A 57,671-nucleotide genomic window follows, 5' to 3' on the forward strand; every position below is an offset into this window, starting at 1 on the left:
GACGAGGCCCTGAACCGGATCACCGGCGCACAGACCCCCTCCGGCATCCCCGTCGTCATCACCGCACCCGTCGCCGAACGCCCCAAGCGCAGCGCCTCCGCCCGAGGCCGGCGCCGCCCCTCTTCGGCGCCCCGGCGCGCCCCCGTACGCCAGTCCGCCTTCGACGCGGCGGCCTGAACCCCCTTGTGATCGGGAAGCTGACCCTCTCCGCAGGAGTCATCTTCTGACCCTGGTTCAGATGCAGCCCCGCCTGGCGAGCGTCAGGCCGATGCGCAGGACGGTGGTTGTGGTCATGAACGCGGCCGGACCCGAGGCCTGTGACGCCGTGGGCGTCGAGGTGGCCTGACAGAGGGAACAGACACGAACGGACACCTGAACAGCAGTGTGGGCCCGACCGGAGTGACGGTCGGGCCCACACTGCTGTTCAGGTGTCCGCCGCAGTGGTCGCAATGGCTGAAGTCGCCCACGGCCCACGGCCCACGCGCCGACCGCCACAGTCGACGCGCGCGACCGGCCGGCAACATGGGAAGCCCAGCGGTGTCCGGTCGCCCGGTGCCCGCCGGTGAGCGGCGCAGTCGGCGGCGCCACGGGAGCCCTACGGGCCTGCGCGGCTGTGGGCACTCCGGACGCCGGACCTGAGCTTCGGGGCTGCTCCGACCATCCATGGCTACCTGTGGCGGGTTACCTCATCCCCGAGAAAGCGGAAATCTGTGCTCGCTGGAGTAGACATTGAGGGGTGGTGTCGTTATGGTTTCTCTCGTAGCCGAGATCGAGCAAGGCCCGGCAGAGATGAACTGCCGGGCAGTAGTACACGCAGTTCGCAGGACGGTCCGGTGGTGGAGTTCCGAAGCCAGGATTTCGCAGGATGGTGACGGGACTGACGACCGGACCGGGTGGCCCGCAGTGATCAGGGGCCGCCGTGAGCAGGGCCGCAGCGGCGCAGTGGTAGTCCAGTCGTTGTGGTTGCAGGTATCAGCAGTGCGGTAATCCGTGGTTCCTCGGTAAAGGCGTCGGCTGCGGGCGCGCGTACCGGGAAGTCCGGCGGTGGGGTTCTGAGCCAGAGCAGACGCAAGACGGGCGACGGGGCTGGCTGCCGGAGTGTGGCGCTGCGTGAGGCCACCAGTAGTTCGCAGTATCAGCAGTGCAAGCAGTACGCAGTACCCGTTTGGTAAGTGATTGGTCCAGAGGGAAGAACGGAGGACTTCAGCGCCATCAGGATCGCCCGGGCGGCAGGCTTGAGCCCGGGTACCGCAGGACCTCGATAGGCAGGTGGTCTCCGGTCACGCATCCGCGATCCCCGCACACCCCGTCCTCCCCCGGGCGGGCCTGCGGAACAAATGGGCCGGCGCAGCACTAGGGCCGGCAGATGGTGTAGCAGTTCCTTCGGGGCCCTGGTGCCGTACGGCACCAGGGCCCCTCAACGCGTTCCACAGAGAGGTGAGATGACAGCAGACGATTCCTTCGGCCGTCTCGACGACGACGACTACCCCGCCTACACGATGGGCCGGGCGGCCGAGTTGCTCGGCACCACGCCCAACTTCCTCCGCGCCATCGGTGACGCCCGACTGATCACGCCGCTGCGATCGAAGGGCGGCCACCGCCGCTACTCCCGATATCAGCTGCGCATCGCGGCCCGCGCCCGGGAACTCGTCGACCAGGGCACCCCCATCGAGGCCGCCTGCCGCATCGTCATCCTCGAAGACCAGCTCGAAGAAGCCCAGCGTCTCAACGCCGAACACCGCCGCGCCGCCGGATCCCCGAACCCCCCAGCCGCGGCGTGAGATGAGTGTGCCCGCCGGTTTCGGCGGGCGCCCCACGCACGCTCCCGTACACGACGTGATCGTTCCTTGGTGACGTGGCGTGCGGACGTGTAGCGTCTGCGTCAGCTGTCGTGGTTCGGAGTTTCCCTTTGCCCACGCTCCCGGCGTGGGCGTTCTGCTGTGCTGTGCCGCAGGGACCAGGGCGATCACCTCCGCCTTCCACATGAAGTGGGAGGCGTTCATCGACTGGAAGGCATGGCCATGGCTACGGGAACTGTGAAGTGGTTCAACGCGGAGAAGGGTTTCGGTTTCATCGCCCAGGACGGGGGTGGCCCGGATGTCTTCGCGCACTACTCCGCGATCAACTCCTCGGGCTTCCGTGAGCTCCAGGAGGGGCAGGCCGTGACGTTCGACGTCACCCAGGGCCAGAAGGGCCCGCAGGCCGAGAACATCAACCCGGCCTGACCTCTCAGGTCCTTCCCGAGGGATCGCGCACGCCGCGTCCGGTGACTGCCGCGGCCCGTGCGTCGGTGCTTTCAGCCGGACGATGAGACCGCTCTCGTGCCGGGCGTCGACAGGACGCGTCGTGGTGCACAGGATCAGGGCCGCGCGGCAATGGCCGCGCGGCCCCGATGGTCGAGGTGGATCCAGGGCGGGAGCGACCTCGGCCGGGGACTGCCTGAACTCGGTCGTTCCCGGGCGTTGCCCCGGGTTCGCCCGTTCTCCCCCTCGTACGAGCTGCCGATGGGCCGGGCTTCACGCTGCGGTCCAGGTCGCCCGCGCGCGGTTCGCCGGCGCGCGGTTCGTCGACGACCAGGGTTGCTCGAAAGGTGCGGGAGCCCCCTACACGCTAGTGCTCAGAGCGCTGTCCGTTCCACGGGGATCCACAGCTCCGCGTCCGCCCGTGTCCCGTCCTGCGACAGCCGGGTCCGCAGGATCTCGGGCCCCGGCCGGCTCTGGTAGGGATTGGACGGGAACCACTGCGTGAACACGTCCCGCCACAGGTGCTGGAGCGTCTGCGGAAACGGCCCAGAGCTCTCGAAGACGGCCCATGTCCCGGCCGAGACGGTGAGCGCGTCCATGTCCTCGGGCACCGCGGCGCGGGTCACCACGCCGTGGTAGTAGTCGAGTTCGGTCCCCTCGGCGCGAGTGGCGTCCAGATCGTCACTCACCGAGATGATCCCCTCCGGCTCCTGATCGGACAGACTCTCGATGCGCTGCAGCGTCTCCCGGCCGATCTCCCGGATGAAGGTGGCAATGGCCGGGTTCACCCCCTCATGCACGAGCGGGACACGCGCCTTCCTGCCGACCACACGGAACTCGTCCTTCTCCACGACCTTGTACCGCATGCTGCTACTCCCTTCGACGACGAGGCGGAAGGACATCCGTGGCTGGGACCGCAGGCTCGCACCGGTCCGCCTGACCTCGCCGGGACCGACGCCGTGCATGGCGCGGAACGCACGCGCGAACGCCTCGCCCGACGTGTAGCCGTAACGCACCGCGACCTCCAGCAGCGTCCGCTCCCCGCCCAGCACCTCGGCACCCGCGACCGTCAGCCGCCTGCGCCGGATGTACTCCGACAGCGGAATCCCCGCCAACGCGGAGAACAGCCGCCGGAAGTGGTACTCCGACGTCACCGCGATCCGCGCCAGGTCCGCCACCTCGATCCGCTGATCGAGGTGGGACTCGATGTGCTCCATGGCCTGGTTCAGCCGCTCCAGCACCCCGGCCTCCTTCCCTTTCCATCACTCACGTTAGGAAGGACCCGCCCTGCCGGACCCGACATCCTGTGCCCGGTCCGGTCGGGTACGCCAGGCCTCCGCCGGCCCACGCCCACCACAGCCGCACCCACCACAAGGAGGGACAGGGGCGCCGTGGTCACATTCCACACCCTGTGCTCCAGGGGGCGGACCACGTGGGGGCGAACCGCCCATGCCCGGCGACGTGGCCCTGGGGGGCGGGACCGGTCTCACCTCATGCTGTCGGAGCGAGGTCTCTAGCATGATCACATGGTTGCCAGTGACGCCCCGGAGCCCGAGGGGGAACGCGAAGCCGTGTCCCGCGATGCCGCTGAAGTCGAATGTGGTCACGTCACCTCGGTGCGTGGAGAACGCCCCGAAGACGGGCTGCCCTGCGGATCACGAGATGACGACGCAGGCGAGAAGCCTCACTCGGTCGCTGCGGTGGTGGAGCGGGTGGCCGACCTGGCCGAACCGATCAAGCCGCGGTTGCGTGGCTGGCTCCATGCCGGGATGGTCCCTGCCGCACTGATCGCAGGCGTCGTACTCATCTGCCTGGCTCGTACTCCGCAGGCGGTCCTGGCCTGCGCGGTGTATTCGGTCACCGCCTGGCTGTTGTTCGCAACGAGCGCCGTCTACCACCGCGGCACCTGGGGGCCGCTCGGCGAGGCCATTCTGCGACGCCTCGACCATGCCAACATCTTTCTGATCATCGCCGGCACCTGCACCCCCCTGGCCGTACTCCTCCTCCCGGCGGATCAGCGGCCCCTGCTGCTGTGGATCGTGTGGGTGGGCGCGTTGGTCGGCATCGCGTTCCGGGTTCTGTGGGTCGGAGCTCCGCGCTGGCTGTACACCCCGTGCTACCTGGCCCTGGGGTGGGCGCCCGTGCGCTACCTGCCCGACTTCCTGCACGCCGGCGGAGCAGCCGTACTCATCCTGATCGTGGCCGGTGGTCTCCTCTACAGTGCGGGCGCGGTGGTCTACGCCCTCCAGCGGCCCGACCCCTCACCCCGCTGGTTCGGCTTCCACGAGGTCTTCCACGCGCTGACCGTGGCCGCTTTCACCGCGCACTACACCGCCATCTCCCTGGCCACCTACTGACCTGCTCGGCCTGCGCCTGCGGGCGCGGCCGGGGGGCGGCAGAAGCGCGCTACCGGAGCAGTCCTCGCGTCATCGCCCGGGAGTGGTCCGCCCCGTCCGCGACGGTGCGGAGGCGTCGGCGAGGTCGGCGCCGGTGTCGGCGTCCCGCTGGGAGTGGCCGGTGCCGTGCCAGTCCAGGCACATGACGGTCGCATCATCCTGCAGGTGGCCGTCGTTGGCATCGACGATCGCCGCGATGAGGGTGCGGGCGGCCTCGCGGGGATGCAGCGCGCGGGTGCGTACGATCAGGTCGGACAGATCGAGGCTGGTGGCGTTGCGCTCCAGCATGCCGTCGGTCAGCATCACCAACCGGTCGCCCGGCCGCAGGTCCAGCGACTGGACCCGGTAGGTGTGAGGGACATGGAAGCCGAACGGCATGTCGACCTTCGGAGTGATCTCCCGCACCTGTCCGTTCCGCATCCGCAGCGGCCAGGGGTGTCCGGCGTTGATGAACTCGCTCTTCCCGTCGATCAGGCTGATGCGCAGGAGTTGGCCGGTGACGTAGCCGTGGCGGCCGTGCTCGCGCATGGCCTGGTCGGCCTGGCGGGCCTGTTCGGCGAGGTCGGCACCGGCCCGCCGTGCCCGGCGCAGGGCGCCCACCAGGAGGGTGGCCAGCAGCGCCGCGTCGACGTCGTGCCCCATGGCGTCGGTGACGGAGAGCTGGACCGTGTCCCGGTCGATAACGTAGTCGAAGGTGTCACCCCCGACGTGGTCGGCCGGCTCCAGCGCCCCGGCGACCGCGAACTGCGCCGCCTCGCACGCCAGCGACGCCGGGAGCAACCGGTGCTGGATCTCCGCGGCCAGGCTCAGCGGGGTGGTACGGCGGCCCCACTGGTACACGTCGGTGAAGGACCGGTTCGCGATGACGATGTACGCCAGGGCGTGCGCGGTCTCGCCGATCTCGCGCATCACCTCCGCGTCCGGCGCCGCGGGCAGGAACAGTTCAAGGAGCCCGATCGCGTCCCCGCGGTTGGTCACCGGGGCGACGATCCGCACCAGCGTGCCCTCGCCCTTGTCCTCCACGCTCGGCCGCTGGGTGCGGATCACGTCGTCGTACAGGGTGCCACGCAGCGTGATGCGCCGGGCGGGTTCATCGGTCTTGACGCTGCCCGCCGACCCCAGCCGTACGACCGAGCCGCCGGTGAAGTCGGTGATGAGGAACGACACCGACGCGGCCCCGAGGTGCTCCTTGAGCATGCGTGCGACGACGTCGAGCGACTCCACGGGCGCCGAGGTCTCCGCCGCGGCCAGCGTCCCCGCCAAGGTCATCGCTGTGCCCCGGCCACCCCCGTCCCCGGGAGTACGAGTGGCCGGCTCACCCTCCCCGTCGGGCTCGCATACGGTCACGGTGACTCCTCGCTGCTCGCTGGTGCTCAGGACTACGGCCCGGCGTACGCGAGGGGCCGGCGCCAAGCCCGGTGCCGGGCAGATGTCATTGCACCACAGAGCCCCTGAACGGATACGCCTGTCGGCCAACCGCGCGTCGAACCGCCCGGCCCCGGCGCCTTGCGGAACGCCCGGCTCTCGCAGCCGCCCGGCCACCGACTTCGCCACAGCCTGTCCGTTCGATTCACGGAGCGGCTGATGGTCACGGCGGCAGCGCGCGACGAGTCGGTGGCGCGGCGCAGGCTCTGTTCGCATCTCGCCTGATCGGTCCGCTGCGATGTCTGAACCCCATGGCTTTGGCCAAGGCTTCGGCCGTCAACATCAAGCACCGCGGGGCGCCGCACCGACCGCACGTGAGCTGCGCCGTGCGGGTGAAGGACGCCGACGGCCCCCCAGCGGTGACCTCCGCTCAAGGAGCGGAGGTCACCGCCGCCGTGGGGGATGTCAGGCCGGCGCGGAGCCCGTCAGGCGTTCCGGGGTGAGGAGTTCGGCGATGCGGGCGGCCGGAAGGAGGCCCTTTTCGAGGGTGAGTTCGGCGACGCCGCGGCCTGTGCGGAGGGCTTCCTGGGCGATGGCGGTGGCGGCGGTGTAGCCGATGTGCGGGTTGAGGGCCGTCGCGAGGCCGATGGAGTTCTCCACGGCCGCGCGCAGGGCCTCGGTGTTGGCCGTGATGCCGACGACGCAGCGGTCGGCGAGGGTGAGGCAGGCCGCCCGCAGGGAGGTGATGCTCTTCGCCAGGGAGTGCAGGATGACCGGCTCGAAGGCGTTGAGCTGGAGCTGGCCGCCCTCCGCCGCCATGGTGATCGTGATGTCGTTGCCGATCACCTCGAAGGCGACCTGGTTCACGACCTCGGGGATCACCGGGTTGACCTTGCCGGGCATGATGCTCGAACCCGCCTGTACGGCCGGGAGGTTGATCTCGTTGAGGCCCGCGCGAGGGCCCGAGGAGAGCAGTCGCAGGTCGTTGCAGGTCTTGGAGAGCTTGACCGCCAGGCGCTTCAGGACGCCGGAGAGCTGGACGAACGCGCCACAGTCCTGGGTCGCCTCCACCAGGTTCGCGGAGGTCACCAGAGGCATGCCGGTGATCTCGGCGAGGTGGCGGCGGGCCGTCTCCGCGTAACCGGCCGGAGCGTTGAGGCCCGTACCGATCGCCGTGGCACCCAGGTTGATCTCGTGGATCAGCTCGACGGCCTCGCCCAGGCGGTTGCGGTCCTCGTCCAGCATCACCGCGTACGTGGAGAACTCCTGGCCCAGCGTCATGGGCACCGCGTCCTGGAGCTGGGTGCGCCCCATCTTCAGGACGTCGCGGAACTCGACGGCCTTCGCCGCGAACGCGTCCTGGAGCACGGCCGTCGCCCGGAGCAGTCCGTGGACGGCCGTGATCGCTGCGATGCGGACGGCCGTCGGATAGACGTCGTTGGTGGACTGGCTGAGGTTGACGTCCTCGTTCGGGTGAAGGTACTGGTACTCGCCCTTGGCGTGGCCGAGGAGTTCCAGGGCGCGGTTGGCCACGACCTCGTTGGCGTTCATGTTCGTCGACGTACCGGCGCCGCCCTGGATGACGTCGACCACGAACTGGTCGTGCAGGCAGCCCGCGCGGATCTCCCGGCACGCCGCCACGATGGCCGACGCCTTCTCCGGGGCCAGCAGACCGAGCTCCTCGTTCGCCAGGGCCGCCGCCTCCTTGACGGCGGCCAGTGCGTCGATCAGCTGCGGGTACACGGAGATCGGGGTGCCCGTGATCGGGAAGTTCTCCATGGCGCGCAGGGAGTGGATGCCCCAGTACGCGTCGGCCGGCACCTCCCGCTCTCCGAGGAGGTCGTGCTCACGGCGGGAGGCGGTCTTCATGAAGGTGGGCCTTCTGGAGGTGCGGGTGGGGAAGGGGAGATGGGGGTGAGGAGACGGGGGTGATGGGGAAGGCGGGGGTTACGGCGCGGCTAGGAACCGCCGGAGAAGCGGGAGCCGGCGGCCGTCAGGGCCGGTTCCGAGCGGGTGGGGCCGTTGAGGAGGCTGTGCAGCAACGCCGGGCGGCGGGCCGGGGCGATGTCGGCCAGCAGGGTCGCCAGGACGGCCATCCGGGCCTGCCCCGCACGCAGCGTGCCGGTCGGCACGGCCCCCGCGGCCACCAGGTCGACGGCGCCGCCGCCGGTGTAGATCTCCGCGACCGGCCCTGAGGTGACCCGAGTGCTCAGGGCGACGAGCGTTCCCTGGGTGACCGCGTCCGCGACGGCCTCGGCTATCTCCGGGGTGGCGTTGCCCGCGCCGGTGCCGACCAGTACGACACCCTGGGCGCCGGCCGCGACGGCTGTGTTCAGCAGGAGCGGGTCACCGTCGCTGTGGTGCATCACCAGGTCGACCCGGGGCAGCTGACCGGCTCCCTCGGGAGCGGCGGCCGCGGGAAGGGGAAGCGGAGTGGACCGGTCCGGCACGCGCCGGACGGCCACGCTGCCGAAGCCGACCTTCCCGAGGCTCTGCTCGCACGGGTCGGCGAACGCGTCGGCCGCCAGCGTCTGCGTCTTCACCGTGCCGCGGGCCGCGTGGACGAGACCGTCGAAGACGACGAGCACACCGAGGTCGCGCACGGAGGCGGCCACCTGCAGAGCGTCGTACACATTGCCGGGGCCGTCGCCGTCGCCCGTACCGAGCGGGCGCTGCGCGCCGGTGAAGACCACCGGGCGCGGATCCGAGTGGTGCAGGTCCAGGAAGAAGGCCGACTCCTCCAGGGTGTCCGTGCCGTGCGTGACCACGACACCGTCCACGCCGGGGTCGGCCAGCGCCGCGTGGACCGCGCGCAGCAGCGTGAGCTGGCGGGCGGTGGTCATGCGCGAGCTGTTGACGTTGAACAGGTCGACCACCTCGACCATGACCCCCTCGGGCAGGGAGGAGGTGGCCAGGACGTCGTCCCCGGACGCGTCGGCGGCGTAGCCGGTCCCCTGCCAGCGGCTGGCGATCGTTCCACCGGTGCTGATGAGGGTGACCCGGCGCGGCCGGTCGTCGCGTGTCCACTGCATGTCTGGCTGTCCCGAAGATCGATGGGGTGGCGAAGTCGTCGCCTCGCAACGATAGGACAGTCGGTGCGCAATGCGATTGCGAATTCGCCCCCGGAATCGCTAACTCCGGCGTGCATAATTGTGTGATGGACAGCATCGACCGCAGTATCTTGCGTGAGCTTCAGGAGGACGGTCGTCTGACCAACCTCGACCTCGCCCAGCGGATCGGCCTCAGCGCCTCCGCCTGCATGCGCAGGGTGCGGCACCTGGAGGAGAGTGGGGTGATCCAGGGCTACCGGGCCGTCATCGACCCCGAGGCGGTCGGGCGGGGCTTCGAGGTGCTGGTCTCCATCGAGGTACGACGCGACCGGGAGACCGTCGAGGCCTTCGAGGCCGCTCTGCAGGACATCCCGGACGTCATCGAGGCGTACCGCCTCTTCGGCAGCCCGGGATGCCTCCTGCGGATCGCGGTCGCCGACCTCGCCGCGTACGAACGCCTGTGGATCGAGCGGCTGACCTCGCTGACGGGGGTCACCGAGGTCAACTCCCAGATCATCATGAAGCGCGTCAAGGAACCGCGCGGGCTCCCGGTCGAGCGCTGACGTGACGGCGCACGCGTGCGGAGGTGACAGCACACGCGTGCGAATGATCTTGTGTGTCGTGGTGACCGAGTCGTGTCGTGTCGCTGTTGGGCCGAACGGGTGAGGAACGGGAGGATGGGTGCATGAGTAGGTACGAGAGGTACGACGTCACCGACGAGCAGTGGGAGGGCCTCGCCCAGGTCGTCCCCCTGCGTGGCCGCGACGAGTGGCCGTCCAGAGTCGACCACCGCACGGTCCCCGGCCAGTACGAGGCCGCCGAGCAGCGCCGCATGATCGTTCTGCGGGTGCAGGTCTTCGCCGACGCACGTGAGGTCGCCGAGTACCTCATCGCCCAGATCCCGGTCCTGCTGGACCTGACCGGCGCCGACACCGAAGTCGCCAAGAGGATCCTTGACTTCAGCAGCGGTGTCGTCTTCGGGCTCGGCAGCGCCATGCACCGAGTCGACCGCAACGTCTTCCTGTTGACGCCGGCCGGCACCGAGGTCGAGGGCTCGGAATCAGAGGAGGCCGAGGAGGCCGCCGTCCCTCGATCGTAGGAAGGTCCGTACGCCGGAACGGTTCGTCATGCACGCGGTTGCATACGGTCCGATCATGCACTCCACCGGCGGTTCCACGCCCGAGGTCCTTTCCTCCTCTGCTTCTCCCTCTCCCTCTTCCTCCTCCTCCGAGCGGCGCCCTGCCCGACCGGCGGTCACCGAACTGCGCCTCTCCGCCTTCGCCTCCCATCGCGCCGCTGTCCACACCCTCGGGCCGGTGACCCTCTTCGCCGGAGCGAGCGGCAGCGGCAAGTCCACTGCTCTGCGGGCGTACGAAGCGCTGGCGCGGCTGGGCGCGGGCGAGGACCTGGCCACCGCCTTCCCCGACGCGGCCGACCGCGTTCCCGAGCGGGCCAGGCCCGACGCCCAGGGGAGGCGGGGGTTCCGGATCGGCTGCACGGTCGACGGGCCGGTCGGGCCGGTACGGCTCGATGTCGCTGTTCAAGCCGAGCCCTGCCTTCGCGTCGTCGGTGAACGGCTCACCTGCCGCGGCCGTACGCTGCTCACCACCGCCCTCCGCGACCCGGGCCGCACCTCCGTCCAGGCCGAATGGCACACCGCCGGAGCCACCCCTGTCACCCGGGCGCCGCTTCCCGACGATCTGCTGGGTACCGCGCTTCTGCCGCTGCGGGTGGCGGGCAAGACGCAGGGGCAGCTGGAGGTGCTGGCGGCGGCCGAGCAGGTCGTGGTCGCGCTGCGTTCGGTTTTCGCCTGCGACCCGCGGCCGGACCGGATGCGGGCGCCGGTACCGACGGGCGAGGGCAGGCTGAGGCGCGGATGCGACAACCTCGCGGAGGTGCTGCACCGCACCCGTACCGACTGCCCGCGTCGCCACGCCCGGTTGGCCTCGGTGGCCGGCGCCGGTTGCGTCGGACCGGTCACGGGGCTCGGCGTGGAGGAACTGCCCGGCGACAGGGTACGGGCGGTACTGGAGCGGGCCGGGGCGGTCGCCGGGTCACCGGCGGCGCCGGGGGAGCAGGGGGAGCGGGGCCCGTGGGTGACACCGCTGGGGCGGCTCGGCGACGGGGAGCTGCGTTACCTGGCCCTGGCGCTCGTGCTGCTCACCGGTCCGGGAGTCCTCGCCATGGACCAGCTCGCCGAAGTACCGGCTGCCATGCGCACGCTGACCGTCCTCGCGGACCGACTGGATCAGGGGCTCGACCGGCGTCAGCTCCACGAACTGCTCGGCCTCGCTGCGGGCATCTGTGCCGGCGGGCACATCCGGCTCGCGGGGGCGGTCGGGGAGGCGGCCGCCGAAGGTGTGCGGGAGGTGCCAGGGGTGACAGTGGTAGACCTGAGCCGTGAGTGAACTGGATGTAGCGGGATTGCAGCGCAGGTTGGCGGAGTTCGCGGCCTCGCGGGAGTGGCAGCCGTACCACACGCCGAAGAATCTTGCGGCGGCGCTCAGCGTCGAGGCGGCCGAACTGCTGGAGATCTTCCAGTGGTTGACGCCGGAGCAGGCGGACCGGGTCATGGAGGACCCGGACGCGGCGCACCGGGTGGCCGACGAGGTCGCGGACGTGCTGGCGTATCTGCTCCAGTTCTGCGAGGTTCTGGGCGTCGATCCGCTCGCCGCCCTCTCGGCGAAGATCGACCGGAACGAACTCCGCTTTCCCGTCGGCAGGCCGCCGGGACGGAGTGCGCCCGCCACCGAGAGGGGTGATCGTCACTCTTCGGAGTAATCGCGTTGTCCCCATCGAGCCTGCTGTCCACAGATTTCCGAATTCCTCTGGCGTTTGGGCTCAGGCAGCTTCACTCTGGGTAGTGGACTAGTGGGCAGTAAGTCGTACGAACGGGGGCGGCGTCCATGGAAGCGGAGCGACTCATCGCGGCAGGCCGGCACGCGCTGGCACAGAGCGGCACGGCGCTGGACATCGTGGCGGAGGCCTGGCAGGCCCAGGCCCTCGCGCAGGCGATAGGAAGTCACCTCGCGCTCTGCGGACCGCAGGAGGTGCGGGGCGAGGCGCGCGGACTGAGCGAGATCGGCGGCGGGCAGGGGGCGATCGACCATCCCGTGCTGCGGACGGGCGGACCGAGGGCCGCGCAGCTGACCGAAGTGGCCGACGCGCGGGTGGCGTTGACCGCGCTCGGCGCGCTTCTGGGAGAAGTCGGGATCGCCCTGGTCGGTGTGGCCTGCGCGACCGATGAGGAGGGGCTGTACTGGCAGTGCATCGAGGCGATCGATGCCGCCGACGAATCGAACGACCGGGTACGGGGGATGCTGCGCCGACTCGCGATCCGGGAGCGGGACCGGCCTCCCGATGCCGCCTGGGGGCGGACGGGCCCGACTGCGGGGCTGGCCTGAACAGGCGCTGCGGGACGCTCATGAACCGGGTGCGTGTGGCTGCCACGTAGGCGGTCTCCCCGGCCCGGGCCTCGCCCGGAGGGGAGGAGCCACCCGTGAGAACGGCACACCGGCAGGGGCCGCCGGGCCGCGGGCCGGGCGGTCCGGCTCCGCCCGGGCCAAGGACGAGTGCCCGGTCACGGTCACCGGCCCGGTGGGACGTGGCCCGCCGGGGTGCGCGACATTCACCCGACCGAGCCGGTGGGTGCCGGGCGCTGACGGAGCGGTTGACGGCCGTGGGGCGGTGCAGGATGGGGGTATGGATCTTCGAATCTTCACCGAGCCCCAGCAAGGGGCCGACTACGACACCCTGCTCACGGTCGCCAAGGCCACCGAGGACCTCGGTTTCGACGCCTTCTTCCGGTCCGACCACTACGTCAGCATGGGCTCCGCCGACGGGCTGCCCGGGCCGACGGACGCGTGGATCACGCTGGCCGGGCTGGCCCGGGAGACCCGGCGGATCCGCCTCGGCACGCTCATGACCGCCGGTACGTTCCGGCTCCCGGGGGTTCTGGCCATCCAGGTCGCCCAGGTCGACCAGATGTCCGGCGGCCGGGTCGAACTGGGTCTGGGCGCCGGCTGGTTCGAGGAGGAGCACCGGGCGTACGGAATCCCCTTCCCCAAGGAGAAGTTCGGCCGGCTGGAGGAGCAGCTGGCGATCGTCACCGGGCTGTGGGAGACCGAGCTCGGCAAGACGTTCTCGTACGAGGGCCGGTACTACCAGCTCGCCGACTCGCCCGCGCTGCCCAAGCCGGCCCAGTCCAGGATCCCGGTGCTCATCGGCGGCCACGGCGCGACGCGTACTCCGCGTCTCGCCGCACGGTACGCCGACGAGTTCAACATCCCCTTCGCCTCGCTGGAGGACAGCGAGCGGCAGTTCGGCCGGGTCAGGGCCGCCGCCGCGGCCGCGGGCCGGCCGGCCGACGCGCTGGTGTACTCCAACGCCCTGGTCGTCTGCGTCGGCGGCAGCGACGCCGAGGTGGCCCGCCGGGCGGCGGCGATCGGCCGCGAGGTGGAGGAGCTGAAGACGAACGGCCTGGCCGGTTCGCCGGCCGAGGTCGTCGACAAGATCGGCCGGTACGGGGCGATCGGGTCGTCCAGGATCTACCTCCAGGTCCTCGACCTGGACGACCTCGACCACCTGGAGCTGATCTCCGCCCAGGTCCAGTCCCAGCTGGGCTGAACGAGAGGCAGGGCGTAAGAAGGAAGAAGAGACGGACGCGGAAGAAGGAAGACCGATGGCACTCATCCCCGGAACCGCGCGGCCGCTGGCCTCGGCGCTCGCCGACGAGGTGCTCGTGCTCGACGGCGGGCTCTCCAACCAGCTGGAGGCGCAGGGCTGTGACCTGAGTGACGAGCTGTGGTCGGCGCGGCTGCTCGCCGACGGCCCCGAGCAGATCGAGGCGGCGCACACGGCGTATGTGCGAGCCGGTGCCCGGGTCCTCATCACCGCCAGTTACCAGGCCACCTTCGAGGGCTTCGCCCGCCGTGGCGTCGACCGGGCCGGGGCGGCGCGGCTGATCGGGCGGAGCGTGGCGCTGGCCCGCGAGGCGGGGCAGGGGGCGGCGGAGCAGGTGTGGGTCGCCGGGTCGGTCGGCCCCTACGGCGCCATGCAGGCCGACGGGAGTGAGTACCGCGGCCGGTACGGGCTCACCGTGCGTGAGCTCGAGCGGTTCCACCGGCCCCGGATCGAGGCGCTCGTGGAAGCGGGTCCCGATGTGCTCGCGCTGGAGACGGTGCCGGACGCCGACGAGGCCGAAGCGCTGCTGCGGGCGGTCGACGGGTGCGGGGTGCCGGTGTGGCTCTCCTACACGATCGCGGGGGAGCGTACGCGCGCGGGGCAGGGGCTGACGGAGGCGTTCGGGCTCGTGGCGGGCAACGACCAGGTCGTCGCGGTCGGGGTCAACTGCTGCGAGCCGGGCGACGCGGCCCGGGCCGTGGAGATCGCGGCGGGGGTGACGGGGAAGCCGGTGGTCGTCTACCCCAACAGCGGGGAGGAGTGGGACGCCGGCGCGCGGGCCTGGCACGGGACCGGGGCCTTCGACCCCGGCCGCATGCGGGACTGGCCGGCTGCCGGGGCGCGGCTGATCGGCGGTTGCTGCCGCGTCGGCCCGGACCGGATCGCCGCGCTGGCCGCCGCCGTGGCGGCGGCGCCCGGCGGGAGGTGACCGATCGGCCGGCCGCGCCGGTCCGACGAAGCGGCCGAGCATCGTCAGGCACGGGAAATTGCCTGGTCGGAGGCGAGAGAGGAGGACCATACTCGGACGTGTGTTCCTGACGATCAGTACGACCGGCACCCTCGAGCGTCCCGCGACCGACCTGGGCTTTCTGCTGCACAAGCATCCCGACAACGCGCAGACGTTCTCGACCTCGCACGGCACGGCGCACGTCCTCTACCCCGAGGCGTCCGCCGAGCGGTGCACGGCCGCGTTGCTCCTCGAGGTGGACCCCGTGGGTCTTGTGCGGCGCGGCAAGGGCAAGGGCCGGGGCGGCGCCCCCGACTCCGCCCTCGCGCAGTACGTGAACGACCGGCCCTATGCCGCGTCCTCGCTGCTCGCCGTCGCGCTGTCCACGGTCTTCAAGAGCGCGCTGCGGGGCGCCTGCCGGGCGATGCCCGAGCGAGCGGCCGCGCCGCTCCCGCTGCGGATCGAGGTGCCGGCGCTCCCGGCACGCGGCGGGGCCGAGCTGGTCCACAAACTGTTCGGGCCGCTCGGCTGGGACACGGTGGAGGCGGAGCCGGTGGCGCTGGACACCGCCTTCCCCGAGTGGGGCGACTCGCGCTACGTGCGCCTCGTCCTCGAAGGGGAGCTGCGGCTCGCGGACGCGCTCAACCACCTCTACGTCCTGCTGCCGGTGCTCGACGACGCCAAGCACTACTGGGTCGCCCCGGACGAGGTCGACAAGCTGCTGCGCGCCGGTGACGGCTGGCTCGCCGAGCACCCCGAGCAGAAGCTGATCACCAGCCGGTACCTCTCCCGCCGCTGGGGCCTGACCCGGGACGCCATGGAGCGTCTGGAGCTGGTGCGGCTCGCCGAGAGCGACGGCCTGGAGGTCGAGGACGTCGACAACGCCGTCGACGAGACCACCGACACCGAGGAGAAGCCGGTGCCGCTCGCCGAGCAGCGCCGCGCGGGGATCCTCGCCGCACTGCGCGCCGCCGACGCCACCCGCGTGCTCGACCTCGGCTGCGGCCAGGGGCAGTTGCTGCAGGAGCTGCTCAAGGACGTGCGCTTCACCGACATCGTCGGTGTCGACGTGTCCGTACGGGCGCTGACCGTCGCGGGCCGTCGGCTGAGGCTGGAACGCCTCGGTGAGCGGCAGGCCGGCCGGATCACGCTGATCCAGGGCTCGCTCGCGTACACCGACAAGCGGCTGACCGGTTACGACGCGGCCGTCCTCAGCGAGGTCGTCGAGCACGTGGACCTGCCCCGGCTGCCGGCACTGGAGTACGCCGTGTTCGGATCCGCGCGCCCCCGGACGGTCCTCGTCACCACCCCGAACGTGGAGTACAACGTGCGCTGGGAGTCCCTGCCCGCCGGACACGTCCGGCACGGCGACCACCGCTTCGAGTGGACCCGCCAGGAGTTCCGTACGTGGGCGGCGCGCGTCGCCGGACAGTACGGCTACGGGGTGGAGTTCACCCCGATCGGCCCCGACGACCCGGAAGTCGGGCCGCCCACGCAGATGGCCGTCTTCACACAGACGAGCCGGACCACTCCGAAGGAGGACACGGCATGACCGACACCATCCGCACGCTGCCCGTCACCGACCTGTCCCTCGTGGTCCTGATCGGCGCGAGCGGCTCCGGCAAGTCCACCTTCGCCCGTCGCCACTTCAAGCCGACCGAGGTCGTCTCCTCCGACCTCTGCCGCGGCCTCGTCGCCGACGACGAGAACGACCAGAGCGCCAGCCGGGACGCCTTCGACCTCCTGCACTACATCGCGGGAAAGCGCCTGGAGGCCGGCCGGCTGACCGTCGTCGACGCCACCAACGTGCAGTCGGAGGCCCGCCGTCAGCTCGTCCAGCTGGCCCGGCGGTACGACGTGCTGCCGATCGCGATCGTCCTCGACCTGCCCGAGGAGGTGTGCCAGGCCCGCAACGCGGCCCGGCCCGACCGGGCGGACATGCCCCGCCACGTCGTCCAGCGCCACCGCCGCGAACTGCGCCGCTCATTGCGCGGCCTGGAGCGCGAAGGCTTCCGCAAGGTGCACGTCCTGCGCACCGTCGAGGAGGTGGAGGCCGCCGAGGTCGTCCTGGAGAAGCGTTTCAACGACCTGCGCCACCTCACCGGCCCCTTCGACATCATCGGTGACGTCCACGGCTGCCGCTCCGAGCTGGAGACGCTGCTCGCCAAGCTCGGTTACGCCGACGGCCACCACCCCGAGGGCCGGACGGCGGTCTTCGTCGGCGACCTGGTCGACCGGGGCCCCGACAGCCCGGGCGTGCTGCGCCGCGTGATGGGAATGGTCGCCGCGGGCGACGCGCTCTGCGTGCCCGGGAACCACGAGAACAAGCTCGGCCGGTGGCTCAAGGGCCGCAAGGTCCAGGAGACCCACGGGCTCGCCGAGACCATCGAGCAGCTCGGGCGGGAGAGCGAGGAGTTCCGCGCCGAGGTCGGCGCGTTCATCGACGGGCTCGTCAGCCACTACATCCTCGACGAGGGGAAACTGGTGGTCTGCCACGCCGGGCTGCCGGAGAAGTACCACGGCCGGACCTCCGGCCGGGTGCGATCGCACGCGCTGTACGGCGACACCACCGGCGAGACCGACGAGTTCGGGCTGCCGGTGCGCTACCCGTGGGCGGAGGAGTACCGCGGCCGGGCGGCCGTCGTCTACGGGCACACGCCCGTGCCGAACACGTCCTGGATCAACAACACCATCTGCCTGGACACGGGCGCCGTCTTCGGCGGGAAGATGACCGCGCTGCGCTGGCCGGAGCGCGAACTGGTCGACGTACCGGCGGAGAAGGTCTGGTACGAGCCGGCCCGGCCGCTCGCCACCGAGGCGCCCGGCGGACACCAGGGCAGGCCGCTGGACCTCGCCGACGTGCACGGCCGCCGGGTCGTGGAGACCCGGCGGATGGGGAACGTCGGCGTACGGGAGGAGAACGCGGCGGCGGCTCTGGAGGTGATGAGCCGGTTCGCGGTGGACCCGCGGTTGCTCGCCTACCTGCCGCCGACGATGGCTCCGACGGCGACGTCGAAGGCCGAGGGCTACCTGGAGCACCCGGCCGAGGCGTTCGCGCAGTACGCGGACGACGGGGTGGAGCGGGTCGTGTGCGAGGAGAAGCACATGGGCTCGCGGGCCGTCGCGCTGGTGTGCCGGGACGCGGCGGCGGCGCGGGAGCGGTTCGGAGTGGACCCCGCGGAGGGGGCGACCGGCGCGCTGCACACCCGTACGGGACGACCGTTCTTCGACGACGCGGCCGTCACCGAGCAGGTCCTGGAGCGGCTGCGGGCGGCCGTCACCGCCGCCGGCCTGTGGGACGAGCTCGACACGGACTGGGTGCTGCTCGACGGGGAGCTGATGCCGTGGTCGCTGAAGTCGGCCGGGCTGCTGCGGGCGCAGTACGCGGCGGTCGGCGCGGCCTCGCGCGCCGTCTTCCCCGGCGCGCTCGACGCGCTGGAGCGGGCGGCGGCGCGAGGGGTGGGCGGCGGTGTCGACGCGCTCCTCGCCAAGCAGCGGGAGCGGGCGGCGGACGCGGAGGCGTTCACCGAGGCGTACCGCAGGTACTGCTGGCCGACGCAGGGTCTCGACGGGGTGCGCTTCGCCCCGTTCCAGGTCCTCGCGGTGCGGGGCCGCTCGCTGGCGGCCGTGCCGCACGACGAGCAGCTCGGGTGGCTGGACCGGCTGGTCGAGCACGATCCGACGGGCCTGCTGCAGCTCACCCGCCGGCTCGTCGTCGACACGGGCGACGAGGCGTCGGTGCGGGCCGGTGTCGACTGGTGGCTGGAGATGACGGCGGCGGGCGGCGAGGGCATGGTCGTCAAGCCGCTGGCGGCGCTGGTCCGGGACGGCAAGGGCCGGCTCGTACAGCCCGGGGTGAAGGTCCGCGGCCGGGAGTACCTGCGGATCATCTACGGCCCCGAGTACACGCGCCCGGAGAACCTGGAGCGCCTGCGCCGGCGTTTTCTCGGCCACAAGCGCTCGCTGGCCCTGCGGGAGTACGCACTCGGCCTGGAGGCCCTGGACCGCCTGGCGGAGGGCGAGCCGCTCTGGCGCGTCCACGAGGCGGTCTTCGCGGTCCTCGCCCTGGAGTCGGAACCGGTGGACCCCCGTCTGTGAGGGACCCTTCGGGGATGGCTTCCCGGTTCGGCTTCCGGGGCCGGTCCTCGGGGCTCCCCAGCCGGGCCGCGCGGCCCGGGAACCGGCCCCTCCGAGGGAGAACGTCGCCGTTTCGCAGGGGGCGCAGGGAAGCGGATCGGGGCGCTCCCTTGCGCCCCCCGTGCTCGTTGACGCGTGTCTTCGTGAGCCCCTAGCGTTCTTCACCCCACGACGTGACGCAGCGTCAACAGCGTGATTGCGCACGCCTCATGAGGTGGGGACAGGCACTCGGGGGTGCGCGCTTCGGCACGTCTCGGCCCGTGGGTTTCAGAACGTGGCGGGCGGGGCGGGGGTGAACGAGAGTTGAGTCTTTTCGGCCAGGATCGCTCCTTCCTCCATGCCCTCCCCGACCGGGACCGCCGTGCCCTCCTCGCCGAGGGAACCCCGCGCTCCTACGAGCCCGGCGAGGTCATGATCCGGGAGCGGGACACCTCCGCGTACGTGCTCGCCCTGATGTCCGGCTGGGCCGTCGTCTCCGTCGAGACCGAACGCGGCACCCGGCTCATCCTCGCCCTGCGCGGCTCCGGCGAGGTCGTCGGCGATCTCGCCGCCGTGGACCGGCGGCCGCGCAGCGCCACTGTCACCGCCCTCGGCCGCGTCGACTCCGTGTCCATCTCCGGCGACCGGTTCCGGCGCTTCCTCGCCGAACACCCGCACGCCACCTCGCTGATCATGCGCCAGCTCTCGGCGCGGCTGCGCAGCGCCGACGTCGAGCGGCGCTCCCTCGCGTCCGAGACCGTGCTGCAGCGGCTCGCCGCCCGCCTGGTCGAGCTGGCCGAGCGGGCGGGCCGCCCCGCGGACGCGGGGACCGTACTCGAACTGCCCCTGCCCCAGCACGACCTGGCGGCGGCCATAGGCGCCACCAGGGAGGCGGTGGCCAAGGCACTCCGACTGCTGCGGGAACAGGACGTCGTCCGCACGGCGAACCGCCGGGTGGTCGTCATCGACATGCCCGTCCTGCTGCTCCTCGCGCAGGGCGGATCGCACCGGGCGAAAGCGGTGGAGAAACCTCCGCCGGGTGTGTAAACGGCTACATCGCCTCCCGCCACGCGCGGCCAGGCTTGACCCGTCACCACGGCAACACGGCACACACAGGGAGTCCGAGTGAGCAGTGCGGGAGCGAACGCGGGAGTGAGCGCGGGAGCGATCCACCGACTCGTCGTCTTCGGAGACGCCGTCGGATCCGGCACCTTGGGCATGGACGCGAAGAGGCTGATGCGCGCCGCCATGTACGAGGCCTTCGGCGAGGCGTACGCGGCCATCGGCGTCGAACCCGGCACCGTCCACCAGGAGGACCGCGGCGACGGCATCCTCGGGGCGCTGCGCCCGGACGTGCCGCCGGCGTTCATGGTCGGACGATGGATCGACACGCTGTACGAAAGCCTGCGCGAGCACAACGCGGGCCGCCGGGAGCGGCTGCGGATGCGGGTCGGCATGAACGCGGGACTGGTCCTCGACGACGGCCGCGGTCTGGTCGGACGCGCGGTCGACCTGGCCTGCCGGCTCTGCGACAGCCCCACGGCCAAGCGGGTCATGGAGGCCGCGCCCGACGCGGACCTCCTCGTCGTCGTCTCGGACTGGCTCTACGGCAACGTGGTCGTCGAAGGCGGCCGTTACGTGGAGCCGTCGCACTACCGGCAGGCCCGGGTGCTGTCCAAGGAGACCGACGAGACCGCCTGGTTCCACATCCCCCGCCGCCCCGCACCGCCGCTGCCGCCGTTCGGCGAGGCGGAGTCAGGAAGGGGAAGGCAAGCGGAAGGCCGTGGTGACACACAGACCGGCGGTGGGCCGGCGCGGGGGGACGGCCCACCGCCACCAGTGCCCGAACAGGCCGTGCCCGAACAGGGCAGGGGCGAGTACTACGACGTCGGCGGCGACCTCCAGGTGTTCAGGGGCAACACCATTCACGGCGGCTTCACCGGCATCCGCAAGGAGCGCCCCGCCTCCGGCGCACGCGCATCCGACGAGGAGGAGAGCGCGTGAGCGACCAGGACGACGCCCCCACTCCGGACGAGCCCAAGGGCGACGGGCCCTCTCACGGGGGCGAGAGCAGCGGTGCGGCGGGGGGCGAGAAGCCCGGACCGGACAAGACCGGTCCCGACAAGGGTGAGGCGACCGCCCAGGCGCAGCCCGAGCCCAACCCCTTCGACCGGGCCGGCCGCAGCCCCGTCGACGGCGTCGGCGGCACCGGCGGAGCAGGCACCGCGCGCGCCGCCCTGCGCACCCTCGCGCCCCGCCCCTCCGGTCCGTCGTACGAGATCGGCGGCGACGGGCAGATCTACCAGGGCAACCAGTTCGTCACCCAGTTCTGGGCCGGAGCCCGGCCGGAGCTCGTCCAGGGTCCGGTGCCCCGTGAGACCCTCCAGCACCTCGACGACGTCTACTGCGAGGTCCCCGGCTACCGGCAGATGAAGGACCTGCTGCGCAGCCACCGGCTCCTGGTGCTGTGCGGCGAGCCGGGCAGCGGTCGCAAGGCCACCGCGCTCGCCCTCCTCTCCGAACTCACCGGCCACCAGGTGAACCGGCTCGACCCGCGCCACCGCGTGGACGAGATCGGCACCGAGGCGCTGGAGCCGGGCGGCGGCCACCTCCTCGAGCTCCCCGCCGAGGACGGCCGGGCCGAGAGCGAGCCCCGCCGGGACCGGGACGAGCCGCGCGACCGGCCGCGGCCCTCCGCCGTACGCCTCTCCGAGCTGCATCTCGACCGGTTCAGCCAGCAGCTGCGTGAGCAGGAGGCGTACGGCGTCGTCCTCGTCGAGAGCGGCGACCTCGCCGACCGGATGCTGCGTGGACGGTACGGGATGTACTGCCCGCCCCCGCCCTCCGGCGAGGTTCTCCACCGCCACCTGCGGCTGCTGCTGCGCGGCGAGCCGGAAGGGGCACTGGAGAGCGCGCGGGCCGTCGCCGAGCGCCCCGAGGTGGTCAAGGCCCTCGGCCTCGACGCCCTGCGCCCCCGCGAAGCCGCCCGGCTCGCCGACCACCTGGCACAACGGCAGAAGGACGAACTCACCGAGGCGCAACTGCTGGACCGATGCGGGGCGTTCGTCCGCGCCCAGGCGCGCACCTGGTTCGCCGGGGCGGACCGCCCCGGCGCCCTGCCCGAGGCGCTGCCCGCGCTCAGCGCGACCGCCTTCCGTATCGCCGTCGCCGTCTTCAACGGCTCCGCCTACAGCATCACCGCCGAGGCCGCCGAACTCCTCACCTGGGAGCTCAGCTCCACCCTCGACCCCGAACGCCCGCCCGGACGACGGCTGTTCGGCACACACGCCGAGAGCCGGCCGGTCCTCGCCCGCTCCGTACTGGAGGACGGCGAGCTCGACCTCGGCCCGGCGAAGGTCCCGGTGCGGGCCGTCCGCTTCCAGGGCGACGCCCTCGCCACCGCCGTCCTCAGCGAGATCTGGCACGGCTACCACAACGTGCGCGGACCGGTCGCGCGCTGGCTCCGCTCGCTCTGCGACGACCCGCGCCCGGCGGTGTGGGTGCGCGCATCCATCGCCGCCGGGGTGCTCTGCTCCTGGGACTGGATCTACGGGTTCGGCGAGCTCATCGCCCCCATGGCCTCCATCGACCGAGCCGTGCCCCGGATGGCCGCCGCCACGGCGCTCGCCGAGGCGGCGCGCGACCCCCGGGTGAAGCCCGCCGTCGGCGCCGTCCTCAAGGAGTGGGCCTCCGACGGCAACGACGAACTCCGCGAGACGGTCCTGCTCACCCACGGTTACGTCCTCGCGGCGGGCACGGTGAGCGGTTCCCTCGACGCGCTGGCGCGCGTGGTCCGTACCCGCGAGGCCGGCGACGTCGACATGATCGGAGCGTCCGCGTTCAGCGTCGCCAGGCTGCTGGCCTCGGGGGATCCGGAGGCGGTGATCCGGAAGCTGACCGACTGGCTCGAGGACGGGCGGCTCAACCTCGCCAACCTCGTCCTCGTGTCCATGCTCAACACCCTCACCATCAGGACCACGCACCTGTGGGGACTGCGCGACGTACCCGAGCTCGAACCACACGCCGCCCGGCCGCTGCTCGTCGCCCTCCTCGCCACCCGGCCCGGCCTCGCGCCCGCGCTCGGCGCCCTGCTGCGCCACACCCTCAGCACCGCGCGCTCCGGTGAGGCGGCGCTCGACGGCCTGGGGAGCCTGCTGCGCCGGGCGGCCAAGGACGAGGAGGCACTCGGTCATGTCTGCCGCTTCCTGCCGCTGATCGCGGTCAGCCGAAGGGACCGTGACCGGCTGCGCGGGCTGCTGAAGGAACTGGTCGGCGACCGCGACCGGCCCATGGACAAGCGTGCGGCGGGCCGGATGTGGGACGCCGTCGCGGAAGGAGCCGAGCGATGAACGACCGACAGGAGCGGAACCGGGTCGGGGTGCGGGACGGGGGACGGGCGCAGGGCGAGTCCCAGCAGGACGGCAGGGCGCGAGCGCGGGGCGGGGCTCCGCAGGGCGGGACGGAGCGGGACGGGATGGCACAGGGCGGGGGGAAGGCGGCGGGCGACGGCCGACGGGGCGAGGGCGGCAGAGGGCCGCTGCTGCGCGAGTACCAGCCTCCCTACAAGCGCCGGAGCGGGCAGATCGCGGCCGTGCTCCTCTACCGCAACGGCGGCCACCGCGTCATGTGGCCGGACCGCCACGAGGACACCAACAAACCCCTGCTGGGCTTTCCGTACACCGTGTTCGAGGTCAGGCTCGGCCGTAACGTCACCGAGTTCGACCTCGCCCTGCCCGCCTCCGGCGACGGCGTCTTCTTCGCGGCCGCCGCCCGGGTCCACTGGGAGGTGGCCGACCCGCACCTCGTCGTCACCCAGCAGGTCTGGGACGTCGCCGAGTTGCTGCGCGACGACCTGCTCGACGGGTTGCGGGCGGTGTCCCGGAGGTTCCGGCTGACCGACGCCCAGCGCGCCGACGAGGCCGTACGCGACGAGCTGAGCTCCGGGAGGTTCAGCCTCGGCGGAGACATCGGGCTGCGCACGCGCGTCCATGTCTTCATAGACCTGGACGACTCCATCAAGGAGGAGATCGGCAAGCGGGACCGGGTCGGCGTCACCATGCAGGTCGACGAGCGGGAGATGGAGCAGCAGCGTCGCAGGGACGAGGGCGAGCGGCGGCGGGTGGCCGAACGGGCCCGCGACCTCGAAGAGCTCTTCCAGCGCGGCGAGTTGGCGCAGATCGCCCACCACATGGCGATGAACCCCGACAAGGAGTGGGAGATCCGCCGCGAGCTCCAGCACGAGAAGCGCGAGGGGCAGGCCGACTTCCTGGCGGTGTTCAACCGGCTCCTCGACACGGGGGTCCTCGAGCGGCACGACATCGGCGAACCGATGCACCAGGTACTGGAGTTCCTGCGGGAGAGCACCGGCACGGTACTGGGCGGCGTCGCCGGCCATGTTCTCAACCCGCCCGGTGGTGGGCGCAGACGGGCACTGGAGGAGGCGCGTCCGGAGCCGCTCCGGCCGCCGTGGGACGAGGACGCCAGGGGCGAGGGCCCCAGGCGCGAGGACGCCGGGGAGGGCCGTGCCTGGGACGACCGCGCGAGGCAGGGCGACGTCCGGGACGGCGACCGCGACGACCGTGGGTACGACGACCGGGAGGGGGAGTACGGCCGTGATCGGCCGGTGTACGAGCCGACCCGCGTCCAGTCGTCCTCCGAACGCCGGCGCGACGACGCCGACGGCTACGGTGAGCGCCGCTCCCGCCCCAGCGCCGACTTCGACGACTGGGACACGGAATGACCGGCCCCACCTCCGGCCCCGCCGCCGCTCCCACCCCCGTACCCGATCCCGTGCCGGACCCCGTGCCCGACCCGTCCGACGTCCGCTTCATGGCCGACCGGCTGCTGGTCACCGTCCGCGAGGACATCGGCCGGGCCGACACCAAGGCGGCGATCCTCCTCTCCGGCGCGCTCGCCTTCCTGGCGGTCGTCTTCGCCCGGGACCGCGGACCGCTGCCCTCGGCCGGCACGGGCCTCGCCCTGCTCGTCGTGGCCGGGCTGCTGTGGACGGCGGGCGTCCTGATGCTCGTCTCCGTGGTCCTGCCCCGTACCCGCATCGGGGCCGACCGCACCCTCCTGCGTGATCTGGCGGCCGGGCCGTCCACCGACGTGCTGCGTGACCGGCTCACGGCGTCCGGCGAGGACGCCACCGGCTGGCTCCTCGAACAGGCGAGCGTGCACGGAGTCGTGCTCGCCGCGAAATACCGGTGGCTGCGCCTGGGCGTGAGCGCTCTCGCGCTCGGCGCGCTGCTGGCCCTCTTCAGCGAACTGTGGTGAGAGAGACGATGCAGTGGAGAAGAACAGCGGGCACCCTGCTCCTCGCGGGGGCGCTGCTCGCGCTCGCCGGACCCACAGGACAGACCGCAGGACCGACCGCCGGACCGACCGGACAGACCGCTTCCACGGCCACAGCCACGGCCACAGCCACAGCCGCCGCCCCGGCGGACGGCCCGGACCCGATCGACTTCGCCGTCGTCGTCGACCAGTCCGCGAGCCTCGCCGAGAAGGACCTGGCGCGAGAGACGGAAGCGGCCGCCCTGCTGAGCCAGGGGGAGATATCCGAACGCTCCCGGGCCGCCGTCATCGGCTTCGGCAGCTCGGAGAAGCCCGGCCAGTCGCCGGTGCGCGAGGTGTGCCCGCTCACCGTCGCCGACGCCGCCGGCCGCCAGCGGCTCAGCGACTGCGTACCCCAGCTGAACCGGCGCGACGCAGCCCGCATGGGACCCGGCACCGACTTCCCCGCCGCGCTGCGCCAGGCCGTCTCCCGGCTGACGGAGGACGCCCGCCCGAACACCCCCAAGGTGGTATTCCTGCTCACCGACGGCCGGCTCGATGTCGGTGACAGCCCCGAGTACGGCACCGACAAGGCCAACCGCCAGGCGAACGGGCAGAAGCGCCTCAACGAGGAACTGGCCCGGGCCCGGGCCAGTTCCGTCCAGATCTGGCCCCTGGGCTTCGGCAGCGAGATCGACCGCGCCGCGCTCACGGCCATGGCCGAGGGCGGCCACCGCGGCAGCTGCGCCGACATCCCGGAGGCCACCCCCAAGATGCGGGTCGTCGGCACCTCCGCCGAGATCGACAAGGCCCTCCAGGAGACCTTCGCGGCCGCCCGCTGCGCCCGGATCGCACACGGCACGGTGGGCAAGCCGCCCGCCGACCTCTCCGTCACCATCCCGCCCATCGCCACCGACGGCTCGCTCACGGTCGGCAAGCACGACCCCAAGGTCCGCGTCACCTACTACGACCCGGCCGGCCGCAAGGTGCCCACGCGGGGCGAGTTCGACGGCTCCACCTTCGAGGTCAGCGGTCAGGACGGCCCCGTCGAGGCGCTGCGTGTCAAGAACCCGATGCCCGGCCGCTGGCGGATCCACATCGAGGCCCCGGAGGGGCACCGGGACCGGGAGGTCGCCGTCCGCGCGATCTGGCAGGGCCGGCTGCGCTCCGCCGTCACACTCGACCCCGCCTCGCCCCGCGCCGGCGAGGACGCGGTGGTGGAGGTACGGATGCAGACGCGGCGCGGCGTGGTCATCACCGACCCCGCGCAGCTCCAGGGCGTCACCGTCGCCGCCGAACTGACCGGCGGCGGCTTCGCACCGGTCACCGTCCGCCTCGCCGACGACGGACGCGCCCCCGACCGCACGGCCGGCGACGTCCGGTTCACGGGCAAGCTCACCGTGCCGGCCTCCGCCACCGGCGATCTCCAGCTCACCGCGCGGATGTCGGCTCCCGGCGTCACCTCGGACCGCCGTCCGCTGCACGCCCGTACCACGCAGGGCACTCCCGCCGTCACGGCCGGGCTCACCGTGGACCGGGTGACGGTGCACCCCGGCGCGACCGTCCGCGCCACCCTCGACGTCACCAACAACGACAGCGTCCCGCACACCCTGCGGCTCGCTCTCGAGGACCAGGCGGCGGGATCCGACCTGCGGATCACCCCCGCCACGGTCACCGCCGAACCCGGCGGGAGCACTCGGACCGACGTCACCGTCACCGTCGGGCCCGGTACCCCCGTGGGCGAACTCGGCGGGCGGATCGAGGTCGTGGACCCGGGCGACGACGGGCGGGTCCTCGACAGCACCTTCCTCGACGTACGGGTCGAGGCGCCGCCCACCTGGTGGGACCGCTGGGCGTGGGCGGTGGTCGCCGGCGCCGTGGCCGTGCTGCTCGTCGGCGCGTTCGCGGGCATCCGCCTCGCGGCCCGGCGCCGCCGCCGCGACCTGGCGGGGGTGGTGCTCGAACTCGTCCGCGAGGGACGGGTCCTGGACACGCTCGCCATCCGTCCCGGGCAGAGCGGCGGCGGTGAGTACCTGTTCACCGTCGAGGAGGTACGGGGCGCGGCGCCGACCCTGCGCCGGGCACGCACCGGCGCGGCCTCCGCCCACCGGCTGCGCCGCACCGGGGGCGGCGAGCTGCTGCTGCGTCCCCACCGGGGCCGGGAGTCGGCCGTACGACCCGGGCAACCGGCCGGGCTCGAAGAGTGCGAACTGATCGTGCGCGACGGCCGCCGGACCTCCCGCGGCGTCCCCTCCGGCACCCCCACGAGGCCGCGGGGTTCCGGCGCAGCGAGTGACACCGGCGGTTCGGGCGGCTGGCGCGAGCGTCTCGTACGCCGCCCCTCCCGGTCCGGCGCCTCCGCCCGGGACCGGAGCCGTACGCCCCGGTCCGACCGACACGAGTCCGACGGACCCCGGTCCGGCCCGTCCCGATCCGATCCGGCCGGGCCCGCCGCGCCCCGCCCCGAGCAGCCCACCACCACGAACAACTGGGACCCGAACTTCTGACCGGGCACCGCACCACAGGTACAGGTCCCAAGGGGAGACGACATGAAGATCTACCAGCCCATGCTCTTCGTCGGTCTGGGCGGCACGGGCGGACGCATCGGCAGCGAACTGGAGCGTGGTCTGCGCCGGGAGCTGTGCGGGCCCGACGGCACCGCACTGGTCGACGGCGGCCGCAGGCTGCCCTTCCAGCTGCCCGACTGCCTGCAGTTCGTGTACGCCGATTTCAGCGAGGCGGAGCTGCTGCGCCAGCCGCAGTTCCGGGCCAAGGGAGCGGAGGGCGCCGCCTTCGCCCGCACCTCCCGCATGGTCCGCGACCTGCTGCCGACCGACTTCGACTCCTCGCCCGAGGTCACCCGCATGCTGCGGGTCGCCCTGCACGAGGAGACACGGTCGTGGCTCCCGCCGCAGGCCCGTCAGCCGCGGGTCGCACCCCTCCACAACGGCGCCGGCCAACTGCCGACCGTGGGCCGCGCCGCGCTGTTCGCCACCATGCGCTCCGGACTCGAACCCGTGTTGCGCCAGCTCCGCGAGGCCATCGGCGCCATCGGCAACGCGGCCGGCGATCTCCAGCGGGTCGGCGGCGGACGGATCCGGGGCTGCGACGTCTTCGTCGCCTTCTCCGTGGCCGGCGGCACCGGAGCCGGCATCTTCTACGACTTCATCCATCTCATCGGGCACGAGTTCCGCAACGCCAAAGTGCCCGGGGTGAAGATCTACCCCCTGGTCGTCATGCCCTCCGCCTTCCCGCCCGAGGCGGGCGGCGGGCGCGACGCCGAACTGAACGCGGCCCGCGCCCTGGTGGACATCTCCCGGCTCGTCGACGACCAGAACGTGCCCAACGCCCTCGACGAGGTCGGCGACGTCGAGCAGCGCGGCCGGATCAGCGTGCAGTACCCGGGGGAGGGCGTCGTCGCGCTGCGCTCCTCGACCGTCCAGACCGCCTTCCTCTTCTCCAAGCCCGCGGCCATCCGCACCGAGGACCTGCGCCGCTCCATCACCGCCATGGTGATGTCCCTCATCGGCACGGAGCTCAGCGAGGACGGCGGACCGAACAACCGCGCCGACGACGACTACCAGTCCTTCGCCGCCAGCTTCATCAACAAGAGCGTCGAGCGCTCCACCCCGGCCCGCAGCGGCATCGGCTACCGGGGCATGTCCACCAGCCTCGCCGCCTCCCTCACCGTCCCCGTCGACGACCTCGCGGAGATCGTCGCCGCCCGGCTGCTCGCCCAGGCGGTGCGGGGCATGGCCGAGAAGGCCCGCCGCCCCGCCTCCGACGGCCAGGAGCTGGTACGGGAGTTCTTCAACCGTTCCGGTGTCGGCCGGCTGTGGACCCGCGAGGCCCCGGACGTGCCCGCCCCCGAGGAACTCCCCCGGGGCAGCAGGGCCATCACCAAGGCGCTCCGCGACCGGCTCGGCGACATGGAGGACTCGCTCGGCCGCCTGGCGCTCCACCTCGACCGCGAAGTGCCGCGCATGACGGAGGACTTCAAGCCGGGCGCCGGCGCCCGCGAACTGCTCGGCCAGATCGGTCCGTTCCGCCTGGAGGTCCTGCTCACCGGGCTCCCCGGCCACCCCGACCGGGTGGCGAGGGAGGGGTTCACCGGCATGCTCGACAACCGGCGCAACGACCCGGAGCGGCCCCCGCACGTACAGACGTCCGCCCCCGTGATCCCGCACATCAGGCGCAGCGCCGCCGGGCTCGTACCGGCCCGGTGGAGCGACCCCGACGTGCAGGACGCGCTCGCCGAGCAGGAGGACTGGTACCAGTGGCGGGCCAGGAAGCTGTGGCACAGCGCCTGGGCGGCCGGCGAGGCACAGTGGCGGCCCCCGCTGAACCGGATCGTCAACGAGATCGGCGAGCTGACGAAGGTGCTGCGCGCCCACGAACAGGACGAGGGCAAGCTCTTCGCCGACCGCAGGCGCGAGCTCTACCGGGAGGACCGCACGGGCATCGCCTATCTGCTCCCGCCGCAGAACAGCCTGCGCGCCTTCTACGACGACGTCGTCGACCGGCTCGCGCAGAGCGAGGGCCTCCCCGAGAACGTCGACCCCGCCGGCCTCCTCGACCGGCTGATCCGCCCCGAGGACTGGCGCACGGCCCTGGACGCCGTCCGTCGCTCGCCCGGAGCGGCCGTCAAGGAGATCAAGCAGATCGTCGAGCGGCGGGTCAAGAAGCTCTTCGGCGAGGCCAACGAGGACCGGTACGCCCGTCCCCTGCTGCCCTCGATGGAGCTGCTGCTGCGGGCGGCGGCCGGTGACGAGTCCGCCGAGTCGAAGGTCGACATCCGCTGGCTGGAGCAGTTCCGCTCCGGCCTCGCGGGGCTGCTGCCGGTCGGCTTCGTCCCGGACGGCAGCGGGCCGCTGAAGATCCTGATCGTGCATCCGGCGAGCGAGTCCGACGGCCGCGCGTCGAGCTACCTCGCCCAGGAGCTGAATCTGCCGGCCCGCGCGGCGCAGGAGTACCGGGCCGTCGACACCGACTCCATCACCGTCGTCCTCTTCCGCAGCGGGATGAACCTCACCGACATCTCCGAGGTGCGGGGCGTCCTCAAACTCTGGTCGGAGGCACGGGACTCGGCCGGGCAGGACGACTTCCTCCACTGGCGGCAGCGGCTCGGCTATCAGGACGACTGGCTGGTCGCCACGGAGGAGGACCGGCAGCGCATCCTGCACCGGCTGCTGTGCGCCATGTGGAACGGCCACATCGAGACCGAGGGGCCGGTCGACTCCCCCGACCTCGTCCGGATCCGGCTCCAGGAGGGCGAGTCGGCGACCATGTCGCTGCGGCTCGAGGGGTTCGACGGGGCGCTGTCGAGCTGGGCGGGGATGCTGCGCGCGTACGAGCGGTGGGCGCTGCTCGACGAGGGGCAGATCATCGAGGAGTTCTGCGAGCGCCTGATGCGCGCGCTGCCGAAGGGGCTGGCGCAGAAGCCGGCCGCCCCGGCGCCGCTCTTCGTCCACTTCGTGGAGAAGGTGGCCCCGCGCCAGCTGGTGCTGATCGATGAGGTGGCGGCGGAGTACGGGGAGACGGACACGGAGTGGCTCGCGCCGCTGCGCCACTTCTGGGAGGTGACCTATCCCGGCGCGCTCGACATGCGGTTCTCGGGCGCGGGGCACGCGACCCGCCCGACCCTTCGCGCCCTCTTCGAGCGGCACGCACCGAGCCGCACACCGGCCCCGAAGCACGAGCCGGTGCAGATGCACGAGCCGGTCCGGGAGCAGGTACGGGAGCAGCTGCCGGAGCCGAGGCGGGAGCCGCGCCAGGAGCCCGTGCGGGACGAGCGGTCCGCGCGCGGCCGGGCGTCCGAGACCGAGGAGCACCGCTACCCCTGGGACATGGAAGGTGAGGAGGCGTGAGCCCACGCGCGACCCCGGACCATCCCCTGCCCGGCCATGCCGTCTGCCTCGACCTGCGGGGCGAGGCCCCGGCGCACGACCACGACGCCGCCGTGCGCGCGGCGCTGGCAGCCCCGCAGCGCGGCCCCGACCGGCGCTTCCTCGTGCTCGACGACGCCTCCCGGCTCGTCGAGCACCAGCTCCTGTACGAACGGCTGTCCTCCTACGGCCCCGCGCAGGTCGTCTGCCTCGCCGTGGGCGCCCCCGGAGAGCGCAACCTCCGCCGATCCCTGACCCTGCGACCCCCGGCCGCCGGGGTGCTGTGGCTTCTCGACGCCTCCCACGACACGGCGCTGCGGCCCCTCGTCGACGTCCTCGCCACCCCCGAGGTGTTCGACGCGGCGCTCCGCGCGCTCGGCGACGTGGTGCACGGTGTCGCCGTCCCCTCCGTCCGGGTCCTGGAGCACGACCTGACCGACGAGGCCCGCGCGCGCTCCTGGCGGCAGGCCGTCGAGGGCCTGAGCGGACCCGACGTACCGGACCGGGCGGCGCCCACCGAGGGCGTACCCCCCGAACTCGCGCTCCTCCTCGACGAGTCCGTGCCGCGCTCGCTCGCAGGTCACGACTGGCTTCCGGCTCACGGCCGCGCGGGCGCGCAGCTGCGCGCGTGCGAGGAGGCCCTCGACGACGCCGTGGAGGGCCACGACCGGGTGCGCGGTCCGGCAGGTCTCCTCACCCGGGTCGGCCGTTCCTACGACCTGCCCGGCGACATCGAGCGGCTGGCGGAGGCGCTCGCCCGGTTCCGTACCACCGTCGCCGACGCCTTCGCCGCGGCCGGTGGCTCCCGGCTCACGGCCGAACACCGGGGACAGCTGCGCGAGCGGGGCATCGAACTGCCCGAGATGCCCCGGGAGATCTCGCGCGCGGGAATCGTCCCCGCCCTGCGCGACCACACCCACGAACTCATCGACCGCCGGCTTCCCCTGCGCTCCGTCGCAGCCCGGCTCGCGGCGCTCTCCGCCCGCTCCGCCCCGGCGGGCAGCGCCGCGCGGCTCGCCCGCCTCGACGAGATCTGCGGTGTGGAGGAGACCCGCCGCCTGTCCGCACGGTATCCGTTCCTCGCCGGCGGATCGCGGGTCGTCGCCGCCGGGGTGACCGCCGCCCTCGCCTTCGTCGCCGGACTCTGGCCGGTCCTCGGCTGGGCCCTCGGCCCGGCCGTCGGCGTCCTCGCCGCCGCTCTCGCCCGTCTGATGCTGCGACACAGGCCCAACCGTTCGCCCGACGGCCGCCTCGACGGCGGAGGCAGCACGGGCGCCGCGCCCCGGCTCTTCGGCGGCCTCCTCGGCGGGGCCGCCGGCGCGGGTACGGGACAGCTCCTCGGGCTGCCCGTCTGGGCGGGTGCGCTGACGGCCGCCCTGGCCCTGGCCGCCGTCGTCCTGCTGGCCCTGCGCGACTGGACCCGGGCCGTGGACGACTGGTGGTCCCGGGCGGACCCGGAGGACGCGAGACGGGTGCTGCGGGAGATCCACGAACTCGTCGTCACCACCGCCGTCCACGACTGGCTCTTCGCCGAGGTGCGCCATCACTGCTCGGACGGGGCCGGGACCGTCGCCCGCCTGCTGCGCTCCCTGGCGGCGACCGCGGACGCGTACGACGACGAGAACGAGCGCGCCGACGAGTACGGCGTGCCGAACGGCTCCGTGTACGGGGACGCCCCGGGCGATCCGTACCGCACGGAGAAGCGGAAGGAACGCGCGGACACCTCTACCGGCGGCGGCGCGGCATGGAGCTGGCAGGACTGGGCGGACAGCGCGGGCGACGACGCCTGGTCGGACCGCGGGTCCGACCGCCGGGACGACCCGTCGCCCGCCTCCGCTCCGGTGGCGTCTCCCCCCGCCTCCGGAGCGTCGACCCACGTGGCCCCGGCCCACGCCGGGTCCTCCCCTTCCTGGCTGGAACGCCGGTACGGGGACGGCGGCCCCGCCCTCGTGGACACTCTCGTCGGCGACCTCGTCCACGGCACCGTCCGTATCCTCGATGCCTGCTGGGCGGGGATCGAACGCGATCCCGCGAACGCCGGTCGGCTGCCGCTCGACGAGCGGCTGACGGAGCTGCTCCACGAGACCCGTACCCGGCTGGAGCGCGACGTCGCCGCCTCACCGCCGTCCGGCGCCGAGGAGGACCCGGGTGAGCGCCCCGACGCCGCCCGGCTCACGGGCGTCGCCCCGGACGCGATCGCCCGGCTGCTCGCCGCCGACGACCCCGAGCGGACGGTCCCGCTCTGCGGCCCCGAGCACCTGCGCCTTCTCTCCCACGACCCCTCGGCCGTCCGGCAGGTCCGGTTCGTGCCCGAGGCGATGCGCCGCGGCGTCACGGGGGACGACATCTGGCGCGGCACGGCCGAGGACGTGGTGTGGACCGGCGCCGGACGGCACGCGGGCGTCCTGCGCCTCGTCCCGCTCCGCGCGGACGTGGTGCGCACCGTCAGGGAAGAGGAGGCGGGAGCGCCGTGATCGAGACGGAAACCGGTCAACGCCCGGGCCCGCAGGAGGAGCTGGAGTTCCTCACGTACACGGAGGAGACCATCAGGTTCGCCGTCCGCTACGGCGAGGACCGCAGGCTGCCCGGCCGCCCCGGCGTGCTGGCCCGGCAGGTCACGCTGAGCGCGGGATGGCCGGTCCTGCAGTTCCGCCTGCCGCTCTCCGCGCAGGGCGACCCCCACGCGTACGGGATGCTCGAACGGGAGGTCTCGGCGGCCGTCGCCCTCGAACGGCGCTACGGCGGCGAGAAGTTCGGTGAGGTGTTCACCCGCGTGATCGGCTTCGACCTGGAATGCGCCGAGCCCTTCGTGCTCTACCGGCTGCCGGGCGGCACTCCGCTCGCCGACTGCGCCGACCGCCTCGGCGGTGACGAACAGCAGCAGATCATCGCCCAACTGACGCTGGCCGTAAGGCTTCTGGGCGAGACCGAACTCGTCCACCGGGCCATCGCGCCCGACACCGTGCGCTGGGACGGCACCCATGTACGGCTGTGCGAGCCGTACGCGGCGCTGCGCACCGGCGAGGCCCGGGAGGCGTTCGGCGCGGCGCCGTGGGCCTCGCCCGAGCAGCGCGCGGGCCGTGGCGTCGCCGACAGCCGCGACGACCTCTGGTCCGTCGCCCGGGTGGGCTACCACCTGCTCTCCGGGGGCCGCCCCGACCGGGGCGAGGGGCCGCCCGAGGACCTCGGCGACTACCGCCGCCTCGCGGCCCTCGAACAGAGCGGTCTGTTCGCCGCGGAGGCGGCCGCCCGGCCGTCCCCCGCCGAACTCATGCGGCTGCTCCACGTCCCCGACCCGCTCGCCACGGCCGTCGGCGCCGCGGACCCACTCAGCCGCGGCCGGGCCGAGTTCGACACCCAACTCGCCCGCAAACGGGCGGCGTCGGTGTCGGGGCCGGGGTCGCCCAGACCGGGGGAGAGGACGGTAGGTGACGGGGCGCCGAGCAACCCGTACGACGCCCCGCGTCATCCGTACGACGGTCCGCGCAACCCGTACGAGGCACTACCGCCGCGCCGTTCCCTGCGCGCCAGGCTCTTCGGCGGCGACGAGCCCGGCCGGACCGCGGGGCCCCCGGGGCCCCCGGGGCAGCCGGCACCGTCGGGGCCGGCCGACCCGGTCCACCCAGGCCCGGCGTACACCGAGCCGGGGCCCGCGGCGCGGGGGCGGATGTGCCCGCACTGCCTGCTCCCCGTCACGTACGACGAGAGTCTCCTCGTCACCATCGACGCCAAGGGCAACCGGCTCCCCCTCGACCTCAGTGCCGAGCACCGGCCCGCGCACCGGAAGGACGCCCTGCGCAAGGCCTACCACCTGTGCCCGCACGCGGGGCGGGGCGACGAGGCGCACGAACTCCCGGTGCCCTACCTGACCAACGGCGAGCCGCTCTCGATCGCCTTCGTCGGCAGCTCGTCCGTCGGCAAGACCCATCTGCTCGCCGCGATGCTCGGCGAGGTCGAACTCGGCGGCCTGGAGCCGTACGGTCTCAAATGCCTGCCGCTCAACCCCGAGGCACACCGCACCTACCTGCGGGAACGGGTGCAGAGTCTGCAGCAGGGGCGGAAGCTCGGGCGCACCGGACAGCAGACCTTCGCCCGGTTCGCCGACGGACTGCTGGTCTCCGTGCGCGGGGCGACCCCCCGGCCCGTCGTCTTCTTCGACCTGGCCGGAGAGGACCTCGCGCAGGACGGCGAGGTCACCCGCTTCCTCATGGGCGTCGACGCCTTCGTCTTCGTCCTGGATCCGCTGCGGGCGCTGCGGATGCCGTCGCTCGACCCGGTGCGCGAGCGGGACGGGGTGTCCCGCCGGGACCTGGGCGACGAGGCCTTCACCACGGTCCTCAACCGGATCCCACGGCAGGGCGGCGGCCTGGTCGCAGCTCCGGCGGCGATCGCCGTCAACAAGAGCGACCTCGTGCGGTTCGAACCGGCCGTCGACCGCTGGCTGGGCCGCGCCCTGCCCGCCCGGCCCGACCGCGAGGCGCTGCGCGCCGAGAGCCGGGACGCCTACGCCTTCCTGGCCCACCACGCGAGCCCCGCCTGGCTGAAGCCCTTCGACGACTGCGCCCGCTGCACCCTGCACTTCGTCGCGGCGACCGGTGGGCAGGCCAAGGGGGACCGGTTCCCGCACGGGGCCCGGTCGCGCCGGGTCCTCGCGCCGTTGCTGTCCCTCTTCGCCATGTGCGGGCTGCTTCCCGAGGCGGAGCCGACCGAGGGGAGAACCTGATGGTGCGAGCGGAGAACGAGGTCGACCAGATCGTCTTCCGCTGGGACAGCGAGAACTTCTCGGGCAGCACGGGGTTCGGCCCGGTGGCGTGGTCCGGGCCGGCCGACGAGGTGGAGACGCTCTTCCGGATCTCCGGCGCTCTGCTGCGGGCGAGCGGTGAGGAGACCAGGCCCGCGCTGATCCGGCTGCAGCAGCGCGCGGGCGTGCTGCTGATCCGCCGTACGCCCTGGACGGACGCCGAGGGGCGGTCCGCGACGGTCTGTCACGCCCTCGTCGGCTCTCCCGACCTGCTCGAACCGGCCACCTGTCTCGGGCTGTACGCGTGGGACTGGGAGGGGGCCGACCTTCCTCTGGCCGATGTACGGGGCACGCTCCCGCGCGTACGGGAGGAGGCGCTGCTGCCCTCCGCGGGCCGGGGTCAGGCGGCCCTCGACCTCGGACTTTCCCGGGCCGAGGCCGAACTCACGGGCGCGGTGGCGGAGTTGCTGCGCGATCCGGAGGCGCGGTTCACCCTCCTCGATGAGCGGGGGGACACGGCCTGTCCCGTGCTGTGGGGGCTGCACGGCATGTTCGGCGACCTCACGCCCGACCGGCGCTGGACCTTCGCGAGCCATGACACGGTCGAACTTCCGGCGCTGCGCTTCGCGTTCGTGGGCAGGTGGGCGGGGGCGGCGAGCCGGAACACCGAGCGGCGGCGGGCCGATCCGCGCGAACGCCCGGGCGACCGGGCGGAGGCGATCGCGGTCCGGCTCGTCCAGCACCACCTGCGGGGGCTCGCCGAGGGCGACGGGGGGGAGTACGCGGTCGGGGCGGCGCTCCGCTCGGTGCCGGACGCGGACCACCTTCCCCTCCTCGAAACGGCCGCCCGCGCCATGGCCGTCCTCGACCACACCCGCCGCCCCCGTTCGCCCGATCCGACCCCGCCACCGCGCCCGCTCCCTCCGCGCCGGTCCGAGCCCGCACCGGAGCCCGAACGCAGGCCGGAACCCAGGCCCGGGCGCATGCCTGAACGCAGGCCAGAACCCAGGCCCGAGCGCATGCCTGAACGCAGGCCCGAGCCCGAGCCCATGCCTGCCCCGGCGCCGGCCCCCGAGCCTCCGCGGCCCGAGCAGTCCCCGTGGCCCCGGCAACCCCCCGGCCCCCGTGGCCCTTCGGCCGCCGATGACGCGCGCGGTCGCGAGGACGTCCCCGTCGTACCGCCCGTATGGAGCGGGCCGGAGGACGGGGGCCGGCGGCGGTGGCCGGCACCCGGGCGGGCCCGGCGGCGGGCGCGGCTCGAGACCGGTCTCGTGCACCGCCTCGCCGACGCGCGCGACGAGGCCGAGGCCGACGCCGCCGTGCGTGCCGGCGGCGACGGCGAGCTCCTCGACGCGCTCCGCAGGCCCCAGCCGTACGAGTTCACCACCCTGCTCATGGGGGAGGTCGCCCGGCGGCTGCCGTCCTGGGACCGCCCCTCACGCCGGGAGCTGTGCGACCTCGTCATCGGTCAGGGGCTGTTCGTGACCGCCCCGCGCACCTCTCTGCGCGGGGCGCCCGCCGACGCCGAACGCGCGGCCAACGCCGCCGCGCTCCACCGCTGGGCGATCCGGCCCCTGCTGGACGCGGGTGACGTCCCCGTCCGTACCCTCGCTGCGCTGCTGTCCGAGCTCCGGTCGAGCCCCGACCCGGCGGCCCGGGCCGCGTTCCGCCAGATCGTGGACGCCGAGAGGCCCGGGCTCCCCGAGGAGGTCTGGCGGACGCTGCTGAGGGAGGCGTACGCCGGACCCGGGGCACCGCGCCAGTCCACCCCCCGGCATCAGTCGGCCCCGCCACGCCGGTCGCCTCCACAGCACCCGGCGCCCCCACCCCCGGGCCGAGCCCCCGAGGCACCGCCTCCCGCCCCTTCGCCCCCGCCTTCGTCCGCGTCCTCCTCCCCGATCACCTATGCGGCGGGGCCCGGCGGCGACGGCCGGATCATCGCCTTCGCCATGGTCGCGGTGATCGTCGTGCTGGTCGTCTTCATCCTCGCCTACCTCATGACGGCGGGTGGTTGACCGGGTCGAGAACCACGCGCGAGCCGTCCGCCTCCGTCAGGATGGACGCATGGGATTCCATGTCGATTCCGAGACCGGGCGGCTTCGCCGCGTCATCCTGCACCGGCCCGATCTGGAGCTGAAGCGGCTGACCCCCTCCAACAAGGACGCTCTTCTCTTCGACGACGTGCTCTGGGTCCGCCGGGCCCGGCAGGAGCACGACGGTTTCGCGGACGTCCTGCGCGACCGGGGGGTCGAGGTCCATCTCTTCGGGGACCTGTTGCGCGAGTCGCTGGAGCTGCCCGCCGCCCGCGCGCTCGTGCTCGACCGCGTCTTCCACGAGAAGGAGTACGGACCGCTCGCCGCCGACCATCTGCGCGCCGCCTTCGACTCCCTCGGCACCGCTCAACTCGTCGAGGCGCTGGTCGGCGGCATGACGAAGCGGGAGTTCCTCGCGGGTCACCGCGAGCCCACCTCGGTCCGGTTCCACGCCATGGACCTGGACGACTTCCTCCTCAAGCCGCTGCCGAACCACCTCTTCACCCGGGACACCTCCGCCTGGATCTACGACGGCGTCTCCATCAACGCGATGCGCTGGCCGGCCCGCCAGCGCGAGACGGTCCACTTCGAGGCGATCTACAAGCACCATCCGCTCTTCACCGGCCCCGAGGCCGGCGGCTTCCACCACTGGAGCGAGGGTCAGACCGACTATCCCTCCACGATCGAGGGCGGGGACGTCCTCGTCATCGGCAACGGCGCCGTCCTGATCGGGATGAGCGAGCGGACGACCCCGCAGGCGGTGGAGATGCTGGCACGCGGCATGTTCGCGGCGGAGTCGGCACGGACGATCATCGCCCTCGACATGCCGAAGCGGCGCGCGTTCATGCATCTCGACACGGTGATGACGATGGTCGACCACGACACCTTCACCCAGTACGCGGGGCTCGGGATGCTCCGCTCGTACACGATCGAACCGGGCGACGAGGGACAGTCCCTGCGGGTCACCGACCACGCGCCGGAGCACATGCACAGTGCCATCGCCGCCGCCCTGGGCCTCCAGGACGTGCGCGTCCTGACGGCGACCCAGGACGTCCACGCCGCCGAGCGCGAGCAGTGGGACGACGGCTGCAACGTCCTCGCCGTCGAGCCCGGGGTGGTCGTGGCGTACGAGCGGAACGTCACGACCAACACGCATCTGCGCAAGCAGGGCGTCGAGGTGATCGAGATCCCCGGCAGCGAGCTGGGCCGCGGCAGGGGTGGCCCGCGCTGTATGAGCTGCCCGGTGGAGCGGGACGCCGTCTGACCTGCCGGGGGAGGGTGAAGTGGCCCGCGTCACCGTATAGGAATACTGAAGTACGTATAGACTTCCAGCGTTCTGTTTGCCGTACCCACGGGAGCGCCACCATGGCCACTGACCTCATCGGCCGCCACTTCCTCAAGGAGCTGGACTTCACCGCCGAGGAGTTCCGCGGTCTGATCGACCTGGCCGCCGAACTGAAGGCCGCCAAGAAGGCGGGCGCCGAGGTTCAGCGGCTGCGGGGCAAGAACATCGCCCTGATCTTCGAGAAGACCTCGACCCGGACCCGCTGCGCCTTCGAGGTCGCCGCCGCGGACCAGGGCGCCTCCGCCACCTACCTCGACCCCTCCGGCTCGCAGATGGGTCACAAGGAGTCCGTCAAGGACACCGCCCGCGTCCTCGGCCGGATGTTCGACGCCATCGAGTACCGGGGCGACAGTCAGGCGAAGGTCGAGGAGCTGGCCGCCTTCGCCGGTGTCCCCGTCTTCAACGGGCTGACCGACGACTGGCACCCCACCCAGATGCTCGCCGACGTGCTCACCATGACCGAGCACACGAAGAAGCCGCTGGACCAGGTGGCCTTCGCCTACCTCGGCGACGCCCGCTTCAACATGGGCAACTCCTACCTGGTCACGGGCGCGCTGCTCGGCATGGACGTACGGATCGTCGCCCCGAAGGCGTACTGGCCGAACGGTGAGGTGGTCGCCTCGGCGCGCGAGCTCGCCGAGACGAGCGGCGCCACGATCACCCTCACCGAGGAGGTGGCCGAGGGCGTCCGTGGCGCGGACTTCGTCGCGACCGACGTCTGGGTCTCCATGGGGGAGCCCAAGGAGGTCTGGGGCGAGCGGATCACCGACCTCTCGCCGTACGCCGTGACCATGGACGTCCTGCGCGCCACCGGGAACCCGGCCGTGAAGTTCCTGCACTGCCTGCCGGCCTTCCACGACCTGGGCACGGCGGTCGGCCGCGACATCCACGAGCGTCACGGGCTCACGGAGCTGGAGGTCTCCGACGAGGTCTTCGAGTCGGCCCACTCGGTCGTCTTCGACGAGGCCGAGAACCGGATGCACACCATCAAGGCGGTCCTGGTCGCCACCCTCGCGGGCGCCGCCTCATAGGCACCCGCCCCGTCACCCCGCCGGCCGGCGCTGGGCCGGCGGGCCGGGGAGAGTGAGCCGGACCGCCTTGCCGTGCGCGGTCGGGCGGTGGCCGCAGGCGCTGCCGAGCGCCCGGATCGGCAGCAGCCCGCGGCCGTGCTCCTGCCAGGGGTCCGGCTCCTCGTCCGCCTCCGGACCGGCCGGCTCCGGACCGGCCGGCTCGCCCGGCAGGGCCGCCGCCGGTCGCGCACCTCGACGTGGCAGCCGCCCGGCATCAGCTCGTCGACCAGCTCGACGACCAGCTCGACGGGGTCCTCGCCCTGGGTGTGCTCGACCGCGTTGGTGACGAGCTCGGCGGTCATTGGTTCGGCCGTGTCGATGCCGGCGTCGGCGGCCGGTGTGCCGATGTCCGCCAGTTCTCGCGGGGGTCCGCCCTCGCCGCAGGCCGGGAGCTTCGGCCGATCCCTCCCTCCCTTCCTCTATTGCGTACTCGTGACGACAGTCACAGACAAGTGATACGCTCCGGTCGGGAGGAGGGAGGCCGTCCCTTATGAGCCCCTTTATCGGATCCGCACCGCGTACCGAACAGTGGCGCCATCTGAGTCTGGTCGTCGAAGACGGCGTCGCCACCGTGACCCTCGCCCGCCCCGAGAAGCTGAACGCGCTCACCTTCGGCGCCTATGCCGACCTGCGCGATCTCCTCGCCGAACTCTCCCGGGAACGGGCCGTGCGAGCGCTCGTCCTCGGCGGCGAGGGGCGCGGTTTCTGCTCGGGCGGCGACGTGGACGAGATCATCGGCGCCACCCTGTCCATGGACACGGCGCAGCTGCTCGACTTCAACCGGATGACGGGGCAGGTCGTGCGAGCGATCCGTGAGTGCCCCTTCCCCGTGATCGCCGCCGTCCACGGCGTCGCGGCCGGGGCCGGGGCGGTCCTCGCCCTCGCCGCCGACTTCCGGATCGCCGACCCGAGCGCGCGCTTCGCGTTCCTCTTCACCCGCGTCGGCCTCTCCGGCGGCGACATGGGCGCGGCCTACCTGCTGCCCCGGGTCGTCGGTCTCGGCCACGCCACCCGGCTGCTCATGCTCGGCGAACCGGTCCGCGCCGCCGAGGCCGAGCGCATCGGCCTGCTCAGCGAGCTCACAGAGGAGGGCGGAGCGGACACCCGGGCCGCCGAACTGGCCCGCCGCCTCGCCGACGGGCCCGCACTCGCCCACGCCCAGACCAAGGCCCTGCTCACGGCCGAGCTGGACATGCCGCTGGCCGCCTCCGTCGAGCTGGACGCCGCCACCCAGGCCCTGCTGATGAACGGCGAGGACTACGCCGAGTTCCACGCTGCCTTCACCGCGAAGCGGCCCCCGAAATGGCGGGGGCGGTAGCGGTGAGGCCCGCACGACCGGCCCCCCGCCCCGCGCCGGGCGGCACGGGCGCGGTGCGGCCCCGGGTACCGGCCCCCGCCGCGGCCCCCCGCCCCCCGGCACCGGTACCTGCCGCCACCGCAGGCCCCCCGCCCGCGCCGCGGCCCGCGACCCCGTCCCGGCCTACGCCCCCGCCCGCGCTGCGCGTCGCCGTCATCGGCGGCGGGCCCGGCGGGCTGTACGCCGCCGCGCTCCTCAAGCGGCTCGACCCCGCCCGCGAGATCACCGTCTGGGAGCGGAACGCACCCGAGGACACCTTCGGCTTCGGTGTCGTCCTCTCCGACGAGACCCTCGGCGGCATCGAGCACGCCGACCCCGCCGTGTACCGGGCGCTCCAGGAAGCGTTCGTACGGTGGGACGACATCCACATCGCCCACCGAGGGCACCTCCTGACCTCCTCGGGCCACGGCTTCGCCGCGCTCGGCAGGCACCGGCTTCTGAAGATCCTGCACGCCCGCTGCGCCGAACTCGGCGTACGGCTCCGCTTCCGCACCGAGGCCCCGCCGGCCGCCGAGCTGGCCGCCACGCACGACCTGGTCGTCGCGGCCGACGGCGTCCACAGCCCGACGCGCGAGGCCCACGCCGACGTCTTCCGCCCCCGGATCACCACCCACCGCTGCCGCTACATCTGGCTCGCCGCCGACTTCGCCTTCGACGCCTTCCGCTTCGAGATCGCCGAGACCGAGCACGGCGTGATGCAGCTCCACGCCTACCCCTTCTCGGCCGACTCCTCCACCGTCATCGTCGAGATGCGCGAAGAGGTCTGGCAAGCCGCCGGATTCGACGAACTCGACGAGGCGGAATCCACCGCCCGCTGCGCCAAGATCTTCGCCGAGGCGCTCGGCGGACGCGCCCTGCGCTCCAACAAGTCCTCCTGGACCGCGTTCCGTACCGTCTCCAACGAGCGCTGGTCCCACGGCCGTACGGTCCTGCTCGGCGACGCCGCCCACACCGCGCACTTCTCCATCGGCTCCGGCACCAAGCTCGCCGTCGAGGACGCCCTCGCCCTCGCGGCCTGTGTCGAGGAGCAGCCCACCCTGGAGGAGGCGCTGGCGGCCTACGAGAGGGAACGCCGGCCGGTCGTCGAGTCCACCCAGCGGGCGGCGGCGGCCAGTCTGCGCTGGTTCGAGGAGCTGGCCGGATATCTGGACCAGCCGTCGCGCCAGTTCGCCTTCAACCTCCTGACCCGCAGCCGCCGCGTCACCCACGACAACCTGCGGCTGCGCGACCCCGCTTTCACCTCCTCCGTCGAGCGCGACTTCGGCTGCCCGCCCGGCACCCCGCCGATGTTCACCCCCTTCCGGCTGCGCGGACTGACCCTGCGCAACCGGATCGTGGTCTCGCCCATGGACCTCTACGTCGCCGAGGACGGGCTCCCCGGCGACTTCCACCTCGTCCACCTGGGCGCCCGGGCGCTCGGCGGCGCCGGACTCGTCATGACCGAGATGGTGTGCGTGAGCCCGGAGGGCAGGATCACCCCCGGCTGCACCGGCCTCTGGTCAGACGAGCAGGCCGGCGCCTGGAGCCGGATCACCGCGTTCGTGCACGAGCGGTCGCCCGGCACCGCGATCGGCGTCCAGCTCGGCCACTCCGGACGCAAGGGCTCCACCCGCCGCATGTGGGAGGGCATCGACCAGCCGCTCCCCGAGGGCAACTGGCCGCTGACCGCCGCCTCACCGCTTCCCTACCGCGCCGGCCTCAACCAGGTCCCGCACGCTCTGGACCGCGCCGGACTGACCGCCGTGCGCGAGGAGTTCGTCGCCGCTGCCCGGCGCGCGGCGCGCAGCGGCTTCGACCTGCTCGAACTCCACTGCGCCCACGGCTACCTGCTCTCCGGCTTCCTCTCGCCGCTGACCAATCGGAGGGACGACGCCTACGGCGGGCCCCTCGCGAACCGGCTGCGCTTCCCCCTGGAAGTCTTCGACGCGGTACGGCAGGTGTGGCCCGACGACCGCCCGATGACCGTCCGTATCTCCGCCACCGACTGGGCGGAGGGCGGCACGACGGCCGAGGACGCGGTCGCGATCGCCCGTGCCTTCGCCGCCCACGGCGCCGACGCGCTCGACGTCTCCACCGGCCAGGTCGTACCCGAGGAACGCCCCGAGTACGGCCGCTCCTACCAGACCCCGTACGCCGACCGGATCCGCAACGCGCTCGCCGTCCCCGTGATCGCGGTCGGCGCGATCTCCTCCTGGGACGACGTCAACTCCCTCCTGCTGGCGGGACGCGCCGACCTCTGCGCCCTCGCCAGGCCCCACCTGTACGACCCGCACTGGACCCTGCACGCGGCCGCCGCCCAGACCTACCAGGGCCCGGCGGCCCCGTGGCCCGCCCCGTACCGCGCGGGCAGCCGCCCGCCCCCGACCGGCCGCACGGACGCGCCGAAGCCGCGGCTCACCCTCGGCTAGCCGCCACGAACCGGGCCCCCTCGTCCCGCAGCCGCTCGTGCAGCGCCGTGAAGACCTCCGCCGAACGGGCGCCGGGCCAGTCGGCGGGGAGCAGCTCGGACGGCAGGACCGGGTCCGCGTAGGGGAGCCGGCGCCAGGAGTCGAGCGCGAACAGGTAGGCGCGGTAGGCCTCCTCCGTCGTACCCGGGGAGGCCGACCAGGCCCGCAGGACCGGCTCGTGGGCGGCGAGGAACTCCTCGTGGAGCTTGGCGATCGACGGCAGGTCCCACCAGCGGCTCACCGCCTCGGCCGACGGCGCGTAGCCCAGGTGCTCGCCGCGGAAGAGATCCACGTACGCGGAGAGGCCCAGGCGTTCCAGCGTGTGGCGGGTCTCCTGGTACAGCCGTGCCGGGGCGATCCACACGCCCGGGGCCGCCGTGCCGAAGCCCAGCCGGGCCAGCCGGGAGCGGAGCAGATGACGCTTGTGGCGCTCGGCCTCCGGCACCGAGAAGACGGCGAGCACCCAGCCGTCGGAGAGCTTCGGCTCCGCGCGCGCGTAGATCCGGCGGTCGCCGTCCTCCAGGAGCTGGCGCGCGTCCTCGGACAGCGCGTATCCGGCCGCCCCGTCCGCCGTCCGGCGCGGCAGCAGCAGGCCCCGCCGTTTCAGCCGTGACACGGAGGAGCGCACCGAGGGCGCGTCCACGCCCAGCACGGCGAGGAGACGGATCAGCGCGGCCACGGGCATCGGTTCCTCGCCGCGCGCGAGGTCCCGGCCGTACGCGCCGTACAGCGAGACGATCAGGGAACGGGGGGTGTGCTGCTCGGCCACGTGATCACTCTATCGGCCACGGGAGATCCCGCGGGGGACAGCCGCTGCGGCACGCTCGCTACGGCGCCGCCGCCGGTTCCCCGGCACGTGGCTCATGGGCGCGCAGCCGGAAGCGCTGGAGCTTGCCCGTGGCCGTCCGGGGCAGTGCGTCCAGGAAGACGATCTTCCGGGGGGTCTTGTACGGCACCAGCCGGGCCCGTACGAACGCCCGCAGCGCCGACGCCGTCTCCGCGTCCCGGGGAACACCGTCCCGTACGACCGTGTACGCGACGACGGTCTGCCCGCGCAGCTCGTCCGGATGGCCCACCACCGCCACCTCGAGCACGTCCGGGTGGGCGAGCAGAGCCTCCTCCACCTGAGGGCCCGCGATGTTGTAGCCCGCCGAGATGATCATGTCGTCGGCCCGGGCGACGTAGCGGAACCGGCCGTCGCCGTCGCGGACGTACGTGTCTCCCGTCAGGTTCCAGCCGTCGTGGACGTACTCGCTCTGGCGCGGGTCGGCCAGATAGCGGCAGCCGACCGGGCCGCGCACCGCGAGCAGCCCCTCCTCCCCGTCCGGGACCTCGACGCCCTCGCGGTCCACCACGCGCGCCTGCCAGCCGGGTACGGGCCGGCCCGTCGTGCCCGGCCGGATGTCGTCGTCCGCGGCGGAGATGAAGATGTGGAGCAGCTCGGTCGCCCCGATGCCGTTGATGAGCTTCAGGCCGGTCCGCTCGTGCCAGGCGTCCCAGGTGGCGGCCGGCAGGTTCTCTCCCGCGGACACGCACCGCCGCAGTGAACTGATGTCGTGGCCGCCGTGCCGGTCGAGCTCCTCCAGCATCACCCGGTAGGCGGTCGGCGCCGTGAAGAGCACCGAGACCCGCTCCCGCGCGATCGCCTCCAACAGCGGGGTGGGGCCGGCCTGTTCGAGCAGGAGCGCGGCGGCTCCCGCCCGCAGCGGGAAGAGAACGAGCCCGCCGAGGCCGAAGGTGAAACCGAGCGGCGGCGAGCCGGCGAAGAGGTCGTCCGGCTCCGGCCGCAGGACGTGTGCGGAGAAGGTGTCGGCGACGGCCAGCACATCGCGGTGGAAGTGCATGCACCCCTTGGGCCGGCCGGTCGTCCCGGAGGTGAAGGCGATCAGCGCCACGTCGTCGGCGGCCGTGTCCACCGCCTCGTAGACCTCCGGCCTGCCCGGGGCGAGGGAGAGCAGGTCGTCGGGGGCGTCACCGCCGAAGGTGGTGATCCGCAGCCCGGGCACCTCGGCCTTCACCAGGTCGTCGACGGTCCTGACGTCGCACAGCGCGTGGGTGCAGCGGGCCATCTCGCACATGACGGCGAGCTCCTGGGCGCGCTGCTGCGCCAGGACGGTGACGGCGACCCCGCCCGCCTTCATGACCGCCAGCCAGCAGGCCGCCAGCCAGGGCGTCGTCGGGCCGCGCAGCAGGACGCGGTTGCCCGGCCGGACACCGAGGTCGGAGGTCAGCACGTGCGCGATCCGGTTCACCCGTCGGAGCAACTGTCCGTATGTCCAGACATGTCCCGTGCCGTCGCGGAACGCCGGCCGTCGCGCGCCGAAGCGTTCCACCGTGCGGTCGAGCAGCTCGGTCCCGCAGTTGAGCCGCTCCGGATAGGCGAGCTCCGGCAGATCGAAGAGCAGCTGCGGCCACTGGTCCGGCGGCGGCAGACGGTCGCGCGCGAAGGTGTCGAGGTGGGCCGAGGGGGTCAGCTCCATGAGTTCGTCCCCTTGTCGTGGTGGGGTCGCCCATCGAGCGTATCGTGATGGTGACGACAGTCAACGGTGCGCGATAGAAGTGCCGTCAGTGAGCGAGGCGTGACAAGACACAGCGAGACGCGACGAGAGACGAACGAGACAGGGGCCCGAATGTCCGTATTCTCACTCGATCCAGCCCAGACCGCGCGGTGCGCGGAGCTCCGCACGCTCGCCGCCGAGCGCCTCGGACCCCTCGCCGACAAGGGCGAACCCGGCCGGGTCAACCGCCCCCTCGTCGCGGCCCTCGGCGACCACGGCCTGCTCGCGGGCCTTTTCGAGGCGGGCGCCCTCGATCTCTGCCTGCTGCGCGAATCCCTCGCGTACGCGTGCACGGAGGCCGAGACCGCCCTCGCCCTCCAGGGCCTCGGCGGTCACCCGATCGCCGCCTTCGGCACAGCCGGACAGCGCGCCCGCTGGCTCCCCGAGGTCGTCACGGGCCGCGCGGTCGCCGCGTTCGCGCTCAGCGAGCCCGACGCGGGCTCCGACGCCGCCGCCCTCGCCCTCGAGGCGCGGCCCGACGGCGCCGGCGGCTGGCTGCTCCACGGCGAGAAGCGCTGGATCTCCAACGCGCCCGAGGCCGACTTCGCCACCGTCTTCGCCCGGACGACCCCGGGCGCCGGGGCCCGCGGCGTCACCGCGTTCCTCGTCCCCGCCGACCGTCCGGGGCTCTCCGGCAGCCCCCTCGACATGCTCGCCCCGCACGCACTGGGCTCCCTCGTCTTCGACGGGGTGCCCGTCGGACGGGCGGACGTCCTCGGCGAGGTCGACCGCGGCTTCCGCGTGGCCATGACCACCCTCAACCTCTTCCGCCCCAGCGTCGGCGCCTTCGCCGTCGGCATGGCCCAGGCCGCGCTCGACGCGACCCTCACGCACACCGCCGCCCGCCCCGCGTTCGGCGGCGTCCTGCGCGACCTCCAGGCCGTCTCCCACCAGGTCGCCGAGATGGCCACCCGCACGGAGGCCGCCCGCCTGCTCGTCTACGCCGCGGCGGCGGCGTACGACGCGGGGGCGCCCGACGTGCCCAAGCGCTCGGCGATGGCGAAACTCCTCGCGACCGAGACGGCGCAGTACGTCGTCGACGCCGCCGTCCAGCTCCACGGGGCCAGGGCGCTTCAACGCGGCCACCTGCTGGAACACCTCTACCGGGAGGTCCGCGCCCCGCGCATCTACGAGGGCGCCACGGAGGTGCAGCGCACCATCATCGCGAAGGAGCTGTACGCGGCCGCCGGGCCGGTCGCGGTGCCGCTCGCCGAGGTGGCCGCCGTACCCGGCGCCGGCCGGTCCACGAAGCCGTCCGCCGAAGGGGCCGGGATCAGATCCGTCGTCGAGTCGTCGAAGGAGCCGTCCGCATGAGTCTGCACCGGCACAACCCCGCCGAACTGTCCCCGCCCACGGGTTTCTCCCACGCCGTGACCGCGACCGGCTCCCGCCTGGTCTTCCTCGCCGGACAGACCAGCCTCGACCGAGACGGCAAGATCGTGGGGGAGACCCTGCCCGAGCAGTTCGAGACCGCCCTCGCCAACCTCCTGGCCGCCCTCCGCCATGCCGGCGGCACCCCCGCCGACCTGGCCCGTGTCACCATCTACGCCACCGATGTCGCCGACTACCGCCACCATGCCCATGAACTCGGCCTCATCTGGCGCCGATTGGCGGGACGCGACTATCCGGCGATGGCCGTGATCGGCGTCGTGCGGCTGTGGGACGATCGGGCCCACGTGGAGCTGGACGGCTTCGCCGTACTGGATTAGGTCCTGGAGCAGGGGAAAACCGTGCCGGAGATCGAGCTGACGGCGGGAACGATCGCGTACGAGGACACCGGCGGGCCGGGTCCCGTCGTCGTACTCCTGCACGGACTCGCCCACGACGCCACCGTCTGGCGAAAGGTCATCGCCGCGCTCGCACCCGGCCACCGCGTTCTCGCGCCGACACTCCCGTACGGCTCCCACCGCACCCCGATGAAGCCGGAAGTGGCGCTCTCGCCCGACAGCGTCATCGACCTGATCGCCGAGTTCCTCGACCGGCTCGATCTCACCGACGTCACTCTCGTCGAGAGCGACTGCGGCCGCGCCCAGACCGTCGCAGTCCGCCACCCCGAGCGGCTCACCCGGCTCGTCCTGGTCTCCTGCGAGGCCTTCGACAATTACCCGCCCGGGGCCCCGGGCAAGATGATCGACCTGGCCTGCCGCGTTCCCGGCGGGATCTCCCTCATGGTCCGCGTCCTCGGCCTGAAGGCGCTGCGGCGCTTCCCCGTCGGCCTCGGCGCGCTCACCAAGCGGCCCGTCCCCGACGAGATCGCCGAGGCCTGGCTGCGCCCGCTGCGTACCGACCCGGCCATCCGCCACGACTTCCGCCGCTACTGTCTGGCCGTCCGCCGTGACGAACTGCTCCGAGCCGCCGAAGGACTGAGGAAGTTCGACCGGCCCGCGCTCGTCGTCTGGGCCGTCGACGACCTGATGATGCCGCGCGAACACGGGCGTCGGCTCGCCGAACTCCTGCCCCAGGGGCGGCTGGTCGAGATCGAGGACAGCCGCACGCTCATCAGCGAGGACCAGCCCGAACGGCTCGTGGACGCGCTGCGCGCCTTCGTGGCCGGGGCCCCGGCGACCGCTTGATCCACGCGCTTGATCGACTGGTCAGCTGCCGGAGGCGGGCTTAGGGTCGGAAAGGTGGACTGACCGGCCCACGGCTCCCTCACCCCGCGAGGGCGCGATGCGCCATGAGTACACCCAAGCCGACGACACCCGAACAGACCGTCGCCCGTAGGAAGGGCGGTGACGGCAAGGGCATCGCCCTGTTCGTGATCGCCTCCTGCCAGCTGATGGTGGTCCTCGACATCACCATCGTGAACATCGCTCTGCCGCACATCCAGAGTTCGCTGGAGTTCTCCACGACCAGCCTCTCCTGGGTGGTCAACGCCTACACGCTGACCTTCGGCGGTCTGCTGCTCCTCGGCGGACGCGCGGGCGACATCCTCGGACGGCGCCGCGTCTTCGTCTTCGGCGTGCTGTTGTTCGGGCTCGCCTCGCTGTTCTGCGGAGTAGCCCAGACCGACTGGCAACTCCTCGCCGCCCGGGCCCTCCAGGGCGTCGGCGGCGCGATCGCCTCACCGACCTCGCTCTCCCTGATCACCACGAACTTCGAAGAAGGACCCGAACGCAACCGGGCCTTCGGTGTGTTCGCGGCCGTCTCGGCCGGCGGCGGCGCGATCGGTCTGGTCGCCGGCGGCGTGCTCGTCGAATGGCTCGACTGGCGCTGGATCTTCTTCGTCAACGTGCCGATCGCGCTGCTCATCGCCTTCTTCACCCCTCGGCACATCAAGGAGTCCGCGCGCCACCCCGGACACTTCGACTTCGCTGGCGCGCTGACCTCCACCCTCGGCATGGTGGCGCTGGTGTACGGGTTCATCCGCGCGGCCCAGGAGGGCTGGCGCGACCCGTACACACTCGCCTCGTTCGGTGCGTCGGTCGTGCTCCTGGCGCTGTTCTTCCTGGTGGAGCGGCGCTCCCGGCAGCCGATCACCCCGCTGCACATGTTCGCCGACCGCAATCGCGCGGGCACCTACGCGATCATGCTCTGCCTCGCCGCCGCCATCTTCGGGATGTTCTTCTTCCTGACGCTCTTCGTGCAGACGGTGCTGGACTTCAGCCCGTTGCGGGCCGGCCTCGCGTTCCTGCCGGTCAGCGCGATCATCGCGGTCGGCGCCGGGATCACCTCCCAGTTGCTGCCCAAGTACGGGCCGAAACCCTTCATGGTGGTGGGTTCGGTGCTCGCCGCGGCCGGTCTGTCCTGGCTGACCCTGACCGATGTGCACTCCACCTATCTGGGCAGCATCCTCGGCCCGATCCTGGTCTTCGGTCTCGGCATGGGCCTGATGTTCGTCTCGTTGACCCTGATGGCGCTGTCCAACGTCGAGACGGCGGACTCCGGCGCGGCCTCCGGCCTGCTCAACGCCACCCAGCAGGTGGGCGGTTCGCTCGGCCTGTCGATCCTGGTGACGGTCTTCGGCACGGCCAGCCGCAGTGAGGCCGACAAGCAGGTGCCCGCCTTCCTCTCGCAGGCGGGTCCCTTGGAGAAGGCCCAGTTCGCCAAGACGGGCCAGCTGCCCCCGCCGTGGAGCGACCAGGTGCTGACCTCCGGCGTCTCGGCCGGCTTCGTCACGGCGGCGGCCTTCGCGATCGTCGGCGCCGTGATCGCCCTCTTCGCGATCCAGGTACGCCCCTCCGACATCGAACGCCTCAAGGGCGGCCTCGGCCCACCGGGAGCCGGCTGATCCGTGCCGACGTCCCCCGGCGGGGCGGACTGCGGGGAGACCGGCGGCAGTCGCCGACCCGGTGACACGCGCACGAGAGGGACGCCTGTGATGACCCTGGCAGGGGAGATGGTTCTGCTCGCCTACGACGCGGGGGGCGGGAAACTCCCGGTCCGGCAGTCGCTCGCTCCGGCGGTGCGAGGGGCGCTGCTGGCGGGGCTGCTCACCGAAGGCCGTCTGATCGACGTGGCCGGCGCGCGCGCCGGGACCGGTTGAGCGTCTTGTCCCAGGGGGCCGACCCGGTGGCGGCCGCGGTGCGCCGCGTCGTACAGGACCTGCGGGGCGCGGCCGCTCGTAGTGCTCCCGCCGGTGGCCCGGAGCCGTGGACCGGACGCGCGTCTGGCCCGGGCGGGCGCGGGAACGCGCCTGCCCGGGCCAGACGGACGAGGTGGACCTACAGGGTGACCGGCCTGCCGCCGAGGGTCACGACGAGGCGGCCGTCCGGGGCGTACGACCAGTTCAGGGCGCCGGTGTACGAAGAACACTTCGAGCCGTTCGTACCGGACCAGAACTGGTTCGAGCCGTCGGCGTCACCGACGGTCCTGTCGTTCGTCCCGCTGCCGCTGCGGCACGAGACGTTGTTCCGGAACACCGAAGCGCCGGCGTCCCAGGAGAAGTTGCGCTGTGCGTTGTCGACGCTGAGGTTGTTCGACACCGTCATCCTGCCCGGGTTGCTGTTGTAGGTGAACCCGTGCTTGCCGTTGTGGAAGGCGATCGTGCGCCGGACGACGTGGTCGACCCCGATGTCCTCGCCGCCGAGCTTGAAGCCGTTGCGGTCGCCGGCGCCCGCCTGGGACCCGTCGCTGAGGGTGCCGTTGTCGTGGGCGAGGGAGTCCTCGATGGTCACGGCTCCGATGGGACCGGTGTCGGTCTTGGTGTAGAGGTCCCAGCCGTCGTCGATGTTGTGGTGGGCGACGGCGTACCGGAAGACGTTGCCGGGGCCGACGGTGAGCTTCGCGGCGAAGCCGTCGGCGTCCTCCCCGTCGGAGTCGGCGTTGTCGTGCGACTCCGCGCTGAGGATGAGGTTGTTCGACGGCCACTGCTCGCGCGGGGTGGTGGAGGCGATCCGCGAGAGCTGAAGCCCGGTGTCGTGGTTGAAGCGCGTCACCGTCCGCTCGATGACGTTGTTGCTTCCGCCGACGAAGATCCCGTTGTCGCCGGCGTGCTCGACGACGATCCCCTTGACGTGCCAGTACGACCCGTTGACGGCGAGCCCCCGGTTCGCAGGGTCCTCGGCCATGGCCGAGAAGTTCAGCACCGGGGTCTCACCCGGGTAGGCGGAGAGCGCGGTACGCGCGCCGGGGGTGCCGTTCTTGCCGGCCGGGATGGTGACGGTCTGCGTGTGGGCGTACGTCCCGCCCCGCAGATAGATCGTCCCGCCGGCGGTGACCCGGCCGATCGCGGAGGTGAGCGTCGTCGGGTCCGACACCGTACCGGCCGCGCCGTCACGTCCGTTCGGCGCCACGTACAGCGCGGTGCCCGAGGGCGGCGTGGTGCCGCCGGCCACGTCGACGTCGAGGTGATCGATGTTGGGGAGCCCGGCGGAGGCGGTGGGGCTGATCCGGATGGTGTTGGTGCCCGCACTCACGGGCACAGTCAGCGTCTTGGTCACCCACGTCGCCCACGTCGCGGTGGTCTCGAAGGACATGGAGCCGGCCGCCGACCCGTTGACCGTCACACTCGCGGGCCGTGCGGCGGTGGTCCCGTTGGCGAAGCGGACGGTCAGCGTCGCCGTGCCGGAGGTGGCGGCGTTCACGGTGAACTGCGCGTGGGCGCCCACCGCGTTGGTGCCGTTGCAGAAACCGCTCCCGGTGAAGCCGCCCCAGTCGGAGTCGACCGTCCCGGTACAGACCGCCGGCGCGGCCTCGGCCTCGTACCGGGTGGAGGCGGCGTGTGCCGTGCTGCCGGACAGCGCGACGAGCGTGCCGGCCATCAGGCCGACGCACGCGATGACGGGGCTCCGTTGCATCGTTTCACTCCAGGGTGACGGGCGGCGACGCCGCAGGATCAGCGCATGGAGAAAGCGCTTTCCCTCGACCGTAGGGCTGTCGTCGTGGACGCGTCAATGGACGTGCACCTGATTCCGATTCACGTGTATGAACCATTAGGTGCGCACGAACGAAGGCCCCCTCACCCCCCCGCGGGAAACGAAAGGGGGCCGCTCCCCGCCTCAGAACAGCATCAGCTCATCGCCGCACGAGGCGGCCCCGGACTCCTCCCACAACGGCAACAGCAGCTCCGAGCCCAACGGGATCGTCCGCCCCGACCCCGTACAGGAGACGGGAGGCAGCCCCCGCCGCCGGTCCTGCCCTCCCGGCGGGTCATGACGGGCCAGATGACGGGTCTGGGGAGACACCGCGGCCTCCCTGCCGCACTGCGGGCAACGCGCTCTCGGATACGCCATCCCACCAGGATGGCGCACGCCACCGACAGCCGGTCCTGACGCGCCATCCGGCCTCAGGCGCTCCCGTCGGCGGCGTGCCCGTACCGCTAGATGTCGCGGAAGATCTCGATCTGCGCGCCGACCGAGTTCAGGCGCTCCGCCAGTTCCTCGTAGCCGCGGTTGATGACGTACACGTTCCGCAGCACCGACGTGCCCTCGGCCGCCATCATCGCCAGGAGGACGACCACCGCCGGCCGCAGCGCCGGGGGGCACATCATCTCGGCGGCGCGCCAGCGGGTCGGGCCCTCGACGAGGACGCGGTGGGGGTCGAGGAGTTGGAGCCGGCCGCCGAGGCGGTTGAGGTCGGTGAGGTAGATGGCGCGGTTGTCGTAGACCCAGTCGTGGATCAGGGTTTTGCCCTGGGCGGTCGCCGCGATCGCCGCGAAGAACGGCACGTTGTCGATGTTGAGGCCGGGGAACGGCATCGGGTGGATCTTGTCGATGGGCGCCTCCAGCTTGGAGGGGCGGACCGTGAGGTCGACGAGCCGGGTGCGGCCGTTGTCGGCGGCGTACTCGGGGGAGCGGTCGTGGTCCAGGCCCATCTCCTCCAGGACCGCCAGCTCGATCTCCATGAACTCGATCGGGACGCGACGGATCGTCAGCTCGGACTCGGTGACGACGGCCGCGGCCAGCAGGCTCATCGCCTCGACCGGGTCCTCCGAGGGGGAGTAGTCCACGTCCACGTCGATCTGGGGCACGCCGTGCACGGTCAGGGTGGTGGTGCCGATGCCCTCGACCTCTACGCCCAGCGCCTCCAGGAAGAAGCAGAGGTCCTGGACCATGTAGTTGGAGGAGGCGTTGCGGATGACCGTGACGCCGTCGTGGCGGGCCGCGGCGAGCAGCGCGTTCTCGGTCACGGTGTCGCCGCGCTCGGTCAGCACGATCGGGCGGTCGGGGGAGACGGAGCGCTCGACCTGCGCGTGGTAGAGGCCATCGGTGGCCGTGATGTCGAGGCCGAAGCGGCGCAGCGCGATCATGTGCGGCTCGATCGTGCGCGTCCCGAGGTCGCAGCCGCCCGCGTAGGGGAGGTTGAAGCGGTCGAGCCGGTGCAGCAGGGGGCCGAGGAACATGATGATGGAGCGGGTGCGGATCGCCGCCTCGGCGTCGATCGAGTCCATGTCCAGCTCGGCCGGCGGCACGATCTCCAGGTCGACACCCCCGTTGATCCAACGGGTGCGGACCCCGATGGAGTTGAGGACCTCCAGGAGCCGGAAGACCTCCTCGATCCGGGCGACCCGGCGCAGCACGGTGCGGCCCTTGTTGAGGAGGGAGGCGCAGAGCAGCGCGACACAGGCGTTCTTGCTCGTCTTGACGTCGATGGCTCCGGAGAGCCGCCGTCGGCCGACGACCCGCAGATGCATGGGGCCGGCGTAACCCAGTGACACGATCTCGCTGTCGAGTGCTTCGCCGATGCGGGCGATCATCTCAAGGCTGATGTTCTGGTTGCCGCGTTCGATCCGGTTGACGGCGCTCTGGCTGGTGGCCAGAGCTTCGGCGAGCTGCGTCTGGGTCCAGCCGCGGTGCTGGCGGGCGTCACGGATGAGCTTGCCGATGCGTGCGAGGTAGTCGTCTGCCATGAGCGTCACGTTATCTCAGATATGAGATGACGCTCGCGATGAGGTGGGCCGTCAGGGTGACGGAGTGTGCGCAGTGGGGTGATGCGGTTCGTAGAGCGGCAGTTCGGTCCCGCTCGGCAGCCGGATCGCGGCGAGCTGGCCCCACCCCTGGTCGCTGATGGGCCGTGAGATCACGACCCCGCGGTCCTCCAGGGTGGTCAGCGTGCCGGCGATGTCGTCGCACATCAGATACAGCTCGTGCTTCGGCTCGTCGTCGGTGGGGTGCACGGCGACCTCGGCCGGCGGCAGCGCGAAGATGAGCCAGCCGTGCCCGGCGTCGACATGGCCGAAGCCGAGCACGTCCTTGAGGAACGCGCGATCGGCGTCCGCGTCGGAGGTGTAGAGAATCACATGCGCGCCGCTGAACATGATCCGATCCTCGGCCCGCTCCCCGACGGCGGCAATCGCTGTGCGGCCGTACGGGGCGGACAGAGGGCGTACGGGGCGGGCCGCGCCATGCCGGAGGTAGCGCACCTCGGTCCGGGCACAGCGGCGGGCGCGGCGGTCGGGCGATCTCAGGGCATGCCGAGCATGACCGGGAGGCGGGCATGCACTAGAGTTATCTCGACATCGAGATAACTGCTTACGGCGCACCGCAGCCGCCCACCCGGTAAGGGTTACCTAACTTAGTCGTACCTTAGCGGATCGGCGGGGAGTCGGGCGGCACCACGCGGCGGCAGCCGCATATTGTCGCTGCGCGGTAATCGCGCACATTGATGAAGGAGACTGTCGTGTCGGCGAACAGCTTCGACGCCCGCAGCACGCTGCGCGTGGGTGACGAGTCGTACGAGATCTTCAAGCTGGACAAGGTCGAGGGCTCCGCGCGCCTTCCCTACAGCCTGAAGGTGCTTCTGGAGAACCTCCTCCGCACCGAGGACGGCGCGAACATCACCGCCGACCACATCCGGGCGCTGGGCAGCTGGGACTCCCAGGCCCAGCCGACCCAGGAGATCCAGTTCACGCCGGCCCGCGTGATCATGCAGGACTTCACCGGTGTGCCCTGCGTCGTCGACCTCGCCACCATGCGTGAGGCCGTCAAGGAGCTCGGCGGCGACCCGGCGAAGATCAACCCGCTGGCCCCGGCCGAGCTGGTCATCGACCATTCCGTCATCGCCGACAAGTTCGGCACGGCGGAGGCCTTCGGCCAGAACGTCGAGCTGGAGTACGGCCGCAACAAGGAGCGCTACCAGTTCCTGCGCTGGGGCCAGACCGCCTTCGACGAGTTCAAGGTCGTCCCGCCCGGCACCGGCATCGTCCACCAGGTGAACATCGAGCACCTGGCCCGTACCGTCATGGTCCGTAACGGCCAGGCGTACCCCGACACGCTCGTCGGCACCGACTCGCACACCACCATGGTCAACGGCCTCGGTGTGCTCGGCTGGGGCGTCGGCGGCATCGAGGCCGAGGCCGCCATGCTGGGCCAGCCGGTCTCCATGCTCATCCCGCGCGTCGTCGGCTTCAAGCTGACCGGCGAGCTCCCGGCCGGCACCACCGCCACCGACCTCGTCCTCACGATCACCGAGATGCTGCGCAAGCACGGCGTCGTCGGCAAGTTCGTCGAGTTCTACGGTGAGGGCGTCGCCGCCACCTCCCTCGCGAACCGCGCCACCATCGGCAACATGTCGCCGGAGTTCGGCTCCACCGCCGCGATCTTCCCGATCGACGGCGAGACCCTGAAGTACCTCAAGCTCACCGGTCGCTCCGAGCAGCAGGTCGCGCTGGTCGAGGCGTACGCCAAGGAGCAGGGCCTCTGGCTGGACCCGAAGGCCGAGCCCGACTTCTCCGAGAAGCTGGAGCTCGACCTGTCCACGGTCGTCCCCTCCATCGCCGGCCCGAAGCGCCCGCAGGACCGCATCGTCCTCGCCAACGCCGCCGAGCAGTTCGCCCAGGACGTCCGCAACTACGTCGACGACGTCGACGAGGCCGGCAAGGAGTCCTTCCCGGCCTCCGACGCCCCGGCGATCGCCCCCAACGGCGCCCCGTCGAAGCCGGTCACCGTCACGGCCCCCGACGGCTCGACGTACGAGATCGACCACGGCGCCGTCACCGTCGCCGCGATCACCTCCTGCACCAACACCTCGAACCCGTACGTCATGGTCGCCGCCGCGCTCGTCGCGAAGAAGGCCGTGGAGAAGGGCCTGACCCGCAAGCCGTGGGTCAAGACCACCCTCGCGCCGGGCTCGAAGGTCGTCACCGACTACTTCGACAAGGCGGGCCTGACCCCGTACCTCGACAAGGTCGGCTTCAACCTCGTCGGCTACGGCTGCACCACCTGCATCGGCAACTCCGGCCCGCTGCCGGAGGAGGTCTCCAAGGCGGTCAACGACCACGACCTCGCGGTCACCTCGGTCCTCTCCGGCAACCGGAACTTCGAGGGCCGGATCAACCCCGACGTCAAGATGAACTACCTGGCCTCCCCGCCGCTGGTCGTCGCGTACGCCCTCGCGGGTTCCATGAAGGTGGACATCACCAAGGACGCCCTGGGCATCGACCAGGACGGCAACCCGGTCTACCTCAAGGACATCTGGCCCTCGGAGGCCGAGGTCAACGACGTCGTCGCCAACGCCATCGGCGAGGACATGTTCAACAAGTCCTACCAGGACGTCTTCGCGGGCGACGCCCAGTGGCAGGTGCTGCCGATCCCGACCGGCAACACCTTCGAGTGGGACCCGCAGTCCACCTACGTCCGTAAGCCCCCGTACTTCGAGGGCATGACGATGGAGACCACCCCGGTCACCGACATCACCGGCGCGCGCGTGCTGGCGAAGCTCGGCGACTCGGTCACCACCGACCACATCTCCCCGGCCGGTGCCATCAAGGCCGACACCCCCGCC

Annotated in this window: 41 protein-coding genes and 2 pseudogenes (1 of these 43 running past the window's edge); 33 read left to right on the forward strand and 10 right to left on the reverse strand. The window is 72.4% G+C overall.

Going from position 1 to position 57,671, the window contains the following annotated elements; translation table 11 throughout:
- From IE136_RS23645 to IE136_RS23655, 3 genes and pseudogenes are all read left to right on the forward strand, one after another.
- Nucleotides 1–177: pseudogene (locus IE136_RS23645) on the forward strand (DEAD/DEAH box helicase); the annotation flags it as partial.
- Between the two features lie 1,265 nt (nucleotides 178–1,442).
- The gene (locus IE136_RS23650) at nucleotides 1,443–1,781 is read left to right on the forward strand and encodes a helix-turn-helix domain-containing protein (RefSeq protein WP_158991414.1); all 339 of its coding nucleotides are present in this window, start codon (nucleotides 1,443–1,445) and stop codon (nucleotides 1,779–1,781) included.
- 240 nt (nucleotides 1,782–2,021) lie between these two features.
- Nucleotides 2,022–2,225: a cold-shock protein gene (locus IE136_RS23655; protein ID WP_019072426.1), complete on the forward strand. Its 204-nt coding sequence runs from the start codon at nucleotides 2,022–2,024 to the stop codon at nucleotides 2,223–2,225.
- 392 nt (nucleotides 2,226–2,617) lie between these two features.
- Here the strand turns inward: IE136_RS23655 and IE136_RS23660 are convergent, their stop codons facing one another.
- Complete coding sequence (locus tag IE136_RS23660) at nucleotides 2,618–3,484, reverse strand: AraC family transcriptional regulator (RefSeq protein WP_189601343.1); 867 nt, start codon at nucleotides 3,482–3,484, stop codon at nucleotides 2,618–2,620.
- Nucleotides 3,485–3,946: 462 nt separating this feature from the next.
- On the opposite strand from IE136_RS23660, the gene trhA reads away from it, so the two are divergent.
- On the forward strand, nucleotides 3,947–4,600 hold the full coding sequence (gene trhA / locus IE136_RS23665) for a PAQR family membrane homeostasis protein TrhA (protein ID WP_373309124.1): 654 nt from the start codon (nucleotides 3,947–3,949) through the stop codon (nucleotides 4,598–4,600).
- A 69-nt stretch (nucleotides 4,601–4,669) separates the two neighbouring features.
- On the opposite strand, the gene IE136_RS23670 is transcribed toward trhA, so the two are convergent.
- The 3 genes from IE136_RS23670 to IE136_RS23680 form a co-directional block, all read right to left on the reverse strand.
- Nucleotides 4,670–5,908: a PP2C family protein-serine/threonine phosphatase gene (locus IE136_RS23670; protein WP_158994778.1), complete on the reverse strand. Its 1,239-nt coding sequence runs from the start codon at nucleotides 5,906–5,908 to the stop codon at nucleotides 4,670–4,672.
- Between the two features lie 561 nt (nucleotides 5,909–6,469).
- Entirely contained in the window at nucleotides 6,470–7,873 is a 1,404-nt protein-coding gene (aspA, locus tag IE136_RS23675) for an aspartate ammonia-lyase (protein ID WP_189601344.1), read from the reverse strand.
- A gap of 89 nt (nucleotides 7,874–7,962) precedes the next feature.
- Entirely contained in the window at nucleotides 7,963–9,036 is a 1,074-nt protein-coding gene (locus tag IE136_RS23680; RefSeq protein WP_158991422.1) for an asparaginase, read from the reverse strand.
- A 125-nt stretch (nucleotides 9,037–9,161) separates the two neighbouring features.
- Here IE136_RS23680 and IE136_RS23685 point away from each other — a divergent pair, with 125 nt between their 5' ends.
- The 21 genes from IE136_RS23685 (at nucleotide 9,162) to argF (ending at nucleotide 40,107) form a co-directional block, all read left to right on the forward strand.
- Entirely contained in the window at nucleotides 9,162–9,617 is a 456-nt protein-coding gene (locus IE136_RS23685; RefSeq protein ID WP_189601345.1) for an Lrp/AsnC family transcriptional regulator, read from the forward strand.
- Between the two features lie 122 nt (nucleotides 9,618–9,739).
- Nucleotides 9,740–10,153 carry a cell division protein SepF gene (locus IE136_RS23690; RefSeq protein WP_158991427.1) on the forward strand — a complete coding sequence of 138 codons (414 nt, stop codon included), beginning with the start codon at nucleotides 9,740–9,742 and terminating at the stop codon, nucleotides 10,151–10,153.
- Between the two features lie 55 nt (nucleotides 10,154–10,208).
- Complete coding sequence (locus IE136_RS23695) at nucleotides 10,209–11,462, forward strand: AAA family ATPase (protein WP_229819079.1); 1,254 nt, start codon at nucleotides 10,209–10,211, stop codon at nucleotides 11,460–11,462.
- Nucleotides 11,455–11,835, forward strand: coding sequence for a nucleotide pyrophosphohydrolase (locus IE136_RS23700; protein ID WP_158991433.1), 381 nt, complete (start codon nucleotides 11,455–11,457; stop codon nucleotides 11,833–11,835). Before IE136_RS23695 ends, IE136_RS23700 begins: the two co-directional genes overlap by 8 nt.
- A 125-nt stretch (nucleotides 11,836–11,960) precedes the next feature.
- Nucleotides 11,961–12,458: a DUF6099 family protein gene (locus IE136_RS23705; RefSeq protein WP_158991436.1), complete on the forward strand. Its 498-nt coding sequence runs from the start codon at nucleotides 11,961–11,963 to the stop codon at nucleotides 12,456–12,458.
- A gap of 298 nt (nucleotides 12,459–12,756) precedes the next feature.
- Nucleotides 12,757–13,680, forward strand: coding sequence for an LLM class F420-dependent oxidoreductase (locus IE136_RS23710; RefSeq protein ID WP_158991439.1), 924 nt, complete (start codon nucleotides 12,757–12,759; stop codon nucleotides 13,678–13,680).
- Between the two features lie 55 nt (nucleotides 13,681–13,735).
- Nucleotides 13,736–14,665 carry a homocysteine S-methyltransferase gene (mmuM, locus tag IE136_RS23715; RefSeq protein ID WP_189601347.1) on the forward strand — a complete coding sequence of 310 codons (930 nt, stop codon included), beginning with the start codon at nucleotides 13,736–13,738 and terminating at the stop codon, nucleotides 14,663–14,665.
- 100 nt (nucleotides 14,666–14,765) lie between these two features.
- On the forward strand, nucleotides 14,766–16,235 hold the full coding sequence (locus IE136_RS23720; RefSeq protein WP_189601348.1) for a 3' terminal RNA ribose 2'-O-methyltransferase Hen1: 1,470 nt from the start codon (nucleotides 14,766–14,768) through the stop codon (nucleotides 16,233–16,235).
- Nucleotides 16,232–18,781 carry a polynucleotide kinase-phosphatase gene (locus tag IE136_RS23725; RefSeq protein WP_189601349.1) on the forward strand — a complete coding sequence of 850 codons (2,550 nt, stop codon included), beginning with the start codon at nucleotides 16,232–16,234 and terminating at the stop codon, nucleotides 18,779–18,781. Before IE136_RS23720 ends, IE136_RS23725 begins: the two co-directional genes overlap by 4 nt.
- A 342-nt stretch (nucleotides 18,782–19,123) precedes the next feature.
- The gene (locus IE136_RS23730) at nucleotides 19,124–19,846 is read left to right on the forward strand and encodes a Crp/Fnr family transcriptional regulator (protein ID WP_158991451.1); all 723 of its coding nucleotides are present in this window, start codon (nucleotides 19,124–19,126) and stop codon (nucleotides 19,844–19,846) included.
- A 78-nt stretch (nucleotides 19,847–19,924) separates the two neighbouring features.
- Nucleotides 19,925–20,803 carry a hypothetical protein gene (locus tag IE136_RS23735; RefSeq protein ID WP_229819081.1) on the forward strand — a complete coding sequence of 293 codons (879 nt, stop codon included), beginning with the start codon at nucleotides 19,925–19,927 and terminating at the stop codon, nucleotides 20,801–20,803.
- Nucleotides 20,800–23,148: a hypothetical protein gene (locus tag IE136_RS23740; RefSeq protein ID WP_229819083.1), complete on the forward strand. Its 2,349-nt coding sequence runs from the start codon at nucleotides 20,800–20,802 to the stop codon at nucleotides 23,146–23,148. The genes IE136_RS23735 and IE136_RS23740 overlap by 4 nt, the downstream gene beginning before the upstream one ends.
- Complete coding sequence (locus IE136_RS23745) at nucleotides 23,145–24,539, forward strand: hypothetical protein (RefSeq protein ID WP_158991454.1); 1,395 nt, start codon at nucleotides 23,145–23,147, stop codon at nucleotides 24,537–24,539. Before IE136_RS23740 ends, IE136_RS23745 begins: the two co-directional genes overlap by 4 nt.
- On the forward strand, nucleotides 24,536–25,075 hold the full coding sequence (locus IE136_RS23750) for a Pycsar system effector family protein (RefSeq protein WP_229819085.1): 540 nt from the start codon (nucleotides 24,536–24,538) through the stop codon (nucleotides 25,073–25,075). Before IE136_RS23745 ends, IE136_RS23750 begins: the two co-directional genes overlap by 4 nt.
- Before the next feature lie 8 nt (nucleotides 25,076–25,083).
- Nucleotides 25,084–27,579, forward strand: a complete 2,496-nt coding sequence (locus tag IE136_RS23755) for a vWA domain-containing protein (RefSeq protein WP_189601350.1) — start codon at nucleotides 25,084–25,086, stop codon at nucleotides 27,577–27,579.
- Nucleotides 27,580–27,621: 42 nt separating this feature from the next.
- On the forward strand, nucleotides 27,622–30,939 hold the full coding sequence (locus tag IE136_RS23760) for a tubulin-like doman-containing protein (protein ID WP_229819087.1): 3,318 nt from the start codon (nucleotides 27,622–27,624) through the stop codon (nucleotides 30,937–30,939).
- Nucleotides 30,936–33,431: a hypothetical protein gene (locus IE136_RS23765; RefSeq protein WP_189601351.1), complete on the forward strand. Its 2,496-nt coding sequence runs from the start codon at nucleotides 30,936–30,938 to the stop codon at nucleotides 33,429–33,431. The genes IE136_RS23760 and IE136_RS23765 overlap by 4 nt, the downstream gene beginning before the upstream one ends.
- Nucleotides 33,428–35,680, forward strand: a complete 2,253-nt coding sequence (locus IE136_RS23770) for a protein kinase family protein (RefSeq protein WP_229819089.1) — start codon at nucleotides 33,428–33,430, stop codon at nucleotides 35,678–35,680. Before IE136_RS23765 ends, IE136_RS23770 begins: the two co-directional genes overlap by 4 nt.
- The gene (locus IE136_RS23775; RefSeq protein WP_189601352.1) at nucleotides 35,680–37,713 is read left to right on the forward strand and encodes a hypothetical protein; all 2,034 of its coding nucleotides are present in this window, start codon (nucleotides 35,680–35,682) and stop codon (nucleotides 37,711–37,713) included. The genes IE136_RS23770 and IE136_RS23775 overlap by 1 nt, the downstream gene beginning before the upstream one ends.
- A 49-nt stretch (nucleotides 37,714–37,762) precedes the next feature.
- Nucleotides 37,763–38,995 carry an arginine deiminase gene (locus tag IE136_RS23780; RefSeq protein ID WP_158991468.1) on the forward strand — a complete coding sequence of 411 codons (1,233 nt, stop codon included), beginning with the start codon at nucleotides 37,763–37,765 and terminating at the stop codon, nucleotides 38,993–38,995.
- Nucleotides 38,996–39,096: 101 nt separating this feature from the next.
- Nucleotides 39,097–40,107, forward strand: a complete 1,011-nt coding sequence (gene argF / locus IE136_RS23785; protein WP_189601353.1) for an ornithine carbamoyltransferase — start codon at nucleotides 39,097–39,099, stop codon at nucleotides 40,105–40,107.
- Between the two features lie 12 nt (nucleotides 40,108–40,119).
- Here argF and IE136_RS35940 read toward each other — a convergent pair.
- A pseudogene (locus IE136_RS35940) lies at nucleotides 40,120–40,502 on the reverse strand (ATP-binding protein); the annotation flags it as partial.
- A 134-nt stretch (nucleotides 40,503–40,636) separates the two neighbouring features.
- Here IE136_RS35940 and IE136_RS23790 point away from each other — a divergent pair.
- Nucleotides 40,637–41,464: an enoyl-CoA hydratase family protein gene (locus IE136_RS23790; protein ID WP_189601354.1), complete on the forward strand. Its 828-nt coding sequence runs from the start codon at nucleotides 40,637–40,639 to the stop codon at nucleotides 41,462–41,464.
- The gene (locus IE136_RS23795; protein WP_373309117.1) at nucleotides 41,449–43,911 is read left to right on the forward strand and encodes a bifunctional salicylyl-CoA 5-hydroxylase/oxidoreductase; all 2,463 of its coding nucleotides are present in this window, start codon (nucleotides 41,449–41,451) and stop codon (nucleotides 43,909–43,911) included. The genes IE136_RS23790 and IE136_RS23795 overlap by 16 nt, the downstream gene beginning before the upstream one ends.
- On the opposite strand, the gene IE136_RS23800 is transcribed toward IE136_RS23795, so the two are convergent.
- The gene (locus IE136_RS23800) at nucleotides 43,898–44,719 is read right to left on the reverse strand and encodes a PaaX family transcriptional regulator (RefSeq protein ID WP_158991473.1); all 822 of its coding nucleotides are present in this window, start codon (nucleotides 44,717–44,719) and stop codon (nucleotides 43,898–43,900) included. The genes IE136_RS23795 and IE136_RS23800 overlap by 14 nt on opposite strands.
- A 58-nt stretch (nucleotides 44,720–44,777) precedes the next feature.
- The gene (locus IE136_RS23805; RefSeq protein WP_308432453.1) at nucleotides 44,778–46,430 is read right to left on the reverse strand and encodes an AMP-binding protein; all 1,653 of its coding nucleotides are present in this window, start codon (nucleotides 46,428–46,430) and stop codon (nucleotides 44,778–44,780) included.
- 150 nt (nucleotides 46,431–46,580) lie between these two features.
- Here IE136_RS23805 and IE136_RS23810 point away from each other — a divergent pair, with 150 nt between their 5' ends.
- From IE136_RS23810 to IE136_RS23830, 5 genes are all read left to right on the forward strand, one after another.
- Nucleotides 46,581–47,822: an acyl-CoA dehydrogenase family protein gene (locus tag IE136_RS23810; protein WP_158991479.1), complete on the forward strand. Its 1,242-nt coding sequence runs from the start codon at nucleotides 46,581–46,583 to the stop codon at nucleotides 47,820–47,822.
- Nucleotides 47,819–48,217, forward strand: a complete 399-nt coding sequence (locus IE136_RS23815) for a RidA family protein (protein WP_158991482.1) — start codon at nucleotides 47,819–47,821, stop codon at nucleotides 48,215–48,217. Before IE136_RS23810 ends, IE136_RS23815 begins: the two co-directional genes overlap by 4 nt.
- A gap of 21 nt (nucleotides 48,218–48,238) precedes the next feature.
- On the forward strand, nucleotides 48,239–49,081 hold the full coding sequence (locus IE136_RS23820; RefSeq protein ID WP_189601355.1) for an alpha/beta fold hydrolase: 843 nt from the start codon (nucleotides 48,239–48,241) through the stop codon (nucleotides 49,079–49,081).
- Nucleotides 49,082–49,185: 104 nt separating this feature from the next.
- Nucleotides 49,186–50,739, forward strand: coding sequence for an MFS transporter (locus IE136_RS23825; RefSeq protein ID WP_189601356.1), 1,554 nt, complete (start codon nucleotides 49,186–49,188; stop codon nucleotides 50,737–50,739).
- 90 nt (nucleotides 50,740–50,829) lie between these two features.
- Nucleotides 50,830–50,994, forward strand: a complete 165-nt coding sequence (locus IE136_RS23830) for a hypothetical protein (RefSeq protein WP_158991487.1) — start codon at nucleotides 50,830–50,832, stop codon at nucleotides 50,992–50,994.
- Between the two features lie 178 nt (nucleotides 50,995–51,172).
- On the opposite strand, the gene IE136_RS23835 is transcribed toward IE136_RS23830, so the two are convergent.
- The 3 genes from IE136_RS23835 to IE136_RS23845 form a co-directional block, all read right to left on the reverse strand.
- A complete protein-coding gene (locus tag IE136_RS23835; protein WP_189601357.1) occupies nucleotides 51,173–52,747 on the reverse strand; it encodes a right-handed parallel beta-helix repeat-containing protein in 1,575 nt (524 codons plus the stop codon).
- 521 nt (nucleotides 52,748–53,268) lie between these two features.
- Nucleotides 53,269–54,798, reverse strand: a complete 1,530-nt coding sequence (locus IE136_RS23840; RefSeq protein WP_158991489.1) for a helix-turn-helix domain-containing protein — start codon at nucleotides 54,796–54,798, stop codon at nucleotides 53,269–53,271.
- A 51-nt stretch (nucleotides 54,799–54,849) separates the two neighbouring features.
- Complete coding sequence (locus IE136_RS23845; RefSeq protein WP_158991490.1) at nucleotides 54,850–55,206, reverse strand: VOC family protein; 357 nt, start codon at nucleotides 55,204–55,206, stop codon at nucleotides 54,850–54,852.
- A 362-nt stretch (nucleotides 55,207–55,568) separates the two neighbouring features.
- Between IE136_RS23845 and acnA the strand changes: the two genes are divergently transcribed.
- Nucleotides 55,569–57,671, forward strand: partial view of an aconitate hydratase AcnA gene (gene acnA / locus IE136_RS23850; protein WP_189601358.1) — the 5' portion only. It continues 615 nt past the right edge of the window; 2,103 of the gene's 2,718 nt are visible here — the first part of the coding sequence; it begins with the start codon at nucleotides 55,569–55,571; the stop codon falls past the right edge of the window.

The sequence above is a fragment of the Streptomyces lateritius genome, assembly GCF_014649715.1.
Classification (GTDB): Bacteria; Actinomycetota; Actinomycetes; order Streptomycetales; family Streptomycetaceae; genus Streptomyces; species Streptomyces lateritius.

Bases quoted from the DNA above. Each gene is read 5' to 3' on its own strand.
- IE136_RS23650 (WP_158991414.1), top strand. From the start codon at position 1,443: ATGACAGCAGACGATTCCTTCGGCCGTCTCGACGACGACGACTACCCC.
- IE136_RS23655 (WP_019072426.1), top strand. From the start codon at position 2,022: ATGGCTACGGGAACTGTGAAGTGGTTCAACGCGGAGAAGGGTTTCGGT.
- IE136_RS23670 (WP_158994778.1), bottom strand. From the start codon at position 5,908: ATGACCTTGGCGGGGACGCTGGCCGCGGCGGAGACCTCGGCGCCCGTG.
- aspA (WP_189601344.1), bottom strand. From the start codon at position 7,873: ATGAAGACCGCCTCCCGCCGTGAGCACGACCTCCTCGGAGAGCGGGAG.
- IE136_RS23680 (WP_158991422.1), bottom strand. From the start codon at position 9,036: ATGCAGTGGACACGCGACGACCGGCCGCGCCGGGTCACCCTCATCAGC.
- IE136_RS23685 (WP_189601345.1), top strand. From the start codon at position 9,162: ATGGACAGCATCGACCGCAGTATCTTGCGTGAGCTTCAGGAGGACGGT.
- IE136_RS23690 (WP_158991427.1), top strand. From the start codon at position 9,740: ATGAGTAGGTACGAGAGGTACGACGTCACCGACGAGCAGTGGGAGGGC.
- IE136_RS23695 (WP_229819079.1), top strand. From the start codon at position 10,209: ATGCACTCCACCGGCGGTTCCACGCCCGAGGTCCTTTCCTCCTCTGCT.
- IE136_RS23705 (WP_158991436.1), top strand. From the start codon at position 11,961: ATGGAAGCGGAGCGACTCATCGCGGCAGGCCGGCACGCGCTGGCACAG.
- IE136_RS23710 (WP_158991439.1), top strand. From the start codon at position 12,757: ATGGATCTTCGAATCTTCACCGAGCCCCAGCAAGGGGCCGACTACGAC.
- mmuM (WP_189601347.1), top strand. From the start codon at position 13,736: ATGGCACTCATCCCCGGAACCGCGCGGCCGCTGGCCTCGGCGCTCGCC.
- IE136_RS23725 (WP_189601349.1), top strand. From the start codon at position 16,232: ATGACCGACACCATCCGCACGCTGCCCGTCACCGACCTGTCCCTCGTG.
- IE136_RS23745 (WP_158991454.1), top strand. From the start codon at position 23,145: ATGAACGACCGACAGGAGCGGAACCGGGTCGGGGTGCGGGACGGGGGA.
- IE136_RS23750 (WP_229819085.1), top strand. From the start codon at position 24,536: ATGACCGGCCCCACCTCCGGCCCCGCCGCCGCTCCCACCCCCGTACCC.
- IE136_RS23755 (WP_189601350.1), top strand. From the start codon at position 25,084: ATGCAGTGGAGAAGAACAGCGGGCACCCTGCTCCTCGCGGGGGCGCTG.
- IE136_RS23760 (WP_229819087.1), top strand. From the start codon at position 27,622: ATGAAGATCTACCAGCCCATGCTCTTCGTCGGTCTGGGCGGCACGGGC.
- IE136_RS23775 (WP_189601352.1), top strand. From the start codon at position 35,680: ATGGTGCGAGCGGAGAACGAGGTCGACCAGATCGTCTTCCGCTGGGAC.
- IE136_RS23780 (WP_158991468.1), top strand. From the start codon at position 37,763: ATGGGATTCCATGTCGATTCCGAGACCGGGCGGCTTCGCCGCGTCATC.
- argF (WP_189601353.1), top strand. From the start codon at position 39,097: ATGGCCACTGACCTCATCGGCCGCCACTTCCTCAAGGAGCTGGACTTC.
- IE136_RS23790 (WP_189601354.1), top strand. From the start codon at position 40,637: ATGAGCCCCTTTATCGGATCCGCACCGCGTACCGAACAGTGGCGCCAT.
- IE136_RS23795 (WP_373309117.1), top strand. From the start codon at position 41,449: ATGGCGGGGGCGGTAGCGGTGAGGCCCGCACGACCGGCCCCCCGCCCC.
- IE136_RS23805 (WP_308432453.1), bottom strand. From the start codon at position 46,430: ATGGAGCTGACCCCCTCGGCCCACCTCGACACCTTCGCGCGCGACCGT.
- IE136_RS23810 (WP_158991479.1), top strand. From the start codon at position 46,581: ATGTCCGTATTCTCACTCGATCCAGCCCAGACCGCGCGGTGCGCGGAG.
- IE136_RS23815 (WP_158991482.1), top strand. From the start codon at position 47,819: ATGAGTCTGCACCGGCACAACCCCGCCGAACTGTCCCCGCCCACGGGT.
- IE136_RS23825 (WP_189601356.1), top strand. From the start codon at position 49,186: ATGAGTACACCCAAGCCGACGACACCCGAACAGACCGTCGCCCGTAGG.
- IE136_RS23830 (WP_158991487.1), top strand. From the start codon at position 50,830: ATGACCCTGGCAGGGGAGATGGTTCTGCTCGCCTACGACGCGGGGGGC.
- IE136_RS23835 (WP_189601357.1), bottom strand. From the start codon at position 52,747: ATGCAACGGAGCCCCGTCATCGCGTGCGTCGGCCTGATGGCCGGCACG.
- IE136_RS23840 (WP_158991489.1), bottom strand. From the start codon at position 54,798: ATGGCAGACGACTACCTCGCACGCATCGGCAAGCTCATCCGTGACGCC.
- IE136_RS23845 (WP_158991490.1), bottom strand. From the start codon at position 55,206: ATGTTCAGCGGCGCGCATGTGATTCTCTACACCTCCGACGCGGACGCC.